Raw genomic sequence first — 57671 nt, 5'->3', positions numbered from 1 at the left:
AAACTATATGTAAGATTATGACTCCTGAAGAACTGCACCGTTGGTTTTCGTTTTAGTAGATAGTGGGTCTGCATCCAGATCGTTACCGGATGATTTTTTAGCAGTAAAGCGCTGGGCCAGCTTTGCAAACAGAATGTACAGTCCGGGCACCAGCACCAGTCCGAACACGGTTCCGATGAGCATACCGCCCGCAGCGGCAGTACCGATTGAGCGGTTACCCAGGGCTCCGGCTCCCGACGCAATACAGAGCGGAATCAAGCCAGCAATGAAGGCCAGCGACGTCATCAGAATAGGACGCAGCCGCGTAACGGCACCTTCAATTGCAGCCTTCACAATCGACAGTCCTTCCTGCTGTCGCTGGCTGGCAAATTCAACAATCAGAATAGCGTTCTTACCCAGCAATCCGATCAGCATGACCAGCGCCACCTGCGCGTAGATATTATTTTGTAAACCAGCCAGTTGCAAGCACAGAAACGAGCCAAAAATACCGGCTGGCAGCGACAGCAATACCGGCAGCGGCAGGAACAGGCTTTCGTATTGCGCCACCAGCAACAGATAAACAAACAACAGACAGATCGCGAAGATATACACCGCCTGATCGCCCGACAGCACCTCCTCGCGTGACATACCCGACCACTCGAACGAAAAGCCTCGTGGCAAGGTCTGTTTAGCTACTTCCTGAACGGCCTTCAACGCATCGCCACTGCTGTAGCCCTGTGCCGATTCGCCGTTGATGAGCGCCGACGTGTACATATTGTAGCGCATGAGCTGTTCGGGACCATAGACTCGCTCCAGCCGAACAAAATTTGAGTAGGGCACCATTTCGCCCTGATCATTTTTGACGTGCAGATTCAGCACATCTTCGGGCTTGGTCCGGTATTCGGGAGCGGCCTGTACAAACACGCGGTACATCTGTCCAAAGCGAATAAAGTTGGTGGCATACAGACTCCCCATCAGCGTTTGCAGCGTGTTCATGGCATTTTCGATGGAAACCCCTTTCTGAGCAGCCTTCTCCTGATCGACATGCAGCATATACTGCGGATAGTCGGGGTTGAAACTGGTGAAGGCATCACCGATTTCGGGTCGTTTTTTCAGTGCCGATATAAAATCATCGGCCACTTTCTTTGTTTTTTGTAAATCGCCCGTGCCGGTTCGGTCGAGCATTCGCAGTTCAAAACCACTCGAATTACCGAAGCCGGGTACCGTTGGGGGCGAAAAATATTGAATGCTCGCGTCCTGAATATTCTTCGTTTTCTCTTCCAGAATGGCTATTACATCATCGACCGACTGCGTTCGATCTTTCCAGTCTTTGAGGTTGATCATCCCCATCCCATACGAAGCCCCCGCACCGTCGGTCATCAGGCTAAAGCCAGACAGTGTCGATACGTTTTCGACCGATTCGATGCCAGCCGCCACCCGCTGAATTTTATCCAGCACATCTTCCGTTCGCTGTACGGTAGCTCCGGCGGGTGTGGTCACGTTGGCATAAATCATGCCCTGATCTTCGGTCGGAATGAAACCCGTTGGCAGAATGGAATTAACGCCCCAGATACCGGCCACAAACAGCAACAACATCGCCACAGTAACGGTAGTCCGACGGGCAACCCGTTTCAGCAAGCGCTGGTAACGACCCGTCAGCCGATCAAAAGCCCGGTTGAAGCTGTCGAAAAAACGGCCAAGTATGCCTTTGCGAGTGTGATGATCGTGAGGGCGCAACAGCAATGCACACAGGGCAGGCGTCAGCGTCAGCGCATTGACACCCGAAATCAGAATCGATACGGCCAGCGTCAGCGAAAACTGCCGGTAGAAGATTCCGACCGGCCCCGATAGAAACGCAACCGGCACAAACACCGCCGACATGACCAGCGTAATGGCAATCAGCGCACTGCTTATTTCGCGCATGGCTGCCATCGTAGCCTGAACGGGAGGCAGATGCTCTTCGGCCATTTTGGCATGAACGGCTTCAACAACCACAATGCCATCATCGACCACAATACCAATGGCCAGCACCAGCGCAAACAACGTGAGCAGGTTAATCGAAAACCCAATCAGGCTCATGAACCCAAAGGCACCCACCAGCGCAACCGGCACTACCAACGCGCAGATCAGCGTTGATCGCCAGTCTTGCAGGAACAGAAAAACAACCAGAAACACCAGCACAAAGGCTTCCATCAGGGTTCGTACAACTTCATGAATCGACGCGTCGAGGAAGCGCGACACATCGTAAGCAAAGTTGTAGGTCATACCCGGCGGAAAAGAAGACGCCTTAATTTCGGCCATGCGTTTTTTTACATTGTTGATAATATCGCGGGCGTTGGAACCGGGCCGCTGTTTCAGCATGATCGAAGCCGACGGCCGACCGTCGGTTTTGGAGGTAACGCTGTAATCGGCCGAGCCAAACTCAACATCGGCGATGTCTTTCAGGCGGAGAATAGAGCCATCCGGATTGGCGCGCAGCACCAGATTTTCGTATTGCTGAGGCTGATTAAATTTGCCGGTATACCGCATCACATATTGCAACACCTGCGGATTTCGGTCGGCACTCTCCCCCGCCTTACCGGGAGCGGCTTCTACATTCTGCTTCTTAATAGCGTCTACAACTTCTTCGGCCGAGATGGTGTAGGCACGCATCCGGTCGGGCTTGAGCCAAACCCGCATCGAATATTCGCGAGCGCCCATAATGTCGGCAAAGCCTACGCCGTCGATCCGTTTGAGCTCAGCCAGGATGTTAATATCGGCGAAGTTGTAAATAAACTTCTCGTCCATATCGGGATCAGTACTCACCAGATTCAGGTAAAGCAGCATACTATTCACCTCTTTTTCGGTGATTACCCCCGCTTTAATCACCTCGGCGGGCAGTTCGTCGAGTACCGACGTAACCCGGTTCTGCACGTTCATAGCCGCCAGATCGGGGTCGGTACCGACTTCAAAAAATACCTGAATCAATGTGGTACCATCATTACTCGAAACGGAGTTCATATAGGTCATACCCGGCACTCCGTTAATGGCCCGTTCCAGTGGAGTAGCCACGGCTTTGGTACATACTTCGGCATTGGCACCCGTATACGTAGCCGTCACCGTTACCGACGGCGGTACAATATCCGGGAACTGCGTCACGGGCAGGCCGGTCAGAGCCAGTATGCCAAGCAGCGTAATCAGTACGGAGATAACCGCCGACAACAGCGGTCGCTTTATAAATATATCAAACATGAGAGGAGGCAGTTTTCGGTTTACGGTATTCGGTTTACGGTTGCGCTGCCCATTAGCCTACATCTTACTGAAGCGGAGCTACCGTAAACCGAATACCGTAAACGTTTTATTGTTGAGCAAGAGTACCCGTTGACGTAAGGCTATCGGCCGAAATGGCGGTGGGGATAATTTCCATGCCGTCGCGGACGTTCTGAATACCTTCGTAAACCACCCGTTCACCCGGTTCAAGCCCCGATTTAACCAGGTAATAATGATCGACACGCCCCTGCGGCACAAAACTGCGGGTCTTTACTCTGTTTGCCGAGTCGACGACATAGACATAGTTTTTGTCCTGAACTTCAAAAACAGCTTTCTGTGGTACTAAGAGCGCATTCCCTACGTCGTTGGCCAACCGGACTTTGGCCGATGATCCATGCCGGAGTAATTTTTCGGGATTCGGGAAGCGCGCCCGGAAAGCAATCGTACCCGAACCGCCTTCAAAAACGCTTTCCATGGTCTCAATTTTGCCCTTATGCGGATACTTTGTATCATCAGCCAGCAGCATTTCTACCGTTCGGGCCTGGTCGTTAGGGTTTTTCTGACGTTTTTTAACGTAGGCCAGGTATTCCTTTTCCGACACATCGAAATAGGCATACACTTCGCGGGCATCCGAAACGGTAGTCAATAGCGTTCCTTCATCGATCAGACTTCCCATTTTAAAAGGAATCCGGTTGATAACCCCATCGAAAGGTGCTTTTATGCTAGCCTGCGCAAGTCGCAACGTCGCATTGGCCTGTGCCGAACGGGCTTCGTCGATAGCCGCACGAGCCACTTCAAGCTTCGCTTTTGCCAGCTCCAGTTCAGAAGGTGACACAATATTTTTTTCGACCAGCAACTTCACTCGTCCTAGTTCTACTTCGACGGTTTTAGCGTTGGCTATTGCGCTTTTCAGATTTGCTTTGGCTTTATCGAGTTCGGCCTGATATTCGGCTTCGTTGAGTTTGAACAGCAGTTGTCCCTGCCGCACAGGCTGGCCTTCATCGACATAAATTTTTTCCAGAAAACCCGATACACGGGCCCGAATCTCAACATTCCGGACGGCTTCGAGTGTGCCAACATACTCTTTTTTCAAAGTAGTCGATTGCCGGGCCAGTTTCACAACGGGCAACGTCAATGTTTCGGGCTGGTCGGTTTTTGTTTCGGTTTTGTGGCAACCAGTCATCACTACACCAACCATAAGTGCAGTGAGCATTTTTACATTTTTCATAATTTACCTTAAGGCAGATATACACACCCGCCAGGAACAGGCAGACTGCTCTTCCTTGCGGTGATTAGATAACATGATTAGCTGCTTAGGAGACGCAATCCGTTGCGTCTCCTAAGCGCCAGCAAAGGATTGCAATGAGTAATAAGACGCAAACGATTGCGTCTCTACACCACAGATTGGGGGGGCGGAGATGTAATTTCGGGGATATGGGTAGACACGGGCACGGGCCTGAACGGAAGCGCCGGTCGAATCAGATACGAAAAGCTGGGGGGTAATGTTACAAAGACGAACAGTTGCTGAAAGAAATAATCCTGCACAACATTGGTCACTTCCGATTCATCGTCCGACTCTTCGTGTTCGGGAATTGCATTTTCAAAACCAAAGCAGCTTTCGAGCAACAGTTCGCAAACACTTTCGATTTCATTGACCGATAAATCTTCGTGCCGTTCGCCGGGAAAACGGGGGGTAGTATATAAATCGGGCGCGTCGATACTCACGTTGAGGACGTGTAACGCCATCAACAGGCAAATGAGCCGGTGCAGTAAAATTCGACGTTTGAGCTTACCCATAAACCGATTGTCCCGATTGGTAGGTTGACAAATATAACCAGCAACAAGCAGAACAACCTTCTATTTTGACGTTCTACACACAGATTGGTCGTTTCGTTTTACTTTTTATTGATTACTTTCAATTTAAAAGGGCAATGATTGCGGAAAACAGACAATCATTGCCCTTTTATTCGGACATTTTAAGGTAAACCCACTATTGCAGGCATTTAGGGGCTGGCTATTTACTCCTCTTCGCCACTATTATTCAGTTGCGACAACAGGCTATAGGCTCCCTTCACAACAACAGGCGTTTTGCTGACATCGACACTGGGGGGTATGGTTACGGCTGTATAGCCTTTCTGCGAAATACCAGTTTTTACTTCAATCTGCCGAAACTGGTAGGTAACCGGCTGCCCGCTTTTGCTATCCAGAACATAGATATATGACTTTCCGCCAAAGCTAACTACAGCCGCATCGGGCAACACCGTCAGCGGTTGGGTTGTCACATCGATCTGAGCCGCCACATAAGCGCCGGGAATAAAATCGTCGGACCAGCCCAGTGGTCGGGCCAGCACCGGAATAGTCCGATCAGAAGAAATGGATTTACCTTTCAGAAAAATGGTAGCCCGGTGTGGCATAGCCGCGTTGTCGCCCAGACCAAACTTAACTGCCTGCCCCGGATGAATGCGGGTGATATCTTTTTCGAAAACCGTCAGGTGAACGTGCAGATCATTCACATCCGTCACTTCAATGATCACATCGGATGGGTTAACGTACCGACCGTTATTGACGGGCACATCGGTAATGTAACCCGTTACGGGCGAGGGTACCACCACCGTTCGGGTTAACCGATCGGCGCGTAATGTAGCTGGGTTGATATGCAGAAGCGCCAGTCGCTGCGCTAGTCCAGCCAGTTGAACCTCCAGACTCTGACGATCGGCGCGGGTTTTCTGCACCACTTTCAGGGCATTGACATTCTCGCGGCTCAGTTCCTGCTGGCGGGCAAATTCGAGTTCGGCAAATTCGAGCTGGGCTTTGGTATTCAGATAATCCTGCTGAATCTGAACAAATTCGGGATTTTCCAGAATAGCCAGCGTTTGGCCTTTACTCACTTTTACCCCTGGCTCCAGCTTAATACTTCGTACATACCCCCCAAAAGGCATCGAAACACTCACCTGGCTTTGGGGTGGCACATCGAGCACACCATTTACTTTCAGCGTCGTGCTCAGTGTTCGCAGCTCGGGTTGCCCAACCTGAATTTCGGCCACATCATACTGAGCCTGTGTGAAGCCGATGGTAATGGGTCCATTACCCGTGTTTTTCGCCGAATCGCCGACGTTTACTTCGGCATCGTTTACCGACTTTTCGTCGCTGCCAGAACCAGAGCCGCAGCCCGTTAAAGACAAACCTATCGTACTGAACAACAGAAGCGTATATAAATTAAAAACAGATCGTTTCATGAAAGTAGTGTTTGAAATTATGGGTCATTTGCCTTCGCCGTCATTGGTCATTAGCTGATTTGGCTCAAACAGCAGAACCTGTTTACAACCAATGCCAATTACTAATGACCACTCCTGTCGTTTAAGGTCGCCCGAGCAGATATTCGATGTAGAGCACCGATTGATTATATTGATTCAGTAAGTCGAGGTAACTGGAGCGAATCGTTAGCGACTGCTGCAATGCCAGCGAAAACTCAACGTATCCAATGTCGCCCCCGCGAAACGATTTTCGGGCATTTTCGAGAATAAGCCGCGCCTGCGCCAGTCCGTTTTGTTCGTAATAGGTCAATGCCGACCGGTATTGCTCATACTGCTGAACGGCCTGCTCGAACTGTCGTTTCAGCACCTGTTGCTGCGTAACCAATTCGGTTTGGGCAATCTGCTCGCCAATTCGGGCGGCCCCGATCCTGGCTTTTTGCGCACCGGTCAGCAACGGAAACGATAGCCCAATATGGCCACCCCAGAATCGGGAGCCGATCCCATAATAGGTTTCAACATTATCGTAAATCTGCGTTCCAACAATGGTCTGCGAGAAAAAGCCTACCGTAAAATCGGGTTTCATTTTGGCCTGTTCAACAAGTCGGGCCTGTTCGGCAACAACAGCTTGTTGCCGAAGTTGATCCAGCAAAGGGTTATTGGCAACGGCGCTGCTATCTGTCGACAAGACAAGCTCCCGTTTTGCAAGAGGTCCGGGTGCCGCATCGAGCGCATCGGGGCTGTAGAGCGCCGTTTGCAGACGGGTTCGGGCGGCAGTCAGACTGGCAGCATTCTGCGCCAGCCTAACCCGGCCATCGGCCCGCTGGCTTTCGGCGGTAGCTTTTTCTAATGAGCCCGTTTCACCGACCCGATAGCGCAGGTTAGCGGCCTGAACAAACTCGGCCAGCACCGAATCCTGCTGCAAAAACAGTTGCTCCCGCTCGTGTAGGTATTTCAGTTCATAATAAGCCGACTTCACTTCGTAGCGTACGTCGTTTCGGCTAACGCCTACCGATGTTTCGACACTGCGAATGGTGGCATCGGCCAGATTGGCCTGTCGACGTAGTAAAGTCGGATTAGGTATGGTTTGGGTAAACGTAAGGTTATTATCGAATTTTCGGCTATTGATCTGCCCAAATGATCCATTCACGGTAGTTCGACCATAATCGTAGGCACTCTGCCGAAGCGCCTGCTGCTGATTGATCTGTAGACTACCGATCTGGATACGGGCATTGCGGGTTGCCGATTCCTGAAGGGCCTGATCGAGCGTAACAACCTTGATAGCTGGCGACTGAGCCGAAGCACCGATCGAAGTCAGGAGCAGCAGCGCCACAACCGTAGCTGTTAGTTTGGCTTTCGGCAGTGCCGATTTGTTTAAACCGCGCTCGAAGAAGGTATACAGAATAGGCAGCACAAACAACGTCAGGAGCGTAGCCGTAATGAGTCCACCAATCACAACCGTAGCAAGCGGCTTTTGCACCTCGGCCCCACCCGAATTCGAGACGGCCATCGGAATAAACCCTAACGAGGCCACCAGCGCTGTCATCACTACGGGCCGGAGCCTCACTTCGGTGCCGCGCCGGATGATTTCGCGAATGTCGGTCAGGCCTTCTTCGTAGCGAAGCCGGTTGAATTCACCAATGAGTACAATACCATTCAATACCGCAACGCCAAACAGGGCAATAAACCCTACGCCAGCCGAAATACTGAACGGCATTCCCCGCAGTATCAGCGCAAATACGCCACCAATAGCCGCCATCGGAATGGCCGTAAAAATCAGCAGACTTTGCCGAACGGAATGGAACGTAAAAAACAGCAGGGCAAAGATTAACCCCAGGGCAATAGGTACGGCAATGGACAGGCGCTGTTTGGCTTCGATCAGGTTTTCGAACTGCCCACCGTACGTAATCGAATAGCCCGGTGGTAATTTGATCTGGGCACTCACCTTTTTTTGTAATTCCTGCACAATGCTTTCCACATCGCGCCCGCGCACGTTGAACCCCAGGGTAATGCGTCGTCGGGTGTTGTCGCGCTGAATCTGATTAGGAGCCTGCTCCATCGTTACCTGGGCCAGTTGTGCCAGCGGCACCTGTTGCCCCATAGGGGTCGACACGTAGATATTCCGAACATCGTCGATACTTTGTCGTTTTTCGGCAGCCAGTCGAACCACCAGATCGAACCGGCGCTCGCCTTCAAACACTTGCCCCGTGGATTGTCCGGCAAAAGCCGTATTGATGACCCGGTTCACATCCGACACATTCAGACCATACTTGGCAATCTGATCGCGGTCGAGTTTTATCAGAATCTGCGACAGACCCGATACCTGTTCAACATACAGATCTTTAGCGCCATCGATGGTTCGGATGATGTTGCTGACCTTGGCGGCCTGCCGGGTTAGCTCGTCGAGATCTTCGCCATAAATTTTCAGGGCCACATCCTGCCGAACGCCCGTCATCAGTTCGTTGAAACGCATCTGTACGGGCTGCTGGAAACCAAACGAAACCCCCGGAATCACCGACAATGCGTCGGCCATCTTCCCGGCCAGTTCTTCGCGGTTGCTGGCACTGGTCCACTGGTCCTTTTTCTTCAGAATCACCATCAGATCGGAGGCTTCAATGGCCATTGGATCGGTCGGAATTTCACCAGCACCGCTCTTGCCAACCACCTGTTCGACCTCCGGAAACTGCTTTAGCAAAATACGTTGTGCTTTCGAGGTGGCATCGACGGATTCGCTGAGCGAACTTCCGGTCAGCACGCGGGTATCGACCGCAAAATCGCCCTCATCGAGCGTTGGCAGAAATTCGCCCCCCATTCGCATAAAGAGAACGACACTGACCGCCAGCAGCGAGGCCGCCACCAGCAGCACCGGAATCCGAACGCGGAGTGCCCGCATAATCCAGGGTTCATACCAGCGATGCAGCCGAACCATCAATCGGTCCGAAAACGTGTTTTTGTGCCGAATGGTTTTATCGAGCAGCAGTGCCGACAACATAGGCACATACGTCAGCGACAGGATAAAAGCGCCCAGAATGGCAAACGCCACGGTCAACGCCATAGGCCGGAACATTTTGCCTTCAATGCCACTCAGGGCCAGAATAGGCAGATATACGATCAGAATAATAATTTCGCCAAAAGCTGCGGAACTACGTATTCGGCTCGCCGATTCGAAAACTTCTTCGTCCATTTCGGCCTGCGACAGCGTTCGGTCGCGGTTACGCAGGAGCATGTGATGCAGGGTGGCCTCAACAATAATAACGGCTCCGTCCACAATGAGGCCGAAGTCGATAGCGCCAAGGCTCATCAGATTGCCCGACACATCGAAAACATTCATGAGTCCAATGGCAAACAGCAGCGACAGCGGAATCACCGACACCACCACAAAACCGGCCCGCCATTCGCCCAGCAACAATACCAGCACAAAAATGACAATTAATGCTCCTTCGCTCAGGTTTCGGGTAACGGTGCCAATGGCGCTATCGACCATTTTTGTACGATCCAGAAACGGAATGATCTCGATACCGGGCGGTAACGTTTTCCGAATTTCAGCGATTTTTTCTTTCACCGCCTTAATCACCTTCGACGAATTTTCGCCCTTGAGCATCATCACCACGGCCCCCACCACTTCGCCCTGTCCATTGCGGGTAACGGCACCGTAACGCACGGCATTACCGATCTGCACCGTAGCTACATCGCGAACCCGAACCGGCAAGCCACTATTATTGAGTTTAACAACAATATTGCCGATGTCGGCGGTGCTGCCAATGAGGCCATCGCTACGGATAAAATAGGCATTTGGTTTCTTGTCGATATAGGCTCCGCCCGTGTTCTGATTGTTTTTTTCCAAAGCGGAAAACAGATCGGTAATCGTCAGATTAACACTCCGAAGTTTATCGGGATCGATGGCAATTTCGTATTGTTTTATCTCCCCGCCGAAACTACTGATGTCGGCAACTCCGGCCGTGCCCAGCAACTGCCGACGGATAATCCAGTCCTGAATGGTGCGTAGATCCTTGAGTGAATACTTACGTTCGAAGCCTTTCTTCGGAACAACCGTGTACTGAAAAATTTCGCCCAGCCCCGTGGTAACAGGAGCCATTTTGGGCGTTCCGACACCCGGCGGAATTTCGTTGACAACGTTCTGTAATCGCTCGGCAATCTGCTGGCGGGCCCAGTAGACATCGACATCGTCGCGAAAAACGACCGTAACGACCGATAGCCCAAAGCGTGAAAACGAGCGCAGTTCAATCAGACCGGGAATGTTGGCCAGACTGATTTCGACCGGAAACGTCACCAGCCGTTCGATGTCCTGAGCAGCCAGCGACGGACTAACCGTACTGACCTGCACCTGGTTGTTGGTGATGTCGGGAACGGCATCGATGGGCAATTGAACTGCCGACCAACCGCCCCAGACAATCAGCACGAGCGTTAGCAAACCCACAATGAGTTTGTGTTTAATGGAAAAGAGAATGATTTTGTTGAGCATCGCTACATGGGTTACGATAAGCCAAACGACTCCAACAGCCTAGAGCGACCGCAGAGCCTGACAGAAACAGGAAACGTAATTCTGAAAAAATGAATGTTGAAAAAGAAGGCAAACGGCAATTGAGGAAATGAGCGGTTGGTTATCGCTAATTAGTCATTAGTCAATTTGACTCAACCAGCCAAAGCTGTTTATAACTAATGACCAGTCAGCCAATGACCAGTGTCCAGTAACTAATCCTCAGGATTACCCATGCACATAGAGGCCCGTTAGTCGAACGACTCAGGCGAAGAAGAAAGAAGTAGGGGGAGCTCGAAGGGGTCGGAAGCGGTATAAACCGGGTGGAGCGTTTGCCCGCGTAGGTGGCCACCCCAAAAACAAATTCGTCAGATGCACCAACACCATTGGGTATAGGCGAATGGATGCAGGAACGATTGCTACCAATGACTGTGGAGCATTCGGACTGGCGATCTCATCCTGATACATGGTTTGCCCCGGAACGTGCACGTGGGCAAACCACCAACCCGATTTTGGCGTAGTCTGTTTGTCGAACCGGGCATTTTGCTCCCGATGCGCCACACTTCCCTCCTGATCATGATGATGCGGAATCAGATCATGAACCAGCATAAAAGCGTAGGCCAACCAAAGGAGGGTCAATATGACAGGGCGCGACATCATTGGTAGCCAAAGTTAGGCAAGTCTGTAGTTACGACCTAACTTTCTGAACGTTAATATGTGATTAAAGATTCGTCAACAAACCCAAAACTCCATCAGGAGGCATTATTGCCCGACAATGCCCACGCTTTATCGGCCAGGGTATCTACAAAAACCGTAATGGATTCAGAATCGACATCGGCTGTATTACTCAGCGTATCGATTTTGGTTGCCAGAAAGGTGCCGGTACTTCCGGCATTCCGTACAATCAATACGCCCGGCCTAACCGCATTTTTGTTCGAAGCCATTTGGTCGGCAAAATCAGTAATCTGTTCAATAGCCTTAGTTTTGAGCCACTGGCGAAGTTTGCTGCTGTTGCCCGATTTCACCCAATTGGCGGGTAGCACAACTGCCAGTTGCCCATCGGCCTTCAATAACCGCAGGCCCAGTTCCACGAACAGAACGTAGGGATTGGCTTTGGCTGTATATGTATTCAAAAAAGCCTTCTGATAATATCCTTTTTCTGAGCCGGAAGTCGAATGCCAGGCAGTAGGTGGACAACCAACAATAACATCGAATCCAACAAAATTGCCATCCGTATCTAACACCTCCGGAAATTCGAACCGCCACTCAAAAGCCTGGCTGAGCAACTGCTGTTTGTTCTCAAACGCTTTTTTCAGTTGATGAAGCCGTTCCGTTAGCTTTTGTTGTGCCATGCTCTGCGCCACAACATCAAATGTCAGGGCAGCCTGAGCCAGTTTTGCTTCCAGTTTACGAATCGCCACTACATCTTTCTGGTCGGCAAGTGCGATTTGGGCCAATAGCTCCCGAAAGGCCCGCATCCGCAACTCCAACCGGTTGCCTTCGTCCGTATCGAATCCACGTTTCCAGCTTTGTGCATCCGTTCTATATTGTTTAAACGCCTTCTGAACTGTATCGCGAAGGGGACGTTTAAGGCTGTCGACCCGAAAATCGAACGAAAACCCTGACAGCAGTGCGTTTCCGATTTTAGTATTCCACTCGAGCGAGCGCCCGAATCGACTCAAAGCAGGATTACCCGATGCCTCCAGGTCGCTCCAGTACACACTCTTCAATAAATCAATAGCAAAGCGCCAGCGGCATAAGCTCACCGATAGCCTGTCGGTATCGACCCCGAACAGACAATTGGCAATCAGGGTCTGTTTTTCGCGTAGAATCGTTTCCTGAATGCGTTGTATTTCCAGTCCCGAAAACCGGGAACTGTTCGGGTCGCCGAGAAAATAGTCGAACGGCTCGTTGTCGGAGGTCGTAATTAGTAAAGCGTTATCAATAACTGCAAACCCATATGACTGCACCGGGCGTCCGGTCAGATCGCGCAGAATGCCCAGCTCGGCTTTCAGAACAATGAGTTCATTGAGCGCAGCGCTCAGAAAAGCTCCTCCCCCAACGGCCGGATCAAGAATCCGAAAGGAGTCGATCAAGTCATTGGCTCGGGTCAGGTCGCTACTTGTCAGCCGCTCCTGCACGCCTGCCAGATCGACACAGTTCCACTCAAATTGCTCATTGAACCGGCTGATGGCGGCCCGCCGAATGGCTTCCCGAACAGCATAGTTTGTTACAACAGCCGGTGCTGGCAACATGCCCCGACGACAGGCACTAAGGCGGTCCCAGCAATGCAATAGAGCGGCTGCGTTAATATGCGGTTTGCCCGGCAACTCAATCAGGGCTGGCGTATCGACCGAGAATGCATACGAATCCAGGAAATGTAGCAGATAGTGCAGCGTTGGCACCTGTTCCGATTGTATATTCCTGCCAGAATCTGTCAGCACCGTTTCGGCAAACAGGGGCAACTTGGCCTCATTGGGCAGTTGACGTATCGACAGTGTATTTTGTTCGAGATCCGTTTTTCCGAACAATGAACTCATCCAGCCAGGCAACCAGGGTTTCCCGTTCGAAGCTACATCGGAAAACAAGCCGTCCAAAGCAGAGAACGTTTCTATCGACCGCCCCGTCAGCAACTCAACCGATTGATTTCCCTGCCGATACCGATTGATCTGACTTTCGGCCAGTTTCAGAAACAGGATTCGGTTAAGCCAATTGACCGCCAGTGCCAGCGCCACATTGATCAGTTGTTCGGACTCAGTAGCGCCATATTGTTCGGGCTTAGGAACGGCAAAAAGGCGGTTTTCCTGAACCAGCCGTTCGATTACGAGTTCGATTAACGAACCCGGCAGGCGGGTCTTTTCCGGTAGTCGGCAAAGGCGCTTGCCAGATTTTTCCTCTGCTTCCTGAACGCCAATGATATGCAACAGCTCATCATAAAACCGCGGATGTACTGGGTTTGTCTTGCCGGTAGCCGACGAATTCAGCAAGTGATCTGGCGCCAGTAGTTTATATACCGGAATCAGCACCCGATTGCCCTGATCGGCGGGCAGTTTGAGCGCGTCGGCTACTTCGCGCAGGTTCAGGTAGGTAACCGGAATTTCGGTATTCAGTTCACGAAGGATTCGGGCTGTTTCGGCGTAGAAAAAGGCATTATCTTTCTGATGCTGCCGCTTTAACTGATACAGTTTCCGAAGGCGGGGGTTTTCATAAAACTGACTCCGGAAATCCGTTTCATCGAAGATAAACCAGTTGTAGGCATCTGTAATGATCAACTGACTGATGTTGCGGGTCGGGTCGACCTCCTGTGCATCGAAATAATACAGAATCAGTTCATGAAGCGATTTTACGTTGTTTTTGATCGGCGTTATCATTTCGCCCGCAAATGCCTTCCGCGTTTCGATAACAACTGATGGGCCAGCATTACCCGCTTTTTCTGGATTCGGGCAAACAATCAGGTCGACACCCAATGCCGTACTGACTTCGTAGGTTTCGGCAGAAAACGTATCATTCAGGAACCTGGCGACCAGCGCCGTCTGGTATTCATCAGTCTCTTTTTCGTCTACTCCCAACATCAACTGAGCCAGTGCCCGGCAAAATGTATCCAGTTTTTCGCCGGAGACAGCCTGTCGGGCATACGCTTTATCGAGCGTCTGAAAGGGTTTACGAAGTTGTAGCCTCATGCAGGCAAAGTTAACGGTAAACATAACGACACCGGGAACTCCCGAACGACTTTTTTATGGTCATGGGGGTTCCCGGTGCCTGCCTATTTCCGAGCTTATTTACCAAAAAGCTGATTCCAGACGCTTTTGGCCTTTTCTTTTGCTTCTTCGATCTGCAAAGCTGCTTCGGCTTTTAGTTCATCGAGTTTAGCCTGAGCTGCTTCGAGCTGAACGGCCGCTTCGGCTTTCAGATCATCAAATTTGTCTTCGGCAACATCCGACAGTTCGTCGGCTTTGGCCGAAGCAGCCGCAAAAACAGTTTCGGCCTGAGTCTGTAAATTGGCCAGATTTTCGGCTGTAGAGGCTTTAGCCGCTTCGAAATGCTCGTTGGCTTTCGCCTTGATGCCATCAATATCGATATCCTTACCGAACTCCTGCGCCTGCGCTATCAATTTGTCTTTTAGCTCATCGAGTTGCGTGGCGGCTGCGTTCAGGTGTTGGCTGGCTTCCGATTTGAACGACTCAAATTTTTCGGTGGTAGTCGACCTAGCGGCATTGACCTCTTCGGTGGCAGCTTTTTTTTCGTTGTTTTCCATAGAATTATTTGTGGGAACTAGTGATGAGCGAAAATTGAACAGAAAGCATTCGAAAAGCAAAAAAGAATGGAAGAAAGGTAGTTAGGGATTGGTCATTGGCAATTAACCATTAGTCATTTGAAAACTAACCAATGACCAATTAACTAATCACAAACCACCAATGACCAATGCCTTACCCCAACCGCCGAACGATCAACCCATTGACGAGGTCGAACAATGTTTGGGGTTTGAGCGTACGCCAATTGGCAATATCGAGCGTACCACCAAAATTGATGTAATAATCGAGGTGGTACTTTTTCCATTCGCGCTCAATAAACTCCGGCGAATGCACAGCCGCAATCCAGCCATCTTCTACATCTTCAAACCATTCTTCATAATAGCTGTCGTCGGAGCCATGAAAGTTGAAAATATTCTCACTAATCAGCATAAAATATTTGATACCCTGATACACCAGCGGATCAACGACCTGCCGTTTCAGGTACATGATGTCGTTGTGCAGCGTGTCATTCCACTCGCCAAAGAGTTCGATAACCACAAACTGGCGGTCGTAGTTGGCATACAATATTTTGCAGTATAGTGTCTCGGACCCAATTTCGTCCCAGAGCGGATGGATGTAGTAGCCGTAAATCGTATTTTCGTACTGCTGCATATTATACTCGCGTTCATGAAACGGCGACCGGTCATCGTCCGATGAGGTATAATATTTTTCCCAGCCGTAGAAGGGTTCAATGTCCTGCATATTGACTAATTGAGTAATTGAATGATTGAATCGGTAGCTCGTAACAAAACCATTCGAATGAACGATAAACCGTAATTCGATCACTCAATTTATTGTTCCGAAAGCATAACGTCAATTTTTAAACGTTTGTTGATTGTACTCATGCACACGTTCTTCCCTCCTCGCCAATTATGTTTACCGACTACCTTCCGATGCTGATTGCCTGGGCTTTGTTTGGACTGATTCACAGCCTGACGGCAGCTTTCTGGTTCAAAGAATGGGTTTATCGGCAAAGTGCTTTTCTCAAACGCTATTACCGTCTTATCTACAATGGGATTGCCTTGCTTACATTTATACCGATCATGACCACACTCTATGCAGCTCCTGCTGTGCTGATTGGCACCTGGAATGGCTCTGTTCTCTTAGGAGGGCTCTTGATGGGATTAGGCATTTCCACTGGATTAGCGGCCTTTCGGGAGTATAATCTGGCTGAGTTTATTGGCTGGCCAATGGCCAAATCATCTGAGCATCAGGATGAGTTTCAGCAATCGGGGCTGCTCAGCTATGTGCGCCACCCACTTTATATGGGCATACTAATCGCACTCGTCGGACTTCTTGTTGCACAACCCGACTGGAAACACCTCCTGTTTGATCTGCTAGCCATTACCTACATCCGAATTGGTATCTATTTCGAAGAGCGCAAACTGGTTCGAACATTCGGCCATCAGTACCGCACCTATCAGCAGCATGTTCCAATGCTTTTTCCGCGCCTGCCCAGAACGTAATTTTTAGCTTATGCAACCGGATTGCAACTTGCAACAGACAATATGGGTTACGTAGCTAACAGCATTCCGATAGACTACTCCATTTGCCATGACCATTACCGTTAACGAGTTACAGGAAATTTTTAAAGGGCAATTTGAATATAAATTACTGGAAGAATTAGCGCAGACCGGCCAGCACAAGACTGTTCCGGCGGGGGCTTACCTGATTCGTCCCGGCGAATATATACGGTCGGTACCGATTATTATTCACGGCTCTGTCAAGATTATGCGGCCCGATCAGGAAGGCCGCGAAGCGTTGCTGTATTATCTGGGCGGATTAGACGCCTGCGCCATGTCGCTTACCTGCTGTCTGGGCAGCCGCCGGAGCGAAATTACGGCTGTAGCCGAAGAAGAAACCGAACTCGTTTCGATTCCGGTCGATAAGGTCGACGAGTGGATGTGCCGCTACTCGACCTGGAAGCAGTTTGTTTTCCAGACCTATCAGAAACGATTCGATAATCTGCTGGCCACTATCGACGAGGTAACATTTCATAAACTGGACGAGCGCCTGCTGACTTACCTTCAGAAAAAGACGCAAAGCTGCCAGTGTCGCGAACTAACCATCACCCACGAAGAAATTGCCAATGAGCTGGCCACCTCGCGCGAAGTCATATCGCGGCTGCTCAAACAGCTCGAAAAAATGAAAAAGCTGAAGCTCCTGCGCGGCAAAATCGAAATGATGACGGTTTGATGGTCATTAGCGGATTGGTTATTTAATCGTTACCAGGCCAATGCCAATAACGCCAAAGGCTAATAACAAATGACCGTTAAATCGCCTGTGTAACAATTATCACGGAAAAGCCTTTGGCCATGCTGTTGTTTTGCTTAAAAGTTTAACAGGCATGACTACTATTCAACTTATCGGCTTTTTTTCATCCATATTTATTGGCGTAAGCCTCGGCCTGATTGGCGGTGGTGGCAGCATATTGACGCTCCCGGTTCTGGTATATCTGATGGGAATCAGCCCCGTCATCTCAACGGCCTACTCCCTGTTTGTTGTTGGCACTACCTCCCTCGTAGGATCGGTTAACTACATGCGAAAAGAGCAAATCAACTATCGGGCTGCCTTTGTTTTTGCGCTTCCTTCCTTTTTAGCCGTTTTTCTAACCCGGAAATACCTGGTTCCGGCCCTTCCCGACCCTGTTCTGACGATGGGAACCTTCACCCTCAGTCGGAATGTTGCCATCATGTTATTTTTTGCGCTGGTTATGCTGGCCGCATCTATTTCGATGATCCGGGATAAAAAAAGCGAAACGGGCAACGAACCCAACAGCGTTCAGTTTAACTTACCCCTGATTGCCCTCGAAGGTGCACTGGTTGGTACACTCACAGGCATTGTGGGTGCTGGTGGCGGATTCCTGATTATTCCGGCGCTGGTATTGCTGGCACGGCTACCGATGAAAATGGCGGTTGGTACTTCGCTGTTGATCATTGCGGCCAAATCGCTGATCGGTTTTTTGGGCGATTTGTCTAACATGCACGTCGACTGGCCGTTTCTGCTCGAATTTACGGCCCTTTCAGTAGTCGGTATTTTTGTTGGTTCCTATCTATCCCGGTATGTTCCGGGGCAGAAACTAAAAAAAGCCTTTGGCTGGTTTGTACTCATTATGGGAGTTTACATCATCGCGAAAGAACTCGTTTCTAACTCATTTCATTAATACAGACTCCATTTGTCAATCGACAACGACCATGAAAATAGAACAAATTTATACCGGCTGCCTCGCTCAGGGGGCCTATTATATCGAAAGTGCTGGCGAAGTAGCTATTATTGATCCCCTCCGTGAAGTAAAACCCTATATCGAACGGGCCGAACGCGAAGGAGCTACCATCAAATACGTGCTGGAAACGCATTTCCATGCCGATTTTGTATCGGGCCACCTCGACCTGGCCAAACAAACCGGTGCTACCATCGTCTACGGCCCCAATGCCCAGACCGGTTTCGACGCCTACATTGCTAAAGATGGGGAAGAACTCTCGCTGGGACAGGTAAAAATCCGCGTATTGCACACACCGGGGCATACAATGGAATCGACCTGCTACCTGCTGATCAATGAAGCGGGCAAAGAAACCGCGCTGTTTAGTGGCGACACGCTGTTCATTGGCGATGTAGGCCGTCCTGATCTGGCACAGAAATCCGATCTGACAATGGACGACTTAGCAGGTTATCTATTCGACTCGCTGCGGAATAAAATCATGACCTTGCCCAACGATGTGATCGTTTACCCGGCCCACGGGGCGGGTTCGGCCTGTGGCAAAAACATGAGTAAGGAAACCACCGACACGCTGGGCAATCAGAAGTTGTTCAACTATGCGCTGCGTGCCAACATGACCCGCAACGAATTCATCAACGAAGTAACCGACGGGCTGCTGGCTCCGCCGAAATATTTCCCACAAAACGTGATGATGAACAAGCAGGGTTATGAAAGTATCGACACCGTGCTGAACCGGGGCGCTCAGCCGCTGAGCCCCGACGCGTTCGAAGCAGCCGCCAACGAAACGGGCGCTGTTGTGCTCGACGTACGTTCAGCCCAGGTATTCAACAAAGGCTTTATTCCAAACTCAATTAACATTGGTCTGGGCGGACAGTTTGCGCCCTGGGTTGGTGCGCTGATTCCCGATGTTCGGCAGGAGTTGCTGCTGATTTGCGAACCTGGCACCGAGCAGGAAACGCTGACCCGCCTGGCCCGCGTGGGCTACGATCAGGTGCTGGGCTATCTGGCCGGTGGCATCGATGCCTGGGCTGCCAGCGGTAAAGAAGTAGATACCATTACTTCGATTTCGGCCGATAACCTGGCTGACAAACTCGAACAGGGCACCATCCCGATTATCGACGTGCGAAAACCCGGCGAGTTTTCGGCAGAGCATATCGATGGCGCACAAAATATTCCTCTCGACTATATTAGTGAGCATATGGCCGAGTTCCCTAAAAGTGAAACGTTCTACATCCACTGTGCGGGCGGCTACCGCTCGATGATGGCCGCTTCGATTCTGAAATCGCGGGGCTATGACAATGTAGTCGATGTGGCGGGGGGCTTTGCAGCCATTCAGAAAACCGGCCGTATCAAAACTACCGATTACGTCTGCCCAAGCACCCTGAAGAAAAGCTAGCTATCAGTTCAGCAACCAAAAAAGAATCCTGCTGATCATGCAAATCCTGTCGAAGAAGTTTTTGACAGGATTTGCTTTTACAATCTCTACCGCTTAGTTAACGATACCAGAAGCTTACTAAAATCAGGTTCCTGTGTAACAATTATCACAGATTACGGCTTAGTCGCATCTTACTTTTGTTTCATCAATGATCATCGACATAACAACAGCCGTGATCTGCACTTTCAACGTACCTGCGCCATGTTAAAAGGGACCAAACTATATAGCATTCTTTTCAATAAATGTCCTCGCTGTCAGGAGGGCGATTTTTTTGTTAGCCAAAGCGCCTACAACCTGAAGCAGTTCGACAAAATGCACGAACAGTGTAGCCACTGCAAGCTGCGGTATTCGCCAGAACCGGGCTTTTTTACGGGAGCCCTGTATGTCAGCTACGCCTATTACGTAGCGTTTATCATCAGTTCGTTTGTGCTCTGCTACACCATCCTCGACATCAATCTCGACTATTACCTGATCGGACTTATTCCGTCGCTGATTGCATTAACCCCATTTTTCTTCCGGCTTGCCCGCCGAACCTGGATCAATTTCTTTGTCGACTACCGCCCTGCTCTGGCTAAAGACAACACCAAAGCACCCGCGAAAACAACAGAATCGCAGGTGCTTCAATAACATGACCTCCGGCTGCAAACCCCGGATTTTTATCCTGGGTTTGCAGCCGGTTAAGTCTGCTTATGGGTGAACAATAGCCCAGCCCTGTTGCTGTCGAATAATCAGTTCGCCATTGCCGCTAGGGGTGTATCCAATAAATGGCAATAGCTCATCCTTGCTGATTTTACGCTCCCGCAACGTATTCTCACACTGAGCCAGAATGACCCCGTGTTTTTGCAAATCCAGCAGGGTTTGTTCAAATGGGCTTCCCTTTTTAAATACGGCAACTCCACCCCCATGCACCACGAGCTCGACGTCCAGTTTTCCGTGTAAACGCGGGTCCGACAGCGCATTCTGTATGTTTTTCAGGGTAGCTTTTATTTTCCCTTCGTCGTCGGTATTCAGCTGATATACCACCCGATAGGTTGACATTGTGGCTTCGGCACCGTGAAACGTTGTCTGGGCAGAGGAAGCCTTACCGAACAGAATTGACAGCAGAAATAAGCTGATTGACAGATAGTTCATAAACGATTTGATTAACACTTAATTCAGAGTAGTCAATGACTTGTTCATCTCGAACTGAGCCATTGACCAGTGACGGCTAAGTTATGGGTATTGATCATAGTCGAATGTGATTTTTATCACGGAATTCGGTTTCGGTTTACGTTTTCTTAGCATAAAAAAAGAGACCGTTCAAACGACTACTAGTATGATTAAGAATATGGGTTCAGCAGACCGGATTATCCGACTGCTCCTTGCAATTGTTCTGACTGGCCTGTATGCGGGCGGAATTCTTACCGGTATCTGGGGAATTGTTAGCCTGGTTCTGGCGGGGGTGTTCATTCTCACCAGCCTGGTTAGTGTTTGCCCGCTCTACCTTCCGTTTGGCATTCGAACAAATCGTCAGCGCAAACACGCTAATTAGTATCAGTAAATTGAGCATTGGAACGATTCATCTGTAATAACATAAAGTCTCTGGCGAGTCTGGAGTAAACCTATTTATGGAAACCTTAGTAAAAAACTGGGACGTAATGCGGATTGTCCGGCTGTTGGCTGGCAGCGCTATCATTTGGAGTGCGTTCGCAGATAAGCAACCTTTACTCGGATTACTGGGCGGTATGCTTCTGCTGCAAGCCATCCTGAATGTGGGATGTGGTGCTGCAGGATGCGGAATACCTCGGCCCACCAACCGAACAACAAACACCAACGCTGAAAAGTCCGTAGACGATGTACAGTATGAAGAAATCCACTAACTGGTGGTGGATGTGGGCAGGGGCACTGTTGGGCGCACTAAGCGGCTTTGCGTACTGGCGCGAGGTGGGCTGCCTGACAGGGCACTGTCCTATCCAGTCGCACTGGCAATCCATGACCCTCTGGGGAGGAATTATGGGATTTCTGCTGGGCGATTTACTACATCAACTCATTCAGTACCTAATGAACAGTCATGGAAACACAGCGAAAAGAAACATTTAATGAGATAATCCAGGGCGAAACTCCCGTGCTGGTCGATTTCTCGGCCGAGTGGTGTGGCCCCTGCAAAATGATGGCTCCCATTCTGAAAGACTTTGCCGGACGAATGGGCGGTCGGGTGCGGGTTCTCAAAATTGATGTCGATCAGAGTCCCCTTGTCGCCAATGCTTACCGTATTCAGGGAGTACCTACGCTGATTTTATTTCAAAAAGGGCAGATCGTCTGGCGGCAATCGGGAGTAGTACAGGCGCATCAACTGGAACACGTTGTCAATCAGTTTGAATCCGCCACCTAGCCATGAACGAATTCTGGGAAACGCGCTACAAAAGCTCGTCGTATGCCTATGGCACAAAGCCCAACGAGTTTTTCAAAGAGTGTATCGACAAGCTAAAACCCGGTCGGCTGTTGCTCCCAGCCGAAGGCGAAGGCCGCAACGCCGTTTATGCAGCGCTTCGAGGGTGGGCCGTCGATGCGTTCGATTATAGCCCGGCAGCCCGAAAGAAAGCCTTACAATTAGCGGGTGGGGCCTGCACAACCATTCAATATGAAACAAATACACTACAGAATTTCACCGCACCGGCCAATACTTACGATCTGATTGGGTTGATTTATGCGCATATGCCTTCGGCCGACCGACGAGCAGTTCATCAACGACTCATCTCGTTCCTTAAGCCTTCTGGCTATCTGATGCTGGAAGCATTCCATAAAGAGCAGCTTGGCCGAAGTTCGGGCGGACCACAAAACTCCGATATGCTCTATAGCCGCACCGACTTGCTGGACGATTTTAAGGAGTTGGAAATCCTGAAAGCAGAAGAAACCTACGTCGACCTCCGCGAGGGAGCATACCATAATGGCTCAGCCTGCGTGATCCGGCTGATGGCCCGAAAAAAGTAAACCGCAATACCTTGTACTTATCTCTATGACCAATGCCATGGCTCCGGCTGTGGCGTTTTCTTTTGTGATTCTTATCACTGAATATGGGGGTTAGCCGCGAGAAATTTGTCAGAAAACCAGCAATGCGATGCGTATTTTTCTGACAATACTGTTCCTAAGCCCGCTCCTGTGGAATTGCGGTTCCCATGAGTCGACCATACACCATTTATCCCCGGCCGACTTTAAGACTACCCTTGCGAACACAACCCCTCACCAGCTTATCGACCTGCGTACCGATCAGGAAGTAGGGCAGGGCGTGATTGGCGATGCTCACCAGATCGATATTTATAAATCCGATTTTGAGGAACAAATCAGCAAACTGAACAAAAATCAGCCAGTATTTCTGTATTGCGCCGTTGGTGGTCGAAGCGCTCAGGCGGCAAAGTATCTCTCAGAGCAGGGGTTTGCCAGAATCTATAACCTGACCAATGGCATTCGGAGCTGGATAGAGGCCGGAAATCCGATTAACCCTATTCATCAGTAACCCATGGAACGCTATTTTAAAGCCTTCAGCAATGGCTATACAGGCTATTTCAACTACCTCCTCAACGAAATGCTGAACCCCAGTTGGCACAACTATTTCTATTGGCTGGTTGGGCTATCGCTAACGGTTTGGGCGCTGGAAATTTTATTCCCGTGGCGAAAAGATCAACCCGTGTTGCGGCAGGATTTTTTTCAGGATCTGTTCTACCTTTTTTTTAATTTCTTTCTCTTTTCTCTGGTCGGCTACAATGCATTGTCGAACGTAGGGGTTCAGGCATTCAGCGATTTTCTGGGTTTGTTTGGCATCCGTAATCTGGTAGCGTTCGAAATTCAGTCGTGGCCGGTATGGGGGCAGTTGCTGACCTTATTCATCGTCCGCGATTTCATCCAGTGGAACGTTCATCGGCTTCTCCACAACGTGTCCTGGATGTGGGAGTTTCATAAAGTTCATCATAGTGTTGAGCAAATGGGGTTTGCGGCTCATCTGCGCTACCACTGGATGGAAACGATCATCTACCGCACGTTCGAATACATTCCGCTGGCCATGATCGGTTTCGGTATTCAGGACTTTTTTCTGGTTCATATTTTCACCCTGGCCATTGGTCATCTTAACCATGCCAATATCGATTTACCACTGGGTCCGCTCCGTTTCCTGCTCAATAGCCCGCAGATGCACCTCTGGCATCATGTAGAAGTGCTGCCTACCGATCGTCCCAATGGCATCAATTACGGAATCACGCTCAGCATCTGGGACTATCTGTTCCGAACCGCCTATCAGCCCTATGCCGGTAGCCACCTGAAACTGGGCTTTCCAGATGTTGGCAAATTCCCGCATACGCTACGTGAACAACTCCTGCATCCATGGCATCAACCTTCGTCAGCCTCCCTACCCGCAATCCGGAAAAAGCTGGCTAGATAGTACATTAGAGCACTTTTCACGTATTCATTCTAAACGCTTGAGCCGGGAGTTGCCGGACAAAACAGGTAAACCTTACAGAATGAAACGATATGCCCTCTCCTTCTTCATTCAGCTTGTAATTGCAGGAGCTGCTTTTTCCCAACAAGCCAACAGGGTTTCTGAAAAACTGTGGAAGCCACAAAATGATGACGTATACCCACAGGAAATTTCGGTAAAGATCGCTACTCCCGCTCCGGTTAACGCAATAGCGGAGGCTGGCGGCATATGCCTGGCATTGATGGCGAACAAAATTTACCGAGTCGGTAGTGAATCGCTTCTTGCCGAACCGACGGCCCCTGCGGATATAACGAAGCTACAGACAGAACAGGGCGAAATTTGGGCTTTGGGCACCAGCGGGCTTTATGTATACCGAAATCGGCAGTGGAAAAAGGTGGATAATCGGGCTTATGTCGACCTGTGTACGCACCTTGGCACCCTTCATGCCGCCACAGTAGATGAAATTTTTCGATTTGAAAATGGAACGTTTGTCTCTACCCGGCCAGCCGACGGATATTACGGAAGCGATGTTACCATGATTATGGAAGATGGTTCTCAAATCCATGCCGACCCAGTGGCGTTAGGACCTATCACACAAATTGAATCCTATAGCGGCACGCTATATGTGCTAAGGCCCGGCAAGCTGGCACTTTTCGATGGGAAAACGGTGAATGAAGATTTCATTGACTGGGGCCGCCTACCCTCAACCGATACCAACGAACTCCTCAGTGTGGGAAATCGGGTTTATGTAGGCACCGATCGCGGTCTGGGGGAGTTAAGGGGAGCCGCCCTTAAACACATCAAAGGAAGTGATGGCCTTCCCGTTGAACAAACAACCTGCCTCAGCCAGGGATTTGCCAATGATGTATGGATTGGAACAAAGCGGGGAGCCGTACGAATGGTTGGGAGCGAATTCCATTATTTCGGAGAAGGCATGTGGCTGCCCGGTAGCTGGGTAAACGATATAGCCGTCGGAAACAATGCTGCCTATATTGCCACCGATAAAGGTATCGGCATTGTTCGGTACGAGCCATTCACGCTGTTGAAAAAAGCGGCCTGGTTTGAACGGCACATGAATGAGTGGGGGCATAAACGGCTGGGCTTTGTCCATCTTTTATACAAAAAAGGGGATGAGTGGATACGCGAAATAAGCGACAACGATGGCGGTAATACGGCTACCTATCTGGCAGCAATGTGTTATAAATATGCTGCCACTGGCGATAAAGAAGCACGGGCGGCTGCAGTAGAATCGTTCAATGCGCTTATCTGGTTAAACAAAATTACGGGTAAAGATGGCTATATCGCCCGGTCGGTCTGGTCGACAACCGGCGATAAGGGTGAACGGGGAAAACATGGATCGGGCGGGTTGCCTGCCAAGTGGTATTTAACTAAGGATGGGAAATGGTACTGGAAAGGCGATACATCGAGCGATGAGGTAACATCCCACTTTTACGTTATTTCGCTGTTCCTTGATCTGGTGGCGGAGGGAAAAGAAAAAGAGATTGCCCAAGATCACCTGCGCAAAATGGCCACTTACATTATTGACTGCGGCTGGACCATGCACGACCTCGACGGCAAACCAACGCGCTGGGCCCGCTGGAACCCCGAATACCTGTTGCGCCCCTATGGCTATATGGACCGGGGACTAAACGGACTTGAAGTTCTGTCTTATATGGAATCGGCTATTGCTGCCACCGGCGAGCAGAAATTCAGGGACGGCTACCGCCAGCTTATCAATTGGGGCTACCCCACCAATACCCTCCGTCAGAAAAATACCTTTCCGCCAGAAACCATTGCACCCTGGGACGACAACCTGGCTTTTATGAGCTATTATACACTCCTCCGATATGCCAGTGACCCCGTCCTTCGATCAATTTACCTGCGTAGTCTGGAACGCACCTGGGAAGTAAAACGTGCCGATCACCTGCCGTGGTTTAACTTCACCTATGGAGCCCTAACCGGCAACGATTGCGAACAGGAACAATCCGTAAAATTCCTTCGGGAACGCGTGCTCGATTGCCGGGAGAACAGTTATTTCAATGCTCATCGGGCCGATCTTTTTATTGAATCGGGCTATACTGCCTACGACGGGTCCGTTAAAACCCTCTCGCCCAGAGAAGCGTTTACAGATGGCGATAGTCGGCGAGTCAATCAACTCGACAACACTCATGGCGGCAACCGTATAAAAGACCCATCCGGATTTCTTCGGGACTATTGGATGGGTCGGTATTATGGGTTCATTAAAACACCTGCAACCAACGACCCCACCCTCATTTCAGTCCCTCAACATGCTGGCAAGTCAGGAGGTGCTACCCCCTACTCTGGCCCGGCAAGACCCAACGTTTATTAAGCTCTTTTATAGCCAATCGCTCTGCAGAACTGGTTGCCATTATTGACTCATGAATTTATCGGCCGATTTGCCTGCCAAACAGGAAATGGCAGGATCTGTTTTCAGTCATTGACTGCTCTGTGACTATTGTTACTGTTTCCCATTTCCATAAACCAGACTTTTGGCCAAAACTTTATTACTCAGCAAAATGGCTACTGTTGCTTTATGGAAAAACCCCGTGTTTCGGTCGCTCGCAATGGGCTGCCTAACGCTGGGGCTTGCGCCTTTTTTTCCGGAACCACATATCATCGGAAAATTCAGATGGGTGCTGGGCGGTGCTACCGGGATGAAACTAATCGACTGGGGCGACCTTGCCCTGCATGGCTTTCCCTGGGTCGGCTTGCTCGTTTATTCAATCTGGTATGTTACCCGGCCAAACACAACCCAAAAAACGGGTCGATAACTCTCTGATTAGACGAATGTATGCAAGCGAAAGACCCTTTTGAGCAAACCATCCAATCGCTCCAACGGACCTTGCTGGCGCTGTCCGGATTGCTGATAGTGGCTACCGTGGCCACTGCTATACTGATTGCACTGCGTTTTGGCTGGCTAACGCCATCGGCCAAAACGCCCGAACTGGCAGCGCAGGCAACGACATTGGCAACAGCGAAACCAGTCGATACCGAAAAACCGCTCTGGCAGGCTCCTGTCGAATCGGGCATGAAAACAGCAAAAAACGGGGAGTTGATTCAATATGGTAAAGAACTTATTGCCAATACAGCCCAATATCTGGGCCCAGCCGGAACGATAGCGCCTATTTCTAATGGCATGAATTGTCAGAATTGCCATCTGGATGCCGGAACCAAGCCCTGGGGTAACAACTATAGCGCCGTGGCAGCTACGTACCCAAAGTTTCGGGCTCGCTCCGGCTCAACGGAAGGCATCGTAAAACGGGTGAACGACTGTTTTGAACGGAGTTTGAACGGAAAAGATCTCGACAGCAATAGCCGCGAAATGAAAGCCATTGTAGCCTATATCCATTTTCTGGGCGATGGCGTTCCGAAAGGCGAAAGCCCCAACGGTTCGGGCATTTGGAAAGTGCCTTACCTCGACCGGGCCGCCGATCCTGCAAAAGGGAAACTGGCGTATCAGCAAAAATGCATAAGCTGTCATGGCGCAACGGGGCAGGGCATTGCCAAACCCGACGGTAGTGGCTATACGTTTCCGCCAGTGTGGGGGCCCCATAGCTATAACCAGGGAGCCGGCCTGTTTCGCATTTCGCGGCTGGCGGGCTATATCAAGGCCAATATGCCGCTGGGAGCTAGTTGGGATAGTCCTCAGCTAAGTGATGAGGAAGCCTGGGACATTGCCGCCTTTATTAACTCGATGCCCCGGCCAACCAAAGACCTCAGCAAAGACTGGCCCAACATCGCTAAAAAACCGGTCGATCATCCGTTTGGCCCCTATGCCGATTCGTTTTCCGAAAAACAGCATAAATTTGGGCCGTTTAAACCCATCGAAGCCGCGAAGAAAATGTAGAACGGTTTACAGGGGCTCTCTTACTCAGGTTCTGGACAGGCAGAACCCCCGCAAGCCGAATCCCGTAAACCATATATCACTCAACTTATGAACCTCTCCTCCCCTGACTCGGGCAACGGCCACCGGGTTGTGTTTCAGTTTGTGTCGCCCGATGTGGCTTCGCAGAAAGCGCTGATCAGTAATCTGAAAAATCTATTGGCGGCATGGCCAGAGGTCGAAATTGAAGTAGTTGTTCATGGCCCCGGCATCAGCCTGGTTACTACTCAGCAAACCCAGCATGCCCGTCAGTTACAGACTTTTGCCGATTCGCACCATGTCCGGTTCGTTGTGTGTGAAAACAGCCTTCGCAGCAAGCAGTTAAGCCTTGCCGATATGCTACCCTTTGTCGAAACGGTTCCCGTTGCCATCGTCGAACTCATTCTTAAACAGGAACAGGGCTGGGCCTATATTAAGGGCGGGCTTTAGTGATTCAATAGGCACTTTTAACTGCATTCAATGACAATACTGGTTTAAATTCTCCTATGTAACAATTATCACGGAAAGCCGGAAATCATCTATCGAGCTTTGTATACGTTATTCAGTATAGCCACAGAGCATGATCCGACGCTTATCGATTTTCGGGCTGATTTTAGGCCTATCGGCCAATAATATGGCCGTATGGGCTAATCGACCAGATACACTCACCACTCAACAGCAACGCTGGCTTGGTCGGGATCGATTTCTGATACGTGCCCGGTCGTTTTTTATGGCTACTGACAACCAGGACGACCTGACCGACTCATATGCCTGGGGTATTGGCGTAGGGCTTGGTTATCAGACACCGCGCCTTTTCAACCATTTAAAAATAGCGGGCAGCGGGTTTTTCAGTAAAAAGCTGCTATCGTCCGATCTAGCCGCCCGCGATCCGCAAACCAATCAATTAAACCGCTATGAAATTGGCCTCTTCGACCTGCAAAATCCAGGTAATCACGCCTTATTGAGCCGATTCGAAGAATTGTATGTTCAATACCAGTTCGGGAAAAAATCGACCATTACGCTCGGCCGACAGCTACCAAGAAGCCCATTCATCAACCCACAGGATGGCCGGTTGTCGCCCACGTTTGTAGAGGGCATTGTGTTGGACTGGAATGAATTGGCCAATACAAAAATCCATGCCGAATACCTGACACGCATGGCCCCACGCTCCACAATAGGCTGGTTTAACGTAGGCGAAAGCATCGGTTTGTATCCAGTTGGTATCGATAATACCGGCAAAGCCTCGCAGTATGCGGGCAACACACAATCGGCAGGCATTAGCCAACTCAGCCTGACGCAAACGTTGGGAAACGTGACGCTTCAACTCTGGGACACACACGTACAGAACATCTTTAATGTGGCTTATGCGAAGGCCGATATGAGCCTGCCAACCGGAGAAAAGCGGCAGGTAGTGGCCGGTTTTCAACTGGCCCGACAATGGAGCATTGGCGACGGGGGCAACGCCGAAGCAGCCAAAGCCTACGATCAGCCCGGCAATCGATCGCTGATAGTGTCGGGGCGGGTAGGTTACCAAACCACTCGCTGGGCTACGTATCTGAATGCTACCCGTATCACTGCCGAAGGGCGCTATCTGATGCCACGCGAATGGGGCCGCGATCCATTCTATACGTTTCTGATGCGGGAGAAGAACGACGGCTTTGGTGATGTAACGGCCGTCAGCACGAACCTTTTCTACACGCCTGGAAAACGTATTAAAGCTGAAGCCAGTTTCGGATACTATCAGTTGCCCGATGTTAAAAACGTTGTTCTGAATAAATATGGAATGCCCTCCTATACGCAAGCCAATCTAGCTCTTACCTATCGGTTAAGTAATTTTTTAAATGGTTTAGATGTTCAGGTATTATGGGTATTAAAAACCAACGCTGGCAACACCTACGATAATAATCGATATGTCTACAATCGCGTAGGTATGAATCAACTAAATGTAATTCTCAACTATCGTTTATAAATCAATTCATGGAGTTTATTGACCTCATCCGGAAACCCTGGCCGTGGTATGTGGCCGGGCCGCTTATTGGACTTACAGTTCCTACTTTATTACTTATCGGAAACAAATCGTTCGGTATTTCGTCGTCGCTCCGGCACATTTGCGCGGCCTGTATGCCCGCCAACATTCCCTTCTTCCAATACAACTGGAAAAAAGAAATCTGGAACCTGTTTTTTGTGGTTGGGGTGTTAATGGGCGGCTTTTTAGCCACAACCTTCCTGGAAAACCCTGATTCGTTTCAACTCTCGTCGGCCACCATTGCCGACCTGAAAGCGCTGGGCATTCGGGATTTTTCGGGCCTGATGCCTGCCGATTTGTTTGATGCGGCCAATCTGTTTACTCTGAAAGGTCTGGTGTTTTTTGTGCTGGGCGGCTTCATGGTCGGTTTTGGTACGCGCTGGGCGGGCGGTTGCACCTCAGGACACGCCATCATGGGCTTATCGAACCTGCAGTGGCCGTCGCTGGTAGCTACCTGCTGCTTCATGGTCGGCGGCTTCGCCATGACCCACCTGATTCTTCCCCATCTAATGAAATTGTTTTAAATAAATGATTGAATTGTTGAATGATTGAATTGGACAGGTAGACAACCTTAAGACTATCAACAGATTACTAATTCAACAATTCAATCATTCAACAATTCAATCATTCAATTGCCTGATTATGCAAAATGTAATAACACCTGATGCGTTGGTATGCGATGCACCCAACGACATGAAAAAAACGGAAAGCTGGACCGCTAACCTCAAATACCTGGTGGTTGGGGTTATGTTTGGTATTGTGTTCGTAAAAGCCGAAATCATTTCGTGGTTCCGAATTCAGGAAATGTTCCGGCTTCAGAGCTTTCATATGTACGGCGTAATTGGTTCAGCTATCGTGGTCGGTATGATTTCAGTCTGGCTCATCAAACGCTTCAACATCAAAACAATGTCGGGCGAAACGGTTGAGTTTCATCCCAAAAAATTCAACAAAGGGCAAATTTTCGGTGGGCTGCTGTTTGGGCTGGGCTGGGCCATTACTGGCGCCTGTCCGGGGCCATTGTTCGCCCAGATCGGTAGCGGTTATGTAGTTATAATCACAACTTTACTGAGCGCCGTTGCGGGTACCTGGGCATACGGCTACCTGCGCAACAAGCTCCCTCATTGATTTACGTCTGTTCTGCTTATAACTGAGCGGTGGTATGTGATATATGTTACATACTACCGCTTTTTTATGGCCTATTTTTAGAAAAAATTAAACTATTCCTAAAAATGGCTACTCATTTTCAAGTACTGGTTGTTGGCGGAGGCAATGCGGGCCTGTCGGCTACGGCACAACTGCTTCATAAAGATCCGTCATTACAGATTGGCATAATCGAACCATCGGACAAACACTATTATCAACCCGCCTGGACACTCGTGGGAGCGGGTCAGTTTGATGTTCGGGATACCGAGAAAAACGAACGGGATTACATACCCCATGGAGCCGAGTGGATTCGGGATGCCGTTGCTACCTTTCAACCCGACCAGAATCAGGTAACCTGCCAGAGCGGTGCTATGTATACCTACAATGCGCTGATGGTCGTGCCAGGTATTCAACTCGACTGGAGCAAGATCAAAGGGTTTCAGGAAACGCTGGGCAAAAACAATGTATCGAGCAACTACTCGTTCCAGACGGCCCCATATACCTGGGAACTGATCCGCAATTTTAAAGGAGGAGTCGCGGTATTTACCAACCCCACAACACCTGTTAAATGCGGTGGTGCTCCGCACAAAATCATGTATCTGGCCTGCGACTACTGGCGCAAAAACGGCGTACTGGCCAATACTGAGGTGCATTATGTATCGGGAGCCGGAGCTATTTTCGCCGTGAAAGAGTTTGCCCGAACACTTGAAGGGCTCCTGAAACGCTACCGCATCAAAACGCATTTTTCCCAGAATGTTACGGAAATCGATGGTCCAAATCATACTATTTACTTCGAAGGGAAAGATGCCGACGGAAACGTGGTGAAGCAATCGCTTCAGTTCGATATGGCGCATATTACGCCCCCACAATCGGCACCGGATTTTATCAAAAACAGTCCGCTGGCCGATCCATCACAACCACTGGGGTGGGTAGAGGTCAATAAGTTTACGTTCCAGCACACTCGTTTCCCCAACATCTTTGCCTGTGGCGATGTGAGCAATGCACCTACCTCAAAAACCGGAGCAGCCATTCGGAAACAGGCTCCGGTTATGGTTGAGCACCTATTGGCTTATCTGCACAAAACGCAGTCCAGTGCGCAGTATGACGGCTATACGGCCTGCCCCATACCAACCGAATATGGCAAACTGATGCTGGCCGAATTCGACTATTCAAACAAACCAAAAATGACCTTCCCCTTCGATCAGGCCGTGCCGCGCTGGACCATGTGGCTCCTCAAAAAATATATGCTACCCTGGATGTACTGGCACCGAATCCTGACCGGCAAGGCCTGAAAAGCTGACGATAATCATCTGTTTTTTGTAACAAACATCACAGAACGGGCCTCGCCCAACAACCAATTTTGGTGTATCAACTTAATCCTTGAAACATCATGAAAGTAGAACAAATCTATACCGGTTGTTTGGCTGAGGCCGCTTATTATATTGAAAGTGAAGGCGAAGCCGCCATTATCGACCCACTTCGTGAAACAAAACCATACATAGAACGGGCAGCCACCGACGGGGCTACGGTCAAGTATATTTTCGAGACCCATTTCCACGCCGATTTTGTATCGGGTCACCTCGATCTTGCGGCTAAAACCGGTGCTACTATTGTCTTTGGCCCTACAGCGCAACCGGCCTACGCGGCTCATGTCGCAACCGACGGCGAAGAGTTTCCGCTTGGCAACGTAAAAATCCGGGTACTGCACACGCCAGGGCATACAATGGAATCGTCGACATTTTTACTGATTGATGAGAACGGGAAGCAAACCGCCATTTTTACGGGCGATACGCTGTTCATTGGCGATGTTGGCCGCCCCGATCTGGCCGTGAAGACCGATCTGACCCGCGAAGACCTGGCCGGTTATCTGTACGACAGCCTGCATACTAAAATTATGACCTTGCCCGACGATGTGATCGTCTATCCAGGACATGGTGCAGGATCGGCCTGTGGTAAAAACATGAGCAGAGAAACGACTGATACGCTGGGTAATCAGAAGCGGTTCAACTATGCATTGCGTGCGCAAACCAAAGCGGAGTTTGTGAAAGAAGTAACGACCGGCCTCATGCCACCTCCGCAGTATTTCCCTAAAAATGCCGTTCTAAACAAAATGGGCTATGGCAGCATCGATTCGGCTATTCGGCAAGGTACGCAGGCTTTGTCGCCAGCCGCATTCGAAGCCGCAGCCAATGAGGTGGGAGCCTTGATTCTGGATGTTCGGGCAGCGCAGGAGTTTGCCAAAGGGTTTATTCCAAACGCCATTAATGTTGGCCTGGAAGGTCAGTTTGCCGGTTGGGTTGGCACACTGGTTCCCGATCTGAAACAACCGATTCTGCTCGTTACGCCCGAAGGCAAGGAAGAAGAAGCCGTGTTGCGGCTGGCCCGCGTCGGCTACGACAACTGTATTGGGTATTTGCGGGGTGGCTTTGCTGGCTGGCAGGCCGAAGGCCGGGAAGTTGACAGCGTTACGTCTATTTCGGCCGAAACGTTTGCTGAGCTCTATACAAAAAACCCAGAATTACCCGTATTGGATGTTCGCCGGAAAAGCGAGTATGAATCCGAACACGTGGAAGGAGTGGAAAATTTACCCCTCGATTATTTGAATGATAACATGGCTCGTATTGACCGCGACAAAACCTACTATGTTCACTGCGCAGGTGGTTACCGGTCGATGGTTGCCATTTCGATTCTAAAAGCCCGGGGATTCGATAACCTGATCGACGTTGCCGGTGGCTTTGCGGCCATTAAGAAAACGGGTAAGCTACCACTAACCGATTACGTTTGCCCAACTACTCTTCTGTAACTATACCTGTTTTCGACAGGGTTTACGGCCGGGCCGTAAACCCTGTCGAAAACCAGTTAAACGTACTATAATATGGAACCGCATTATTATGAAGTAAATCTGGGCTGGCAGTATTCGCGTTTAGGCCAGCTCAGTGCCTCCACATTAACCGACACCATTGAAGTAGCCACACCGCCCGAATTTCCGAAAGGAATGCCGGGAGTGTGGTCGCCGGAACATTTGCTGGTTGCTGCCGTAGCGGGTTGTTTCATGACCACGTTTCTGGCCATTGCCGAAAACTCAAAACTTGATTTCGAAGATTTTGACTGTGGCGCTATCGGAAAACTCGAAAGTATAGATGGTACGTTACAAATCAGCGAAGTTAAACTGTTTCCCAAGGTACTCCTTACCGACGAAAGTGACCAGGAAAAGGCGCAGCGAGTGCTTCATAAAACCGAAAAAAACTGCCTGATTTCTAATTCCATCCGCGCACGGGTTATCATGAATCCCAGCATTCGGATTGCCGTAAAGGAGTATGATTAGCGGTTTATTGGAGAGAGAATAAAAAAAGCGCGACTAAACTTGTCTGCGCTTTTTTTTCACTAAACCACCCGACCTATTGGCAAACCTAACTACCCTGTCACTAACAACATTTATTTTATATTCTGCCAGCTACCGGCATCGTGCAGGTCGGTTACGCCCCGGCTCGCCAGAATTGCTTTGGCACGAGCACTCCGCATTCCCGATGCACAACAAACGACGATCGGCTTCTTATAATTCTTCACTTTACCCACGTTCGATTCGAGCTGATCCAGCGGAATATTTACGGCTCCTTTTGCATGACCACCAGCAAACTCACCCGGCGAGCGAACATCAATAATTACAGCCCCCTGAGCCAGTACGTCATCTATATTGGAAGTATTAGCTCCGCCAAATACCGATTTAAATAGATTCATCATTGTCTTGCCTGATTTTATTGTTAAACAAAACTACACACACTGTTGGCCCCGTTCCGTGATATATGTCACCCAATAACAGATCCAAACCAAACAACGGCTGAAACCGATTCGGCTACGCCACTCACGAAGCTCAGGCATGGAGTTGGTACAGGCAATTGAAGCCGGTTTTCTAAAATAGAGATTCTTATTCGGAGGGCAAAAGCGGGGATTTAGATCGCCATTTCTGGCATTCGCAGAAATAAACTATTAATGCCGGACAAAAGATTAAATCTTTGTTTCGAAGTAATAGCCTGCGTTATGCCTGGCCTTGTACCGAATCCACTGCCACAACGTTTAGGCCTGTGCCCTTCTCAATGCAGAGGATAAACAACCTGAATTGTTTTTATCATGGAAAAATCATCATTTGCCAGTATCAGTATTCAGTACCTGAACAAAGCTGTTCAGGACGCTATCCGACGTTGTGAACAAATTGTTGTTGTTGGCTCTTCTGACGAATACCAGAAGATTTACTTCTTTACCGGCAGGAAGAATTACTTCAGGTACTATAGCGTGGACCTGAATGCGTCGGACAATACGGTCCCGAAACGTTTTCAGCAAGCCAAACGGGCCTTTTATGATGAAGTACTCCGGAAAGAACCGTCGGCCCGGGCCGTAAGCCGTGTTGAAGCCTGCGACCTGTTAAACACCTATTTACCCCACAATACCCCTCAGGATTCGTCAATTCTGAAATCGAACACCGTTCTTACCCAATGGGTAAAAGGGTTGCTAACACCTCAATAACATCGACAAACATAAATTCCAGTTTAACTGGGCCGGACGCTTTGGCGTCTGGCCGCAGTTTTCCGCTCATTTAAAACAGGCATGGCATAGTAGTTGCCATGCCTGTTTATTTATCCGGCATCCTGCCAACATATCAAATACGTTTTTTCTCCGTTATTGTGCGTAGTGCAAAAGCAATATTTCACCGGCATGAACCCCCGCAACGCAATTCGTTTACAACAATTCGGTATCCTATTCGGGCTTTTTTTGCTTTTGTTTTCCCCCGAATATGCCTCTGCTCAGGCTCAACTCCAATCGGTTCGCGAGCAGAAGCGGCCCACCAACTGGCCTTATCTCGACCCGCTTACCGACTCGGTTGCTGGAATCGGACTAAATCGCGCGTATGAATTGCTAAAAGGGCGCCCGTCGGTGCCGGTAGTGGTGGGTGTACTCGATTCGGGTGTCGACATAGCGCACGAAGATTTGCAGGATGTGATTTGGAAAAACCCCGGCGAAACTCCCGGCAACAATACCGACGACGACAAAAACGGCTATATCGACGATTTGACGGGCTGGAATTTTATGGGCGAAAAAGATGGTACAACGTACGAATACGACCAACCAGAAATCACGCAAACCTATATTCTACTTAAAGACAAATACGATCAGGCCGATCCTAAAAAGCTTTCCAGAACCGAAAAACGCCAGTATGACACCTATCAGACAGCCAAAAAGATTTTTCTGCAACGCTATCGGTCCGTAAGAGCTAAACTGATTGCGTTTACAGATACCTCACGGTTCTGGCAGGCGGCCGCTCGCATCGGAACAGCTCTCGCCAACAGTAGTTTGTCGCAACAGACGATCCGCAACGTTGATCTGCCTGGCGATTCGGTTGCTATGGCCGTCCGAAATGCACTGGCCAGCACCTACAATCCGTCTTATGGCCCCTATAACCAGTACCTTCAGATTATTCGAAACAACTGGGCACTTTTCCGCAAACTCACGGCCAGCGATGCCGAAATTGCCTACAATCCTGACTATAACCCGCGCCAGGGTGTTGGCGACAATCCGGCCGATCTTACCGAACGATATTACGGCAGCCCTACCCTACAAATTGGGAAATCGCAGCAACTGGCTGTTCATGGAACACACGTAGCCGGAATTATTGCGGCCAAACGTAACAATGGCATCGGCATCGATGGTATTGCCGATAATGCCCGTATCATGACAGTTGCCGTTGTACCGGCCAATGGCGATGAGCGCGATAAGGACGTTGCCAATGGCATTCGTTATGCGGTAGAAAACGGAGCGAAGGTTATCAACATGAGCTTTGGCAAGCGGTTGTCGCCGTTTAAAGAGCAGGTCGACGAGGCCATTCGCTTTGCCGAAAAACATGATGTACTGATTGTTCATGCTGCGGGGAACAATGGCGAAAACTACGACTCCATTCCGGCCTATCCGTCGGCCCGCTACGAAAACGGGAAAGTAGCTCAGAACGTACTGGTCGTTGGTAACAACACCTGGCAATTGAACGAAATGCTGGCGGCTGGTTCCTCGAATTACGGGGCTCAGACGGTCGATCTGTTTGCACCTGGCACCGACATCGAATCGACGATACCCAACAACCACTATGCTGTTTTTTCGGGTACGAGTATGGCGGCCCCGCACGCAGCGGGTGTAGCGGCACTGCTTCGGTCCTACTTCCCGAAGCTGACGGCCGTTCAGGTGAAAGAAATCCTGTTGAAAAGCAGTTATAAGCCTACACTAATGGTTCGCAAACCGGGCCGATCGAATCAGCAGGTTCCCTTCAGCAGTTTAAGCAGCACAGGCGGCTTGCTGAATGCTTATGAGGCCGTGAAGCTGGCATTGATGTCTGAACCGGGATTTTCAGGATTTAAATGATTTCCGCGATTGGCTCGCTTCGTTGAAGCGTTTTTGAATAATCCTGAAAATCCCGGTTCAGACTACCACGCAATTTCGCGCTTATCGTGCCAGAACTTGCCGGTTTCGTGATGGGGGGCTTCAGTGGCCAGCCAGACGATGGTTTCAGCGCCTTTTTCGACGGGTCTACTCGCTCCGGTTCCACCCATATCGGTACGAACCCAGCCCGGATCGACACAGTTGACTGCAATATTATGTTCCTGAAGCGCACCGGCAAACTGCCGGGTTACTGCATTCAACGCTGTTTTGGAAATGCTATATGCGGGCGCATACGTACTCATGTCGTGTAAAGCGCCAGCCCCACTCGATACATTGATAATGCGTCCGCCCGTAGAACTTTGCTGTAGAAAACAGAGAAAATCCTGAATAATCATAATCGGTCCGCTCACATTCGATTTCAAAGCGCGGTCAAGCAATTCAGGGTTAAGTTTCAGAATGTTTTCCCCGTGATCTTCCAGAATGCCTGCATTATTGACCAGTACGTCCAGATGATCGGCTTTTTGTGAAAAAACACCGCAGGCATTTTTAATGCTAACCGGATCGGTTACGTCGAGATGGATAAACGTGGCTTCGTAGCCTGCCTGGCATAATTCTTCAGCGGCTTCGCGGCCTTTGGCCATATCGCGTGAACCAATAAAAACGGCAAAACCACGTTGAGCCAACTGACGGGCAATTTCTTTTCCAATTCCCCGGTTAGCACCCGTAATCAACGCCGTATGTGCATGTTCTGTTCTCATAATTGGATACGTGATGGGTAAACAGCAAATTGGGATACAACTACCCCACTAGCTATTTTACTCGCTATACAGTCTGTTACTCCAATAAGCCAAAAAATGTTTAGAGAAAACGAACCGTATGCTCAAGCTGCCTGCCGTTTCCTCATAGTTGTTACTGGATTTATTACCTTACCGACTAATCTTGTGATTCTTTAAATGACTTACTCACCAATGAAACCAGTGTGTCTGCTTCTGAGTCTTGGCTTATTAATACCTGCCATTTGTGAGGCACAAACTCGCCCGGCACCAACAACCAACCGCCAGCAGGAGTTATATGATCAATATCATGGAATTACGAAAAAACCAACGTCAGCAACCACAGCCGCCCCAATAACAACTACACCGGCACCGGCCCAAACGCCATCCCCGGCCCCAATACAGGCTACGGAGGCAACGGTTGCAACGGTTCCGGCAAAAGCGGAATCCAGTACCGAAAGTGCGGCTGTTCGAATTGGGGTGCGGGGCGGTATTACGTACCCCGTCTTTTTGGAGGAAGTGGCTCAAACTGACCCCACCGTAGGTTTTGTAGGCGGCCTGGTCTTTCAGTTTGGCCGAGGAAAATTATCGTTCCAGCCCGAAATCAATTACAGCCGTACGACACTAAATACTGACATCGGTTTCGGGAAATTCAAGGCGTCGTCCGATCAGATTGTAGTTCCTCTGTTTCTAAAAATAGCCTCAGGCACTTTTGCGGGCAACCGTTTTTTTGTCAACGTAGGCCCTTATGGTGCTTATCTGGCCAGTATCAGTCAGAATGGTATTAAGCGCGACATAGACAGCGGCAGCAGCCGATTTGCTTTTGGGGCAGCCGCGGGTGTTGGAGCCATGATAAAGGCCGGACCGGGCCATGTTACCATTGAAGCCAGAGGATTATATGCCCTTGGCAACGATGTCGATGGATTCAGCACCGACGCTAAAACGATTCTGGCAGAGGGAACACTCGGCTACATTTTCCCCCTGGGCAGACGTTAAACACCATTTTTTAATTTCTCATAGAGTGGGTTTTAGAATGGCGGTGGCTTCTGGGCACCGCCATTTTTGTAGTCAATCGGTTGATTAGTCATTGAGAAGAAGCATGCTTATGACCAATCAACCAACGACAAATAGTCTATACAAATGCCAGACTCTTTTCCCATAGCCAGTCGGCATTGGCGTCGGTTGCGTCGCGATTGGAAGGAGATTTCGGACGGCTATCGGCAAAGTAGCCACCATTGTTTTGCTCACCGATCGCTTTAAGGGGAGCCGAAGCCAGAAATATCGAGGTCTGGGCTCCTTTTTCGGGCGTACGCATAAAGGTTCTGGCCAGTTTAAACAACTGGCTACCAAAGCCCGACATATCGCTGGCAAAGTTTGTGCGAACGGCTCCCGGATGGACAGAATAGGCCGTAATGCCCGTACCTGCCAGCTTTTTAGCGGCTGCTTTCGCAAACAGCAGATTAGCCAGCTTATCGTCGCCATAGGCCGACCACGACGAAATGGAATCGATATGTCGAAAAAAACGTGCTTTCCGGCCAAAGGCATGGGCAGCCGACGATAGGCTGATGATGCGTACGTCGCCCGTTTCCCTGGCCGTTTTTTTCAGTAGATCGAGCAGGTGATACGTCAGAATGAAATGTCCGATATGACTGGCATAGAACGACTTTTCGATGCCATCGGCAGTAAACTCAATTGAGGCTGGTGTGTAACCAGCATTGTTGATCAGCACGTCGAGCCGCTTGTAGTTTCTATTAATTTTTTGGGCAGCTTCGCGAACCGAATTACCATCGGCCAGATCTGCCGTTATCACGTCGACCCGAACAGCCGGATTGGCTTTCCGAACTTCGGCCTGCGCCAGAAGGCCTTTCTGCTCATTACGGCACAGAAGAATCAGATCGAACGATCGCTGAGCCAGTGCTTTGGCTGTTGTTAAACCTAACCCCGCATTTGCTCCTGTTATCAATGCAGTTTTGATTCCCATAAACTAGATACGGCTTAGTAGTTGTTCACTTACTAAGTCGTAGGTGATGCATTTTGTTTAGCTTCGCTGGCGTATTTTCGATAAGCCGGTAGCCTCTTTGGTTGTAACGGCAGGATTTCCCGAGTAAGTAATTGAACTGACACCATCGGCGGTTGCTGCCAATGTTTTGGTCACATGCACATTCGCCTGACTAGCGCCGTCTATTTTTATATCAGCCCGTTCAATTGTCAGCTTATCGGCATCCAGTTTTCCCGCCCCCGACATCCGAATGGTGGCATCGGCAACCGTGCCCTGAAGACTTGCCTTCGAGCCTTCGCGCACGGTCAATTTCAGGCTTTTGGCCGTAACCGGTGCAGTCAGGCTGCTACCCGTTTCAACAGTTGCGGTGAGGTTGGTAGCCAGAATGGGCCGATCGGAATTAACCGAACAGCCAGTGCTCACTATAATCTGGTCGAGTTGCGGCACATGAATCGTTACGGTTACACCTTTGGTATTTTTAAAATGGGTGTTTTCATTCAGCATGACCGTCAGTTCACCATTTTTCACCTGAGTCACTACATGCGGCAGTACATTACTTTCGCCTTCCAGTTCGGCCTGACTGGCATTTCCAGCCGCAATTCGAACACGCATCCCAACCCGCACGGTTAGCTTATGAAAACTACCGATGGTTCGTTGCTGCGTCACCATCTGGCCATTTCCAACAATACCGCCGTCCTGCGCATTGGCAATCAGGCTACTACAGCATAGTATACACACAAGTAAACTGGCAACAAGCGTTTTCATATGTAGAAAAAGTTAAGGAACTGTCCTCAAATCGCTACTTCAGACAGTTCTCTGTGGTCGTTAAATCGATGCTATAATGTTAACGAAAGATGCAACTATTTTCCTAAATGTGCTATCCAGACAACAGGATCTTACTGAAAGTAACCAGCTATAGCTTTGCCCGGCCGATTCCAAACAAAACGGGAACCCTATGTAGGGTTCCCGTTGACATGGCAGATGCAGAAAAGTTAGCAGTAGATAAACAAATCTACTGCTAACAGCCTACTTCATGCCTCAAAAGAGCAGCTTCCATCCATTAAAAAAGAGATCTTTCCCCGGTTGCCCCGACCACTGCTTTGGCGGCTCGTCGGTTTCGGTCAAGATGGTTTCTTTTTGCTTTACAAGTGCCGTAATGCCCTCCTTAGCTAATGACCGGCAAATGTCTTTCGTCGTGGCATCTCCTTTGCCAACCAGTAGTCCTATGGTTTCGTTGTCAGTTTTCATAGCGGTCAGTAGTTAATTAGTTTGCTTGCGCATACAATAAAGTCTGCAAAAACATTAGAGGCCGTCGCCCAGTGCCTGGGTTGCCTTAAAAATCTGCTGGGTTAGCTGGCATACATCAGCTTCGCCAATGGCTTTCGAGTATCGTTCACCCACTCGGTTCCAGGCCTGAGCCACTGCGGGTTGCAGTGCTTCGCCCTCGGGAGTGGGGTAAATCAGTGTTTTCTTTCCTTCCGATTCGCGCCGGACCAGTTGTTTCTGTTCCAGTTTTTCCACCAGTCGGGTAATGGTCGATGGTGTCAGATATAATGTTTCGCTCAACTGCGAAGGGGTTATTCCTGGCTGATCGACCACCTCACATAACAGATAAGCGTGAGAGTAGCACAACCCAAACCGTCCGAACTCGTCATCACCGATGGCCGTAATTGCCCGGGACAGTGCATTCGCTGAAAACAGTAGGCAGGCACTAAAGCGCGTTTCGGCTCCAGTATCCCGTACTGTTACACTAGTTTCTGCATTCATAATAGCTCTTTCAGGTTGATGAAACAAAAGTAATAACTGATATTTGTATGTGCAAACAAAATCAAAAAAAAATATTTTACTCTTCCGTCCGAACAACTTCCAATCTTCCAGTCCATATAAAGCAAGCGGCAACAATAACACTCTGGGGAAGTCCAGTGTCATCTCTGCAAACCGTTTCCGATTCCTCAATAATCGGAGGAAAATCGTTACTTTGCAGTTGATATGCCACTTTATATTACGTCATTAAATTCGGGGAGCAACGGCAATTGTTATTACGTTGGCAATGAGCAGGAAGCCGTACTGATCGATGCGGGTATTTCCTGCCGGGAAACCGAAAAGCGAATCCATCGACTGGGTTTATCGCTTCATACCATAAAAGCCATTTTCGTTTCTCACGAACATACCGATCATATCAGAGGCATACCGCAACTGGCCCGAAAGCACCAGTGGCCTGTTTATATTACTCCCCGAACGTTGCAGCAGTCGCGGTTGCCGTATCAGAGTTTTCCGACCCACCAGCTACGCAGCTTCGAACCCGTTCAAATTGGCGCTCTTACTATTACGGCATTCCCCAAACTGCACGATGCCTCCGACCCACACAGCTTTGTCATCGACTGTGAGGGCACCAGGGTAGGTGTGTTTACGGATATTGGTAGCCCCTGCAAAAACGTGATTCATCATTTTAGTCAATGCCACGCTGCGTTTCTGGAAGCTAATTATGACGATGATATGCTGGAAAAGGGCAGCTATCCCTACTATCTGAAACGTCGGATTCGGGGTGGCCATGGGCACCTTTCCAATCAACAGGCACTGGATCTGTTTAAGGGATATAAGCCGTCATTCATGAGTCACATTTTGTTGTCGCACCTATCGAAAGATAACAATAGCCCTCAACTCACCCACGACCTGTTTACGGCTCACGCCCACAACACAGAAGTAATTGTTGCGTCGCGTTTTGAGGAAACTCCGGTCTTTACCATTGCGGGTAATTTTGTTTAAGTCCCAATCATACCTCAAACGGCAGTTCGTAGCTTTTTGACATTACTTTTGAGCTTCGTGTTTTCACATCGACACGCGCTTTCAGGGGCGCACCAACAACAAAATAGACCTTAACAAACTGATCGGCATGGACCATCCATGACAGATCTTCAAGCAAATAATCGGTTACCCCCGCTTTGGATGCCTGATAGGCCCAACGCTCGGCCGCCAGCGGTTCGTAGTTAATGATGTGCCCCATATAATAGACCTGCAAACCGGGCAACGACTGGTTGCCAAGTTCAGTGCAACTCATTACAGTAATATTCAGGGACGAGTTGTCTTCAAGGTCTCGAACCGACCATTCGTCGATAACTGTTTTTTCGTTTGCCATTGTCAGTACGGATTCAATCGTAGGTTGTTTACGGTTAAGCCGGGTGCTTATGCTTACTCTTTTCCGGATAACCAAAAGTACTACCCAACCACAGAGACAACCAGTCAGAATGCACAGAAGGCCAATTACAGTCAATAACTCGCTAAACTGGGAAATAATTGGTGCCTTTGTCAGGTGCGCATCAGGCGCATTAGCTGAAAAGTGGTTCGTTTTAAATAGTCAGCCGCGTTTGTCAGTGCATCCTCTAAATCGATAGGGCCGGGCACAATTGAAAACGCGCTGGTTAACCCCAGCGCATCGAGTTCATGCGGATTAAGTTGCAGCGATCCACACAAAGCGACTACCGGAATCCGCTGTTCCTGGGCTAATCGGGCTATTCCGGCAATGAGTTTTCCCTGCAATGTCTGCTTATCAATGCGCCCTTCACCGGTCAGAACCAGATCGACGCCGGTCATTTTTTCGGCCAAATGAGTATGTTGGATAATCAGCCCAACCCCTTCGGTTAGTTTTGCCCGTAAAAACAACAGCGCTCCGGCCCCTAATCCACCAGCAGCTCCGGCTCCCGGCACATCTGGCAGATCGACCGCAAACTGTTCGTTCACCAGCGTAGCCCAATGGCTCATACCCGCATCCAGAATAGGAAGATCTGCGAGTTTAGCCCCTTTTTGTGGACCATAGATATAACTGGCTCCCTGTGTTCCTGTAAGTGGATTGGTTACGTCGCAGGCAACATCAACTGTTACGGGCAGGTTGTTTTCGGGCGGAACTATTGTATGAATCTGAGCCATCTTTCCGCCACATGGCCGCATTTCCTGGCCCACCTCGTTCAGAAATCGCCAGCCGAGTGCAGCCGCCATGCCAGTACCGGCATCGTTGGTAGCACTTCCACCAATGCCCAGAACGATATGCTTTACACCCGCCCGAACCGCATCAACGATTAGTTCGCCGGTTCCGAAAGTATTCGTCTGGAAGGGATCATATTCCGACGGCGTTAGCAAACGCAAGCCCGATGCCTGCGCCATTTCGATGAAGGCCGTTGAACCGTCGCCCGAAATGCCGTATCCGGCTTCAATTGGCCGACCGATGGGATCTTGTACAACAACCGTTTTCCAGGTTCCTCCGGTAGCCTGCGTAAGAACGTCGGCGGTTCCTTCGCCCCCGTCGGCCATCGGAATAGCCAAAACAGTAGCTGCCGGATTTGCCAGACGAATACCTTCTGTCATAGCGTTGCAAACGTCCTTGGCCGTCAGCGATCCTTTAAACTTATCGGGTGCCAGTAAAATTTTCATACCTACAAATTAATCGACGACCAAAGTAGCCAAACTGCCGGGCAAAGCAGTATATATGGTAGGGTTTCTTCCGTACTTTTCCCGATTTATCCGGTAAATAGTTCTCCGAACCTTTCCTTCTAAAGGAAACCAGGCAACGACAATCAACATTCACAATCCACCTACTTTTAGTTTCTTTACGGCATGACCCAACTTAAAGCAGCCATCATTGGTGGTGGCAATATTGCCGATACCAATCACATTCCGGCCCTTAAACAACAACCCGACCGCGTCGATGTAGTAGCCGTTTGCAGCCGCGACCAGGCCAAAGCCCGCGCTCTGGCCGATAAACACGGCATTGCCCATGCATTTGCCAGTACGAACGAACTCTACCAGCAGTGCGCCCCCGACGTTGTTGTTATCTGTACACCCAACAATCTGCATTATCCGCAAACAATGGAAGCGCTGGAGCATGGTAGCCATGTATTCTGCGAAAAACCCCCTGCCATCAATGCACAACAGGCCCGCGACATGGCCAGGTTAGCTGCCCAAAAGGGGTTGGTGCTGGCCTATAATTTCCAGCTTCGCCAAACCAGTGAATGGGCATTGCTGATGCGCTGCAAAACCAGTGGTTTACTAGGCGACATTTACCATATTAAAGCTCATTTTCTGCGTCGGCGTGGCATTCCGGGCTGGGGCTATTTTACTAACAAAGCCATGCAGGGTGGCGGTGCACTGATGGATCTGGGTGTGCATGTACTCGATCTGGCTCTCTGTGCGCTCGACTACCCTACTCCCGATCAGGTTTTGGGAAATGCCTATGATTTTATTGGCAAAACCGGCGGAAAAGGACTAATGGGTTCGTGGAAGCCCGAAACATTTGAAGTAGAAGATGCAACGATGGCCTATCTATCTTTTCCAGGCAAAGCCTCTATTATGCTTTCGGCTTCGTTTGCATTGAATACGCAGGCCGACAAAGACCGTAATCTGGAAATTTTTGGTAGTAAAGGTGGTGTAAAACTATTTCCATTCTCGCTCCATACCGAGCTGGCTGGCGAACTGGCCGATGTACAATTCCCTTATCTGGAAGACAACGACATTCAGTTAAAAAACACAGCCGCTTTTCTGGATGCCTGCGAGGGTAAACCCTCCAATGTCTGCACAGCCGAAGAGGGAGCCATTTTACAGGAAATTGTCGAACGAATTTATCAATCAGCCGGAAGGTGAGTAGTTTGTGGTGGCGCTGCATGAGAAGGCTATATGCTGATAGGCAGCGCCACCATAAACCATTATTTCACCGGCAGATGCACCTCGGCCATCATGCAACGAGCCGAGCCGCCACCATTACCTTCAATCATCGACAGATCGAAATGGAGTAAGGTCGCATAATCGTCTAACTGATCGATTTGTTTGGGCGTTAGCGATTCGAATGCGCGGGTCGACATTACCAGTAATTTTTGGCCTTTCTGCGTCTGAATCATCAGCATGTTTCCGGCAAAACTGGCCATTTGTTCGAGCGTGATATCAATAACCCGTTTGTTAAGTTTTTCCAGTTCCTGCCGAACCATCAGCCGTTCGTCGGGGTCGGTGATTGCGGCCAGACAGACAACTGCAAACGTATCGCCAATGCACATCAGCACATTAGTGTGATAAACAGCTTGCCCGTTGGCATCGGCCGCCCGGAAGGATAGGGTACGGTAGCCGGTTTGCTGCGAAAATTCGTCCAGCACCTGCTGATCGGTTCGGGGCGACAGGCTGGCAAAGGCCACCCGATTCATCCGGTCGAGCACCATACTACCCGTTCCTTCCAGAAACTTGCCTTCCTGCTCAAAATGCGTCAGGTCGATCACCGTAGCCACATGAAACCGTTTTGCCAGATCGTCAATAATATCGACACGTCGTTCGAGCCGACGATTTTCTGCCTGCATTGGATAGAGCACTACTTTTCCGCTGGCATGAAACGAAACCCAGTTGTTCGGAAAAATTGAATCGGGCGTGTATGGGTCGGCGGTATCGTCATACACCATCACCTCAACGCCCATAGCCTGAAGCTGACGCACCATTTCATCGAATTCGCGAAGAGCATCCTCCTGGGCCGCATCCTTCGTTTGCGCAGCCAGTTTTATATCCTGAAACGCATTTGACCCGGCAGTTTCGGGATTGAATCCGAAGTTGACGGGCCGAATCATAAGAATTCGCGAAGTAGCCTGAGATTGCATACGAATGATAGTTGGTAAAAGAATAGTACTAATTTGTCAGCAAATTAGCACCAAAGCCTTAATAGTTCAATGAATTTGACTGATAAGCTTCCCAAACGCCGAAAAGTTGATTCCGCTAAATTTCATCCCGAAGCAGGGGCAGGCTCATGCAGTGCGATCCTCCTCTGGCTCTCGATAATTCGGCAGAAGGGAGCATAATGAACGTATTTTCTATGGTTTCGGGCGACGATTCGCCCCGTTCGAAGCGTTCGAGCAATTTGGCCGCTCCGATTACCTCAAAACCAGCTTCCCGAAAGGCGTCGGCCGTTTTTTCATTGCGATCATAGCCCACGACCACGCCATCTTTCAGCGCCAGCAGGTTGCAGGAATCGGTCCATTGTTCGCGGGCACCAAACGGAAACTCGTTGTTACCCGAATAAATAAATTGCACCGAATCGGTAGCTCCCAGGTCGTTTCGACTAATGTCGGTCAGTAAATCTTCCAGGTTTTCGATCTCAATTGGTTTGTGTTCCAACCCTTTAATAAACTGAAGTATTTTCAGGTCTTCCGACACATCTTTCGGTGCGAAAAAGTGAATCACATCACGTTGTTTGGCTTCATCGCCCGTGCGGGCCAGCGATCCCAGCAACACCCATACATTACGTTTCACCTGCGTAAAAATGGTATCGATGTGCATATAGTCCCGCTTCTTGGGAATTTTCAGAATCGTTACTTTATCGACCAGGTTTTTGGAAAAAACAAGGCGCATTACCTGCTGAGCAGCATAGAGCGTTGTTCGTTCGCTAACCCCAATCATCAGATGGCGTTTGGCAATCATCATCACATCGCCCCCTTCCAGTGTTGATCGGGTCACATCCCGATTTGTATCGGCATCCGATAGCAGGAAAGCATGTTCGTTATCCGGAATTTCAATGATTTTATCCTGATAATCGGCAAAAAGCGGATGATTAAAGAAAATATACTGCGTCAATAACGCTTCACGCGTTCGAGCGAGTTTAGCCGGTTTATTGAGCAGGATGTGATCGTTAATGACAATACCTATGTCGCGCGTAAAAATAAAGTTCGGCAAAGGCGCAAACAGCATAGTGCGGTCGGGTAGCGACCCCGAAATCATGATCTTGGCCAGTTCGGCCGGATCATACTCATTCAATTGCTGCTGGGTTCGGAACGAGGTGCGCTCGATGCCACAAATGGCAGCAATCAGACGAGTGCGAATCGATTCATTGGCAAGGATCTCAGCTAATAAAAGCTGAATATCAACAACCTTATCGGACCTGAAATAATCAGAATGGCCGGGCTTAAAAAATGTCCGATCAGAGTCGGGGCCAAGGCGGGCTATTTTACCTCGTACTTTCTCAGGATCTAAGAAATATAACAGAATCTTAACGTAGTAATCGTATTCATCCCGGCGCATCATGTCCAGATGAACAATGTCTTCAAACAGCCAGTCCTGCGCTTTAGACGGTATGACCTTACCCAATCCACGATCGGGACTATGAATCAGTAAACGCTTCAGGGTGCCAATCTCCGAAGAGACATGAACACGAGGAAGCGTATTCGATTGATCCAACGAGTTTATCACCTCACTATCAGCAAGAGCCGCATTCTTTTCATTTTTCATACGCAAATCAGGGTCTCGGTTACTATCGACTCCCCGACATGCAAGGTACAGTTTTGACGGTGTAAATGAAATCAGACCATCTATACGCAGACTTACTCTGGCACGGAGCCGACAACAAACCCTCTATAAGCTATAAAACTTATTTAATGCTCCTTCAATATGGATACTCCAGCATATCACCCATACTCGATAGTAAGTTTTTAGTTTACTATTAAAATAATTTAAACTACAATTAATTATTATTAACACATAAAATATATAAATAGCCCAATAAATAAATCGTATTTCTTAGTAAAAACAGCTACAAAGCTGTTTTCAAAAAAATCTTGGCACGCATTTTGACTCTTTTATATCAATAAAACCATTTCTGGTTTTCATTAACTAAATACATATCAAACTACACCATTAAACAAAATGAATACCTATAAAGAACATATAACACTACTTAGTAAACAAGGTAGCACTTACTAAGTAAACATTTCGCCAACTATTGGAAAACATCTCAGAATCAGTACTCATGGCTTCCTCTCAAAACCGTCGGCTATTCTTGTGGCTAGCAATCAGTCTCTTAACAAGTTTAGGCAATCAAGTAAAGGCTCAATCCACGAGTACATCCTTAGCCGTCACGAAACAGGTTGATAAGACGAAAGCCAATCTGGGCGACACACTCGCCTATACCGTTACACTAACCAATAACGGTAGTTCGACTGTCAACAATATAGATGTCCGCGATTCGCTGGGGCTAGGCATACGGTTTCTTCCTGCTTCAGTAAACACCCCCAACGGCAGCAATTTTAATCAGGGAAGTCCTATTAGTATCTGGCATATTGGTTCTTTGAGTGCGGGGCAAAGTCTGAAATTAACATTTCAGGCCGTTGCCGACAGTATGGGCGTATTATATGCCAGGGCCACGATTCCCGGAGCAACAGCAGGTATTTGCACATCGATTCCTGTAAAAGTATGTCCGGGCACAACCATTTCGTCGCTTCTGACCGCACCTGCGGGCCGTATGGGCTATCACTGGTTTAAAAATGGATCAGAAATAACAGACCAGACAACTAATATTCTATACATTTCCTCAACAGGAACGTACAGTGTACGTATCGATAACGGCAATGATAAATGTAATGATATTTCGTGCTGTGATCTGATTATTGAGGAAGATCCTATCCCAACGTTTCAGGCACAGGCTATTGCTGCCACTTGTGACGGCAATAGCCCTCGGGCAAATGGACAAATTGTACTGGCAAATTTTAACTCGATCCACACCTATCAGTATTCGGAAGGATCGAGCTTCAATGCGGGTGCTTCGCTTTCGGGAGGAGCTAAGCGTATACCAGCCAACGGTATCATTGCCAGCAATCTTAATAATCCTTCGGGCAACAAACAGTATACCATCCGAGTCTATAATACGGCTGGATGTTATACCGACCATACGGTAACCCTGACCCCAACTACCTGTTCGGCACAACCAAAATTGGCGGTAGTTTTAACGCCTGGCTCCTGCGATGCGTCTTCAAATTTATATTCCGTATCCGGAACAATCTCGCTAACTGCCGCTATAGCCAGCACGCTTACCATTACTGACGGTAATGCAACAACAACAGTTTCGATTACCAACGGTCAAACCTCTGCAACATTTACACTAGGAGGGCTAACTTCGGGAACAGGAAATCATACTCTTTCTATTGCAGGAAACGGTTATACAACACTATCATCTACTTATTCAGCACCTGTTTCCTGTAATTCTAACCCACCCACCAACACCGCCCCAACGGTGGCCAATGTGCTGGCTCCCCAGTCGGCTACCGTCGGGCAGGCATTCTCCTATAGCATTCCGGCCAACACCTTTACCGACAAGGAAACGCCCAATACCCTGACAGTAACTGTTGCCGGGCTCGCTAATGGGTTGAGTTTTACGGCTCCCGCAACTATTTCAGGAACATTATCCTCAACAGCGGGTTCACCATTAACGATTACTGTTACCGCTACTGATGCTGGTGGACTTTCGGTGAGTACACCCTTAGTGCTCAACTTATATCCTGCCAATGTTACTAACCCCGGAACGTTCGCCATTACGTCCGTAAACACACTCACCTGTGTTAGCGTCTCAACCACTCAGCGGCAAGTTACTTTCCAGCCTGTTTATAGTGGTATTGATGGATCGGCTATTGCGTTTACGGTTCTAAACGAATTGGCATCTACCACCAATTCGGGGCCTTACACACTGCGTTTATATACCGACAATCCGACCATCACCCTTCAGGCCCAGCAAGCGGGCAAGACGGCGACTTACAGCTACAATTGGCTGGCGAACTGTAGCAGCCAGCCCACCAACACCGCTCCAACGGTGGCCAATGCCCTGGCTCCCCAGTCGGCTACCGTCGGGCAGGCATTCTCCTACAGCATTCCACCCAACACCTTTACCGATAAGGAAACACCTAATAGCCTGACCATCACCGTGGCTGGGCTCACCAATGGGCTGAGCTTCTCGGCACCCGCTACCATTTCGGGAACACCTTCTTCGACTGTGGGATCGCCCCTGACACTGACCGTCACGGCTACCGATGCCGGTGGGCTATCCATCAGCACACCAATGCGGCTGACTATTGCTCCGGCTACAGTCACCAACCCAACCCCCTTCACCATCACAGCCGTCAATACCCTGAGCTGCGTGGCCCTCTCCACTACTCAACGCCAAATCACCTTCCAGCCCACTTACGCCGGTACCGATGCCACACCCATCACGCTCAGTTCAGTAGGCGCACTAGCCTCTACCACAGCCACAGGACCGTTCACCGTTCAGCTCTATACCGACAATCCGACCATCACCCTTCAGGCCCAGCAAGCGGGCAAGACGGCGACTTACAGCTACAATTGGCTGGCGAACTGTAGCAGCCAGCCCACCAACACCGCTCCAACGGTGGCCAATGCCCTGGCTCCCCAGTCGGCTACCGTCGGGCAGGCATTCACTTATAGCATTCCAAACAACACCTTTACCGATAAGGAAACACCCAACAGCCTGACCATCACCGTGGCTGGGCTCACCAATGGGCTGAGCTTCACCGCACCCGCTACCATTTCGGGAACACCTTCTTCGACTGTGGGATCGCCATTAACGCTGACCGTCACGGCTACCGATGCCGGTGGGCTCGCTGTCAGCACACCAATGCTGCTGACTATTGCTCCAGCTACAGTCACCAACCCAACCCCCTTCACCATCACAGCCGTCAATACCCTGAGCTGTGTGGCCCTCTCCACTACTCAACGCCAAATCACCTTCCAGCCCACTTACGCCGGTACCGATGCCACACCCATCACACTCAGTTCAGTAGGCGCACTAGCCTCTACCACAGCCACAGGACCGTTCACCGTTCAGCTCTATACCGACAATCCGACCATCACCCTTCAGGCCCAGCAAGCGGGCAAGACGGCGACTTACAGCTACAATTGGCTGGCGAACTGTAGCAGCCAGCCCACCAACACCGCTCCAACGGTGGCCAATGTGCTGGCTCCTCAGTCAGCTACCGTCGGAGAGGCATTCACTTATAGCATTCCAGCCAACACCTTTACCGATAAGGAAACACCCAACAGCCTGACCATCACCGTAGCTGGGCTCACCAATGGGCTGAGCTTCACCGCACCAACCACTATCTCGGGGACGCCTTCCACCACTGTGGGATCGCCCCTGACACTGACCGTCACGGCTACCGATGCCGGTGGGCTCGCTGTCAGCACACCAATGCTGCTGACTATCGTTCCCCAACCAGCTCCCACCAACACCGCCCCAACCGTGGCCAATGCCCTGGCTCCCCAGTCAGCTACCGTCGGGCAGGCATTCACTTATAGCATTCCAGCCAACACCTTTACCGATAAGGAAACACCCAACAGCCTGACCATCACCGTGGCCGGGCTCACCAACGGGCTGAGCTTCTCAGCACCCGCTACCATTTCGGGAACACCTTCTTCGACTGTGGGATCACCATTAACGCTGACCGTCACGGCTACTGATGCCGGTGGGCTATCCATCAGCACACCAATGCTGCTGACCATCGTTCCCCAACCAGCTCCCACCAACACCGCTCCAACGGTGGCCAATGCCCTGGCTCCCCAGTCAGCTACCGTCGGAGAGGCATTCACTTATAGCATTCCAAACAACACCTTTACCGATAAGGAAACACCCAACAGCCTGACCATCACCGTAGCTGGGCTCACCAATGGGCTGAGCTTCTCGGCACCCGCTACCATTTCGGGAACACCTTCTTCGACTGTGGGATCGCCCCTGACACTGACCGTCACGGCTACTGATGCTGGTGGACTCGCTGTCAGCACACCAATGCTGCTGACCATCGTTCCCCAACCAGCTCCCACCAACACCGCCCCAACCGTGGCCAATGCCCTGGCTCCCCAGTCAGCTACCGTCGGAGAGGCATTTACTTATAGCATTCCAGCCAACACTTTTACTGACAAGGAAACACCCAACAGCCTGACCATCACCGTGGCCGGACTCACCAATGGGCTGAGCTTCTCGGCACCCGCTACCATCTCGGGAACACCTTCTTCGACTGTGGGATCGCCCCTGACACTGACCGTCACGGCTACCGATGCCGGTGGGCTATCCATCAGCACACCAATGCGGCTGACTATTGCTCCGGCTACAGTCACCAACCCAACCCCCTTCACCATCACAGCCGTCAATACCCTGAGCTGTGTGGCCCTCTCCACTACTCAACGCCAAATCTCCTTCCAGCCCACTTACGCCGGTACCGATGCCACACCCATCACGCTCAGTTCAGTAGGCGCACTAGCCTCTACCACAGCCACAGGACCGTTCACCGTCCAGCTCTATACCGACAATCCGACCATCACCCTTCAGGCCCAGCAAGCGGGCAAGACGGCGACTTACAGCTACAATTGGCTGGCGAACTGTAGCAGCCAGCCCACCAACACCGCTCCAACGGTGGCCAATGCCCTGGCTCCCCAGTCGGCTACCGTCGGGCAGGCATTCACTTATAGCATTCCAGCCAGCACCTTTACCGATAAGGAAACACCCAACAGCCTGACCATCACCGTGGCCGGGCTCACCAATGGACTGAGCTTCACCGCACCAACCACTATCTCGGGAACACCTTCCACCACTGTGGGATCGCCATTAACGCTGACCGTCACGGCTACCGATGCCGGTGGGCTCGCTGTCAGCACACCAATGCTGCTGACCATCGTCCCCCAACCAGCACCGGTCAACACCGCTCCAACGGTGGCCAATGCCCTGACTCCCCAGTCGGCTACCGTCGGGCAGGCATTCACTTATAGCATTCCAGCCAACACCTTTACCGATAAGGAAACACCCAACAGCCTGACCATCACCGTGGCCGGACTCACCAATGGGCTGAGCTTCACCGCACCCGCTACCATTTCGGGAACACCTTCCACCACTGTGGGATCGCCATTAACGCTGACCGTCACGGCTACCGATGCCGGTGGGCTATCCATCAGCACACCAATGCGGCTGACTATTGCTCCGGCTACAGTCACCAACCCAACCCCCTTCACCATCACAGCCGTCAATACCCTGAGCTGTGTGGCCCTCTCCACTACTCAACGCCAAATCACCTTCCAGCCCATTTATAGTGGTTTGGATGGCAGTCCGGTGAGCTTCTCGGTCGTCAATGAGTTGGTGCCCACAACCCAGGCGGGACCCTATACGCTAAAGCTATATACGGATAATCCAACCGTTACTCTTCAGGCCCAACAGACAGACAAGACAGCGTCCTATAAATACAACTGGCTGGCAAATTGCGAAGCTGCGCCATCCAACACCGCCCCAACCGTAGCCCATGTGCTGGCTCCTCAGTCAGCTACCGTCGGGCAGGCATTCTCCTACAGCATTCCAGCCAACACCTTTACTGACAAGGAAACACCTAATAACTTAACCATCGCTGTAGCCGGGCTCACCAATGGGCTGAGCTTCTCAGCACCCGCTACCATTTCGGGTACGCCTTCCACCACTGTGGGATCGCCATTAACGCTGACCGTCACGGCTACTGATGCCGGTGGACTATCCATCAGCACACCAATGCGGCTGACCATCGTCCCCCAACCAGCACCGGTCAACACCGCCCCAACGGTGGCCAATGCCCTGGCTCCCCAGTCGGCTACCGTCGGAGAGGCATTCACTTATAGCATTCCAGCCAGCACCTTTACCGATAAGGAAACACCCAACAGCCTGACCATCACCGTAGCTGGACTCACCAATGGGCTGAGCTTCACCGCACCCGCTACCATCTCGGGGACGCCTTCCACCACTGTGGGATCGCCATTAACGCTGACCGTCACGGCTACCGATGCCGGTGGGCTCGCTGTCAGCACACCAATGCTGCTGACTATTGCTCCGGCTACAGTCACCAACCCAACCCCCTTCACCATCACAGCCGTCAATACCCTGAGCTGTGTGGCCCTCTCCACTACCCAGCGCCAAATCTCCTTCCAGCCCACTTACGCCGGTACCGATGCCACACCCATCACGCTCAGTTCAGTAGGCGCACTAGCCTCTACCACAGCCACAGGACCGTTCACCGTTCAGCTCTATACCGACAATCCGACCATCACCCTTCAGGCCCAGCAAGCGGGCAAGACGGCGACTTACAGCTACAATTGGCTGGCGAACTGTAGCAGCCAGCCCACCAACACCGCTCCAACGGTGGCCAATGCCCTGGCTCCCCAGTCGGCTACCGTCGGGCAGGCATTCTCCTACAGCATTCCACCCAACACCTTTACCGATAAGGAAACACCCAACAGCCTGACCATCACCGTAGCTGGGCTCACCAATGGACTCGCCTTCTCAGCACCCGCTACCATTTCGGGAACACCTTCTTCGACTGTGGGATCGCCCCTGACACTGACCGTCACGGCTACTGATGCTGGTGGACTCGCTGTCAGCACACCAATGCTGCTGACTATTGCTCCGGCTACAGTCACCAACCCAACCCCCTTCACCATCACAGCCGTCAATACCCTGAGCTGTGTGGCCCTCTCCACTACTCAACGCCAAATTACCTTCCAGCCCACTTATAGTGGTTTGGATGGCAGTCCGGTGAGCTTCTCGGTCGTTAATGAGCTGGTGCCCACAACCCAGGCGGGACCCTATACGCTAACGTTATATACGGATAATCCAACCGTTACTCTTCAGGCCCAACAGACAGACAAGACAGCGTCCTATAAATACAACTGGCTGGCAAATTGCGGAAACACAGAAGCACCGGTCAACACCGCCCCAACCGTGGCCAATGCCCTGGCTCCTCAGTCAGCTACCGTCGGAGAGGCATTCACTTATAGCATTCCAGCCAACACCTTTACCGATAAGGAAACACCCAACAGCCTGACCATCACCGTGGCCGGACTCACCAATGGGCTGAGCTTCACCGCACCAACCACTATCTCGGGAACACCTTCCACCACTGTGGGCTCGCCCCTGACACTGACCGTCACGGCTACTGATGCTGGTGGACTATCCATCAGCACACCAATGCTGCTGACCATCGTCCCCCAACCAGCACCGGTCAACACCGCTCCAACGGTGGCCAATGCCCTGGCTCCTCAGTCGGCTACCGTCGGGCAGGCATTCACTTATAGCATTCCAAACAACACCTTTACCGATAAGGAAACACCTAATAGCTTAACCATCGCTGTAGCCGGACTCACCAATGGGCTGAGCTTCTCCGCACCCGCTACCATTTCGGGTACGCCTTCCACCACTGTGGGATCACCATTAACGCTGACCGTCACGGCTACCGATGCCGGTGGGCTATCCATCAGCACACCAATGCGGCTGACCATCGTTCCGGCTACAGTCACCAACCCAACCCCCTTCACCATCACAGCCGTCAATACCCTGAGCTGTGTGGCCCTCTCCACTACCCAGCGCCAAATCACCTTCCAGCCCATTTATAGTGGTTTGGATGGCAGTCCGGTGAGCTTCTCGGTCGTCAATGAGTTGGTGCCCACAACCCAGGCGGGACCCTATACGCTAAAGCTATATACGGATAATCCAACCGTTACTCTTCAGGCCCAACAGACAGACAAGACAGCGTCCTATAAATACAACTGGCTGGCAAGTTGCGGAGCCAATTCGGCACCAGGCAATTCGGCCCCAACCGCTGCAAGTGCGATCACAGTTGCTGTCACGCCAGGATCGTGCGATCCCACAACAGATCACTATTCAATTACAGGTGCGATTAATCTAACGGCAGCGACTGCGGGCACATTACTGGTAACAGATGGGACTTCCACAACAGTCGTAACCATACTTGATGGGCAAACACTTGCGCGGTTTACACTGGCAGGTCTACCTTCCGGCACAGGGTCCCATACGGTCACTATCACAGGCACTGACTACCCAACAGCCAGCACGACCTATATCGCTCCAGAGTCATGCGCCATAGGAATTACTACCAGCGCCACTGCGGGAGCATGTAATGCACTCTCAAATCAATATGACGTATCGGGGGTACTTTCGCTGACGAATGCCCAGAACGGCATAGCGACGATTACGGATGGAGTTTATTCCACTACGGTATCCGTTTCGGCCGGAAACGTATCGATTCCTTATTCGCTAACAGGTTTATTGAGCGGAACGGGCGGGCACACAATCACGGTAGATTATCTATCTCAGATCGTTAGCACTACCTATACTGCCCCAGAAGCCTGTACGGTAAGTGCGGTCTGTTCACTTACAACCGTAGTGACGCCGGGTGCGTGTGAAAACGTGACCAACACGTATTCAGCTACCGCAGTGGTTAGCCTAAGTAATTCAACA

At 50.2% G+C, this 57671-nt stretch carries 48 protein-coding genes (1 of these 48 cut by a window edge); 28 read left to right on the top strand and 20 right to left on the bottom strand.

Features of this window, described 5'->3' with window-relative positions; all coding sequences use genetic code 11:
- Positions 1–15: 15 nt before the first annotated feature.
- The 9 genes from WBJ53_RS07220 to WBJ53_RS07180 form a co-directional block, all read right to left on the bottom strand.
- Positions 16–3210 (bottom strand): multidrug efflux RND transporter permease subunit, encoded by a 3195-nt coding sequence (locus WBJ53_RS07220; protein WP_338875397.1) that lies wholly within the window; start codon positions 3208–3210, stop codon positions 16–18.
- Between the two features lie 106 nt (positions 3211–3316).
- Positions 3317–4456 (bottom strand): efflux RND transporter periplasmic adaptor subunit, encoded by a 1140-nt coding sequence (locus WBJ53_RS07215; protein WP_338875396.1) that lies wholly within the window; start codon positions 4454–4456, stop codon positions 3317–3319.
- Between the two features lie 164 nt (positions 4457–4620).
- On the bottom strand, positions 4621–5025 hold the full coding sequence (locus tag WBJ53_RS07210; protein WP_338875395.1) for a hypothetical protein: 405 nt from the start codon (positions 5023–5025) through the stop codon (positions 4621–4623).
- A gap of 221 nt (positions 5026–5246) precedes the next feature.
- Positions 5247–6464, bottom strand: a complete 1218-nt coding sequence (locus WBJ53_RS07205; RefSeq protein ID WP_338875394.1) for an efflux RND transporter periplasmic adaptor subunit — start codon at positions 6462–6464, stop codon at positions 5247–5249.
- Positions 6465–6585: 121 nt separating this feature from the next.
- Positions 6586–10962: a CusA/CzcA family heavy metal efflux RND transporter gene (locus tag WBJ53_RS07200; RefSeq protein WP_338875393.1), complete on the bottom strand. Its 4377-nt coding sequence runs from the start codon at positions 10960–10962 to the stop codon at positions 6586–6588.
- A gap of 279 nt (positions 10963–11241) precedes the next feature.
- Entirely contained in the window at positions 11242–11637 is a 396-nt protein-coding gene (locus tag WBJ53_RS07195; RefSeq protein WP_338875392.1) for a hypothetical protein, read from the bottom strand.
- A 92-nt stretch (positions 11638–11729) separates the two neighbouring features.
- A complete protein-coding gene (locus tag WBJ53_RS07190) occupies positions 11730–14657 on the bottom strand; it encodes an Eco57I restriction-modification methylase domain-containing protein (protein WP_338875391.1) in 2928 nt (975 codons plus the stop codon).
- Between the two features lie 95 nt (positions 14658–14752).
- Entirely contained in the window at positions 14753–15232 is a 480-nt protein-coding gene (locus WBJ53_RS07185) for a hypothetical protein (RefSeq protein ID WP_338875390.1), read from the bottom strand.
- Positions 15233–15404: 172 nt separating this feature from the next.
- The gene (locus WBJ53_RS07180) at positions 15405–15971 is read right to left on the bottom strand and encodes a hypothetical protein (RefSeq protein ID WP_338875389.1); all 567 of its coding nucleotides are present in this window, start codon (positions 15969–15971) and stop codon (positions 15405–15407) included.
- A 170-nt stretch (positions 15972–16141) separates the two neighbouring features.
- Between WBJ53_RS07180 and WBJ53_RS07175 the strand changes: the two genes are divergently transcribed.
- From WBJ53_RS07175 to WBJ53_RS07155, 5 genes are all read left to right on the top strand, one after another.
- Positions 16142–16735: an isoprenylcysteine carboxylmethyltransferase family protein gene (locus WBJ53_RS07175; protein WP_338875388.1), complete on the top strand. Its 594-nt coding sequence runs from the start codon at positions 16142–16144 to the stop codon at positions 16733–16735.
- 88 nt (positions 16736–16823) lie between these two features.
- On the top strand, positions 16824–17465 hold the full coding sequence (locus WBJ53_RS07170) for a Crp/Fnr family transcriptional regulator (protein WP_338875387.1): 642 nt from the start codon (positions 16824–16826) through the stop codon (positions 17463–17465).
- Positions 17466–17616: 151 nt separating this feature from the next.
- Positions 17617–18432 carry a sulfite exporter TauE/SafE family protein gene (locus tag WBJ53_RS07165; protein ID WP_338875386.1) on the top strand — a complete coding sequence of 272 codons (816 nt, stop codon included), beginning with the start codon at positions 17617–17619 and terminating at the stop codon, positions 18430–18432.
- A gap of 31 nt (positions 18433–18463) precedes the next feature.
- A complete protein-coding gene (locus WBJ53_RS07160; RefSeq protein WP_338875385.1) occupies positions 18464–19882 on the top strand; it encodes an MBL fold metallo-hydrolase in 1419 nt (472 codons plus the stop codon).
- 240 nt (positions 19883–20122) lie between these two features.
- Positions 20123–20548, top strand: a complete 426-nt coding sequence (locus WBJ53_RS07155; RefSeq protein ID WP_338875384.1) for a DUF983 domain-containing protein — start codon at positions 20123–20125, stop codon at positions 20546–20548.
- Between the two features lie 60 nt (positions 20549–20608).
- On the opposite strand, the gene WBJ53_RS07150 is transcribed toward WBJ53_RS07155, so the two are convergent.
- Positions 20609–21052: a DsrE family protein gene (locus tag WBJ53_RS07150; protein ID WP_338875383.1), complete on the bottom strand. Its 444-nt coding sequence runs from the start codon at positions 21050–21052 to the stop codon at positions 20609–20611.
- Positions 21053–21236: 184 nt separating this feature from the next.
- Between WBJ53_RS07150 and WBJ53_RS07145 the strand changes: the two genes are divergently transcribed.
- The 17 genes from WBJ53_RS07145 to WBJ53_RS07065 all read left to right on the top strand — a co-directional run bounded on the left by WBJ53_RS07145 (position 21237) and on the right by WBJ53_RS07065 (position 34745).
- Positions 21237–21452, top strand: a complete 216-nt coding sequence (locus tag WBJ53_RS07145) for a DUF2892 domain-containing protein (RefSeq protein WP_338875382.1) — start codon at positions 21237–21239, stop codon at positions 21450–21452.
- Positions 21453–21528: 76 nt separating this feature from the next.
- Positions 21529–21780 carry a hypothetical protein gene (locus tag WBJ53_RS07140; protein WP_338875381.1) on the top strand — a complete coding sequence of 84 codons (252 nt, stop codon included), beginning with the start codon at positions 21529–21531 and terminating at the stop codon, positions 21778–21780.
- The gene (locus tag WBJ53_RS07135) at positions 21764–22000 is read left to right on the top strand and encodes a hypothetical protein (protein ID WP_338875380.1); all 237 of its coding nucleotides are present in this window, start codon (positions 21764–21766) and stop codon (positions 21998–22000) included. Before WBJ53_RS07140 ends, WBJ53_RS07135 begins: the two co-directional genes overlap by 17 nt.
- Positions 21972–22292: a thioredoxin gene (gene trxA, locus WBJ53_RS07130; protein WP_338875379.1), complete on the top strand. Its 321-nt coding sequence runs from the start codon at positions 21972–21974 to the stop codon at positions 22290–22292. The genes WBJ53_RS07135 and trxA overlap by 29 nt, the downstream gene beginning before the upstream one ends.
- Before the next feature lie 2 nt (positions 22293–22294).
- The gene (locus tag WBJ53_RS07125; RefSeq protein ID WP_338875378.1) at positions 22295–22891 is read left to right on the top strand and encodes a methyltransferase domain-containing protein; all 597 of its coding nucleotides are present in this window, start codon (positions 22295–22297) and stop codon (positions 22889–22891) included.
- A gap of 127 nt (positions 22892–23018) precedes the next feature.
- Entirely contained in the window at positions 23019–23414 is a 396-nt protein-coding gene (locus tag WBJ53_RS07120; RefSeq protein ID WP_338875377.1) for a rhodanese-like domain-containing protein, read from the top strand.
- A gap of 3 nt (positions 23415–23417) precedes the next feature.
- On the top strand, positions 23418–24332 hold the full coding sequence (locus WBJ53_RS07115; RefSeq protein WP_338875376.1) for a sterol desaturase family protein: 915 nt from the start codon (positions 23418–23420) through the stop codon (positions 24330–24332).
- Between the two features lie 79 nt (positions 24333–24411).
- The gene (locus WBJ53_RS07110; protein WP_338875375.1) at positions 24412–26718 is read left to right on the top strand and encodes a hypothetical protein; all 2307 of its coding nucleotides are present in this window, start codon (positions 24412–24414) and stop codon (positions 26716–26718) included.
- A gap of 187 nt (positions 26719–26905) precedes the next feature.
- Entirely contained in the window at positions 26906–27160 is a 255-nt protein-coding gene (locus WBJ53_RS07105) for a hypothetical protein (RefSeq protein ID WP_338875374.1), read from the top strand.
- A 20-nt stretch (positions 27161–27180) separates the two neighbouring features.
- The gene (locus WBJ53_RS07100) at positions 27181–28236 is read left to right on the top strand and encodes a c-type cytochrome (protein ID WP_338875373.1); all 1056 of its coding nucleotides are present in this window, start codon (positions 27181–27183) and stop codon (positions 28234–28236) included.
- Positions 28237–28323: 87 nt separating this feature from the next.
- Positions 28324–28701 (top strand): DsrE family protein, encoded by a 378-nt coding sequence (locus tag WBJ53_RS07095; protein ID WP_338875372.1) that lies wholly within the window; start codon positions 28324–28326, stop codon positions 28699–28701.
- Between the two features lie 130 nt (positions 28702–28831).
- Entirely contained in the window at positions 28832–30220 is a 1389-nt protein-coding gene (locus WBJ53_RS07090) for an OprD family outer membrane porin (protein ID WP_338875371.1), read from the top strand.
- 8 nt (positions 30221–30228) lie between these two features.
- Positions 30229–30801, top strand: a complete 573-nt coding sequence (locus tag WBJ53_RS07085) for a YeeE/YedE thiosulfate transporter family protein (RefSeq protein WP_338875370.1) — start codon at positions 30229–30231, stop codon at positions 30799–30801.
- Positions 30802–30919: 118 nt separating this feature from the next.
- Positions 30920–31402: a DUF6691 family protein gene (locus WBJ53_RS07080; protein ID WP_338875369.1), complete on the top strand. Its 483-nt coding sequence runs from the start codon at positions 30920–30922 to the stop codon at positions 31400–31402.
- Between the two features lie 104 nt (positions 31403–31506).
- Complete coding sequence (locus WBJ53_RS07075; protein WP_338875368.1) at positions 31507–32712, top strand: FAD/NAD(P)-binding oxidoreductase; 1206 nt, start codon at positions 31507–31509, stop codon at positions 32710–32712.
- Positions 32713–32810: 98 nt separating this feature from the next.
- Entirely contained in the window at positions 32811–34223 is a 1413-nt protein-coding gene (locus tag WBJ53_RS07070) for an MBL fold metallo-hydrolase (RefSeq protein ID WP_338875367.1), read from the top strand.
- A 72-nt stretch (positions 34224–34295) separates the two neighbouring features.
- Positions 34296–34745, top strand: a complete 450-nt coding sequence (locus WBJ53_RS07065; protein WP_338875366.1) for an OsmC family protein — start codon at positions 34296–34298, stop codon at positions 34743–34745.
- 110 nt (positions 34746–34855) lie between these two features.
- Here the strand turns inward: WBJ53_RS07065 and WBJ53_RS07060 are convergent, their stop codons facing one another.
- Positions 34856–35161 (bottom strand): rhodanese-like domain-containing protein, encoded by a 306-nt coding sequence (locus WBJ53_RS07060; protein ID WP_338875365.1) that lies wholly within the window; start codon positions 35159–35161, stop codon positions 34856–34858.
- 387 nt (positions 35162–35548) lie between these two features.
- Between WBJ53_RS07060 and WBJ53_RS07055 the strand changes: the two genes are divergently transcribed.
- Entirely contained in the window at positions 35549–35941 is a 393-nt protein-coding gene (locus WBJ53_RS07055; RefSeq protein WP_338875364.1) for a hypothetical protein, read from the top strand.
- 189 nt (positions 35942–36130) lie between these two features.
- The gene (locus WBJ53_RS07050) at positions 36131–37822 is read left to right on the top strand and encodes a S8 family serine peptidase (protein WP_338875363.1); all 1692 of its coding nucleotides are present in this window, start codon (positions 36131–36133) and stop codon (positions 37820–37822) included.
- A gap of 62 nt (positions 37823–37884) precedes the next feature.
- Here WBJ53_RS07050 and WBJ53_RS07045 read toward each other — a convergent pair whose 3' ends face one another.
- A complete protein-coding gene (locus tag WBJ53_RS07045) occupies positions 37885–38598 on the bottom strand; it encodes an SDR family oxidoreductase (RefSeq protein WP_338875362.1) in 714 nt (237 codons plus the stop codon).
- A 210-nt stretch (positions 38599–38808) separates the two neighbouring features.
- On the opposite strand from WBJ53_RS07045, the gene WBJ53_RS07040 reads away from it, so the two are divergent.
- A complete protein-coding gene (locus tag WBJ53_RS07040) occupies positions 38809–39609 on the top strand; it encodes a porin family protein (RefSeq protein ID WP_338875361.1) in 801 nt (266 codons plus the stop codon).
- Positions 39610–39745: 136 nt separating this feature from the next.
- On the opposite strand, the gene WBJ53_RS07035 is transcribed toward WBJ53_RS07040, so the two are convergent.
- The 4 genes from WBJ53_RS07035 to WBJ53_RS07020 form a co-directional block, all read right to left on the bottom strand.
- Positions 39746–40594, bottom strand: a complete 849-nt coding sequence (locus WBJ53_RS07035) for an SDR family NAD(P)-dependent oxidoreductase (protein ID WP_338875360.1) — start codon at positions 40592–40594, stop codon at positions 39746–39748.
- Between the two features lie 57 nt (positions 40595–40651).
- Positions 40652–41377 carry a head GIN domain-containing protein gene (locus WBJ53_RS07030; protein ID WP_338875359.1) on the bottom strand — a complete coding sequence of 242 codons (726 nt, stop codon included), beginning with the start codon at positions 41375–41377 and terminating at the stop codon, positions 40652–40654.
- Between the two features lie 273 nt (positions 41378–41650).
- Positions 41651–41860, bottom strand: a complete 210-nt coding sequence (locus WBJ53_RS07025) for a hypothetical protein (protein ID WP_338875358.1) — start codon at positions 41858–41860, stop codon at positions 41651–41653.
- 54 nt (positions 41861–41914) lie between these two features.
- Positions 41915–42379 carry a MarR family transcriptional regulator gene (locus tag WBJ53_RS07020; protein ID WP_338875357.1) on the bottom strand — a complete coding sequence of 155 codons (465 nt, stop codon included), beginning with the start codon at positions 42377–42379 and terminating at the stop codon, positions 41915–41917.
- A 222-nt stretch (positions 42380–42601) separates the two neighbouring features.
- Between WBJ53_RS07020 and WBJ53_RS07015 the strand changes: the two genes are divergently transcribed.
- Positions 42602–43378, top strand: a complete 777-nt coding sequence (locus WBJ53_RS07015; protein ID WP_338875356.1) for an MBL fold metallo-hydrolase — start codon at positions 42602–42604, stop codon at positions 43376–43378.
- A 7-nt stretch (positions 43379–43385) separates the two neighbouring features.
- On the opposite strand, the gene WBJ53_RS07010 is transcribed toward WBJ53_RS07015, so the two are convergent.
- Together WBJ53_RS07010 and WBJ53_RS07005 are read right to left on the bottom strand one after the other, a co-directional pair.
- Positions 43386–43748, bottom strand: coding sequence for a hypothetical protein (locus WBJ53_RS07010; RefSeq protein ID WP_338875355.1), 363 nt, complete (start codon positions 43746–43748; stop codon positions 43386–43388).
- Positions 43749–43918: 170 nt separating this feature from the next.
- The gene (locus WBJ53_RS07005; RefSeq protein ID WP_338875354.1) at positions 43919–45037 is read right to left on the bottom strand and encodes a glycerate kinase; all 1119 of its coding nucleotides are present in this window, start codon (positions 45035–45037) and stop codon (positions 43919–43921) included.
- Positions 45038–45220: 183 nt separating this feature from the next.
- On the opposite strand from WBJ53_RS07005, the gene WBJ53_RS07000 reads away from it, so the two are divergent.
- Positions 45221–46243, top strand: a complete 1023-nt coding sequence (locus tag WBJ53_RS07000) for a Gfo/Idh/MocA family oxidoreductase (protein ID WP_338875353.1) — start codon at positions 45221–45223, stop codon at positions 46241–46243.
- A 62-nt stretch (positions 46244–46305) separates the two neighbouring features.
- Here WBJ53_RS07000 and WBJ53_RS06995 read toward each other — a convergent pair whose 3' ends face one another.
- Positions 46306–47235 (bottom strand): arginine deiminase-related protein, encoded by a 930-nt coding sequence (locus tag WBJ53_RS06995; RefSeq protein WP_338875352.1) that lies wholly within the window; start codon positions 47233–47235, stop codon positions 46306–46308.
- A 115-nt stretch (positions 47236–47350) separates the two neighbouring features.
- On the bottom strand, positions 47351–48856 hold the full coding sequence (locus tag WBJ53_RS06990) for an arginine deiminase family protein (protein WP_338875351.1): 1506 nt from the start codon (positions 48854–48856) through the stop codon (positions 47351–47353).
- A 517-nt stretch (positions 48857–49373) separates the two neighbouring features.
- On the opposite strand from WBJ53_RS06990, the gene WBJ53_RS06985 reads away from it, so the two are divergent.
- Positions 49374–57671, top strand: the 5' portion of a protein-coding gene (locus WBJ53_RS06985) for a putative Ig domain-containing protein (RefSeq protein WP_338875350.1). Its footprint extends 1128 nt past the window's final position; only the first 8298 of its 9426 coding nucleotides appear in the window; the start codon lies at positions 49374–49376; the stop codon falls past the right edge of the window.

The organism is Spirosoma sp. SC4-14, assembly GCF_037201965.1.
GTDB lineage: Bacteria > Bacteroidota > Bacteroidia > Cytophagales > Spirosomataceae > Spirosoma.
The sequence above is the reverse complement of the archived record's forward strand: the minus strand, read 5'-3'. Positions and strand labels throughout refer to the sequence as shown.

Coding starts and splice junctions, on each gene's coding strand:
- WBJ53_RS07220 (WP_338875397.1), bottom strand. CDS start 3,210: ATGTTTGATATATTTATAAAGCGACCGCTGTTGTCGGCGGTTATCTCC.
- WBJ53_RS07215 (WP_338875396.1), bottom strand. CDS start 4,456: ATGAAAAATGTAAAAATGCTCACTGCACTTATGGTTGGTGTAGTGATG.
- WBJ53_RS07210 (WP_338875395.1), bottom strand. CDS start 5,025: ATGGGTAAGCTCAAACGTCGAATTTTACTGCACCGGCTCATTTGCCTG.
- WBJ53_RS07205 (WP_338875394.1), bottom strand. CDS start 6,464: ATGAAACGATCTGTTTTTAATTTATATACGCTTCTGTTGTTCAGTACG.
- WBJ53_RS07200 (WP_338875393.1), bottom strand. CDS start 10,962: ATGCTCAACAAAATCATTCTCTTTTCCATTAAACACAAACTCATTGTG.
- WBJ53_RS07195 (WP_338875392.1), bottom strand. CDS start 11,637: ATGATGTCGCGCCCTGTCATATTGACCCTCCTTTGGTTGGCCTACGCT.
- WBJ53_RS07190 (WP_338875391.1), bottom strand. CDS start 14,657: ATGAGGCTACAACTTCGTAAACCCTTTCAGACGCTCGATAAAGCGTAT.
- WBJ53_RS07185 (WP_338875390.1), bottom strand. CDS start 15,232: ATGGAAAACAACGAAAAAAAAGCTGCCACCGAAGAGGTCAATGCCGCT.
- WBJ53_RS07180 (WP_338875389.1), bottom strand. CDS start 15,971: ATGCAGGACATTGAACCCTTCTACGGCTGGGAAAAATATTATACCTCA.
- WBJ53_RS07175 (WP_338875388.1), top strand. CDS start 16,142: ATGTTTACCGACTACCTTCCGATGCTGATTGCCTGGGCTTTGTTTGGA.
- WBJ53_RS07170 (WP_338875387.1), top strand. CDS start 16,824: ATGACCATTACCGTTAACGAGTTACAGGAAATTTTTAAAGGGCAATTT.
- WBJ53_RS07165 (WP_338875386.1), top strand. CDS start 17,617: ATGACTACTATTCAACTTATCGGCTTTTTTTCATCCATATTTATTGGC.
- WBJ53_RS07160 (WP_338875385.1), top strand. CDS start 18,464: ATGAAAATAGAACAAATTTATACCGGCTGCCTCGCTCAGGGGGCCTAT.
- WBJ53_RS07155 (WP_338875384.1), top strand. CDS start 20,123: ATGTTAAAAGGGACCAAACTATATAGCATTCTTTTCAATAAATGTCCT.
- WBJ53_RS07150 (WP_338875383.1), bottom strand. CDS start 21,052: ATGAACTATCTGTCAATCAGCTTATTTCTGCTGTCAATTCTGTTCGGT.
- WBJ53_RS07145 (WP_338875382.1), top strand. CDS start 21,237: ATGATTAAGAATATGGGTTCAGCAGACCGGATTATCCGACTGCTCCTT.
- WBJ53_RS07140 (WP_338875381.1), top strand. CDS start 21,529: ATGGAAACCTTAGTAAAAAACTGGGACGTAATGCGGATTGTCCGGCTG.
- WBJ53_RS07135 (WP_338875380.1), top strand. CDS start 21,764: ATGAAGAAATCCACTAACTGGTGGTGGATGTGGGCAGGGGCACTGTTG.
- trxA (WP_338875379.1), top strand. CDS start 21,972: ATGGAAACACAGCGAAAAGAAACATTTAATGAGATAATCCAGGGCGAA.
- WBJ53_RS07125 (WP_338875378.1), top strand. CDS start 22,295: ATGAACGAATTCTGGGAAACGCGCTACAAAAGCTCGTCGTATGCCTAT.
- WBJ53_RS07120 (WP_338875377.1), top strand. CDS start 23,019: ATGCGTATTTTTCTGACAATACTGTTCCTAAGCCCGCTCCTGTGGAAT.
- WBJ53_RS07115 (WP_338875376.1), top strand. CDS start 23,418: ATGGAACGCTATTTTAAAGCCTTCAGCAATGGCTATACAGGCTATTTC.
- WBJ53_RS07110 (WP_338875375.1), top strand. CDS start 24,412: ATGAAACGATATGCCCTCTCCTTCTTCATTCAGCTTGTAATTGCAGGA.
- WBJ53_RS07105 (WP_338875374.1), top strand. CDS start 26,906: ATGGCTACTGTTGCTTTATGGAAAAACCCCGTGTTTCGGTCGCTCGCA.
- WBJ53_RS07100 (WP_338875373.1), top strand. CDS start 27,181: ATGCAAGCGAAAGACCCTTTTGAGCAAACCATCCAATCGCTCCAACGG.
- WBJ53_RS07095 (WP_338875372.1), top strand. CDS start 28,324: ATGAACCTCTCCTCCCCTGACTCGGGCAACGGCCACCGGGTTGTGTTT.
- WBJ53_RS07090 (WP_338875371.1), top strand. CDS start 28,832: ATGATCCGACGCTTATCGATTTTCGGGCTGATTTTAGGCCTATCGGCC.
- WBJ53_RS07085 (WP_338875370.1), top strand. CDS start 30,229: ATGGAGTTTATTGACCTCATCCGGAAACCCTGGCCGTGGTATGTGGCC.
- WBJ53_RS07080 (WP_338875369.1), top strand. CDS start 30,920: ATGCAAAATGTAATAACACCTGATGCGTTGGTATGCGATGCACCCAAC.
- WBJ53_RS07075 (WP_338875368.1), top strand. CDS start 31,507: ATGGCTACTCATTTTCAAGTACTGGTTGTTGGCGGAGGCAATGCGGGC.
- WBJ53_RS07070 (WP_338875367.1), top strand. CDS start 32,811: ATGAAAGTAGAACAAATCTATACCGGTTGTTTGGCTGAGGCCGCTTAT.
- WBJ53_RS07065 (WP_338875366.1), top strand. CDS start 34,296: ATGGAACCGCATTATTATGAAGTAAATCTGGGCTGGCAGTATTCGCGT.
- WBJ53_RS07060 (WP_338875365.1), bottom strand. CDS start 35,161: ATGATGAATCTATTTAAATCGGTATTTGGCGGAGCTAATACTTCCAAT.
- WBJ53_RS07055 (WP_338875364.1), top strand. CDS start 35,549: ATGGAAAAATCATCATTTGCCAGTATCAGTATTCAGTACCTGAACAAA.
- WBJ53_RS07050 (WP_338875363.1), top strand. CDS start 36,131: ATGAACCCCCGCAACGCAATTCGTTTACAACAATTCGGTATCCTATTC.
- WBJ53_RS07045 (WP_338875362.1), bottom strand. CDS start 38,598: ATGAGAACAGAACATGCACATACGGCGTTGATTACGGGTGCTAACCGG.
- WBJ53_RS07040 (WP_338875361.1), top strand. CDS start 38,809: ATGAAACCAGTGTGTCTGCTTCTGAGTCTTGGCTTATTAATACCTGCC.
- WBJ53_RS07035 (WP_338875360.1), bottom strand. CDS start 40,594: ATGGGAATCAAAACTGCATTGATAACAGGAGCAAATGCGGGGTTAGGT.
- WBJ53_RS07030 (WP_338875359.1), bottom strand. CDS start 41,377: ATGAAAACGCTTGTTGCCAGTTTACTTGTGTGTATACTATGCTGTAGT.
- WBJ53_RS07025 (WP_338875358.1), bottom strand. CDS start 41,860: ATGAAAACTGACAACGAAACCATAGGACTACTGGTTGGCAAAGGAGAT.
- WBJ53_RS07020 (WP_338875357.1), bottom strand. CDS start 42,379: ATGAATGCAGAAACTAGTGTAACAGTACGGGATACTGGAGCCGAAACG.
- WBJ53_RS07015 (WP_338875356.1), top strand. CDS start 42,602: ATGCCACTTTATATTACGTCATTAAATTCGGGGAGCAACGGCAATTGT.
- WBJ53_RS07010 (WP_338875355.1), bottom strand. CDS start 43,748: ATGGCAAACGAAAAAACAGTTATCGACGAATGGTCGGTTCGAGACCTT.
- WBJ53_RS07005 (WP_338875354.1), bottom strand. CDS start 45,037: ATGAAAATTTTACTGGCACCCGATAAGTTTAAAGGATCGCTGACGGCC.
- WBJ53_RS07000 (WP_338875353.1), top strand. CDS start 45,221: ATGACCCAACTTAAAGCAGCCATCATTGGTGGTGGCAATATTGCCGAT.
- WBJ53_RS06995 (WP_338875352.1), bottom strand. CDS start 47,235: ATGCAATCTCAGGCTACTTCGCGAATTCTTATGATTCGGCCCGTCAAC.
- WBJ53_RS06990 (WP_338875351.1), bottom strand. CDS start 48,856: ATGAAAAATGAAAAGAATGCGGCTCTTGCTGATAGTGAGGTGATAAAC.